We start from the raw sequence: 56,265 nt of genomic DNA on the forward strand, positions 1-56,265 counted from the left end.
CAGCCGAGGTAGCTCGTGATCAGACCACCGAGCAGCGGCCCCGCCGCCGCCCCGAGCCCCGCCGCCCCGCTCACGATCCCGAAGTTGCGCGCGCGGGCGCTCACGTCGTCGAACACCACCGTCACGAGGATGTAGATCGGCGGGATCAGCAGCGCCGACCCGATGCCCTCCAGCAGCGAGTACCCCACGATCAGCACCCCGATGCCCTGCGCGAACGACGACAGCAGCGCACCCGAGCCGTAGATCACGAGACCCGCGATGAAACAGACCTTGCGGCCGAGGAAGTCCGTGAGCTTGCTGCCGGGGATCATCAGCGCGGCCATCGTGAGCGTGAACAGCGTGATCGCGGTCTGGATGCTGATGACCGATGTGCCGATGTCGTCGGCGATCGTGCTGATCGCCACGTTCATGTTCGTCGCCGCGTAGCTCGCGATGAACTGCCCGAGCGCGAGCGGCAGCACCACTGCGGACGCGGAGACGCTCTTCGATCCCGTGGCCATCGGGCGCCCCTCTCCTCGATGCCCCACCTTGCGAACCCCCGGCCATCTCGGCATCACCTGTTGCGGATGACTGCGTCGTTCTCACCAGGGGCAACACCGGCGGGACTCGCGTGCGGCGAGGTGATCCTCAGGCGCCGATGCCCTCGAGCACCGTCGCCACCACGGCGTCGATCGACGGGGCCTGGGGCGGGCCCGCGTGGGGAACCAGGGCCGAGAACACCGTCTCGTGGCAGGCGCCGACCAGGAGGGCGGCCGCGGCGTCGAGGTGGGCGGTGGGGGAGAGGCGGCCGAGGTCGCGTTCGGCGTGGAGGTAGGTGAGGAGGCGGTCGCGCCATTCGGTGTGCGTGGGGGTGAGGGAGGCGAAGCGCGCGAGGACCGCCGGGTGGGCGAGCAGGCCGGCGAACGTGGGCAGGATGGCGCGGTGCAGGGCGAGCCCGTAGGCGAGGTGCGCGCGCAGGTTGGTTTCGACCGTGGCGTCGCCGGGTGTGGGCAGGGCGCCGAGTTCGCGTTCGGCGGCGCGGACGTGGGCGCGCAGCGCGTGCGCCAGGAGTTCCTCCTTGTCGGCGAAGTGGTTGTACAGCACGCCGTCCGCGACGCCGGCGCGGCGGGCGATCGCGCGGACCGTCAGCTTCGCCGCGCCTTCCTCGGCCATGAGCGCGCCGGCCGTCGCGATGAGGTGCTCGCGCAGGCTGCGGTCCCCGTCGCGCAGGGCGGCTGCTGTTCTCGGTGACATCGCGGCCATCGTATTCACCGGACGGCGGTGACGAGCCACGCCGCGCCCCGCAGCCGCACGGCGCCGGGCTCGGCGAATGGGCGCAAGGCCTCCACCAGCACGGCTTCGGCGTCCGGTCCGTGGTGCCGGACCGGGCCCCAGCCGGCGATGAACTCCGCCGCGTCGGCCACGTCGCGGCCCCAGACCTGGTCGGCCTCGACGCGCGTGCACGTGACGTCGCGGAACCCGGCGTCCGTCAGCACCGAACGCGTGTGCGCGGGATCGGCCAGCGACGCCGGCCCGACGCCCGAAGGCAGCGGAGCCAGCGCGCCGAACACCGCCCCCAGGTCGGTCCCCGCCGGCTCCGTCAGGCACACGAACGCGAGCCGCCCACCCGGCCGCAGCGCGCGGCGCACCCGGGCGAACGCCGCCACCGGATCCGCGTAGAACATCACCCCGAACCGGCTCAGCGCGACGTCGAACGAGCCCTCCTCGAACGGGTAAACCTGCACGTCACCCTGCTCGAACACCACGTTTCCCGCACTCCGGTCCCGCGCCGTCGCGAGCATCGGCCCGGACAGGTCGACGCCGAGCACCCGCCCGGACCCGGACCGCGCCGCCGCGAGCCGGGTCAGCTGCCCCGTGCCGCACCCGAGGTCGACCACGTCGTCGCCCGGCCCCACGGCGGCCAGCAGGAACTCGTTGAACCCGCTGTTCACCGCGTCGTAGCGATCGGCGTGCTCCGCCCAGTGCCCACCTTCGTAGCCGTTCCACGCCTGCGCCTGCTCCGTGTTGACGATCCCGGTCACGATGTCCTCCCAGCGTTGTGAACATACGTTCATGAACAGGTGTTCATCATGACTCGCGGCCCCAGGACCTGTCAAACGATCCGATGTGGGCAGTCCTGGGTCACGTCAGTGATTCGGCGTCTCGATCCGGACCCTGGGCCGGTGTCCGACCCGCGCAACGTCCTAAGTGGACGAGTACGTCCGCCCCTTCCGCCCGGCGCCACGGCCGGCGAAGTGCCGGCGCGCCGAATCGAGCGTCATCAGCGTGTACAGCAGCGCCGTCAGCGGCAGCAGCAAGCCAGCACCGGCCACTGCCGGTAGTAGCGCGCCATCGGCACGAACGTCGCCGCCATCAGCAGCCACGCGGCCGGCGCGGGCCACGAAGGGCCGGTGAACGTCAGCACCGGGGGAGTGAGGAACACCAGCGCCAGACCGACGACCGTGCCCGCCAGCACGAGCGGGGAGTGGCGCAACTGCGTGTACGCCGTGCGCGCGACCATCTGCCACAGATCGGAAAGCCGCGGGTACGGCCGGACACTGTGGACGTTCGACGCGAACCCGAGCCACGTCCGCCCACCCGCCGCGGACACCGCGCGGGCCAGGGCGACGTCGTCGATCACGGCGCCGCGGACGGCCGCGAGGCCACCCGCGCGTTCGAGAGTGGAGCGGCGCACGAGCACGCACCCGCCGGCGGCCGCGGCCACCCGCGAGCGCGGGTTGTTCACGCGCCGGAACGGGTAGAGCATCGCGAAGAAGTACACGAACGCCGACACGATCAGCCGTTCCCACGGCGTTTCGGTGCGCAGCACGGCCATCTGCGACACGAGGTCGTGCTCACCGCACGCCGCCACGAGGGTTTCGAGCGAACCCGGCCCGTGTTCGATGTCCGCGTCGGTCAGCAGCACGAAATCCACTGCGCCCGCCTCGGCGACGCCGCGCGCGGCCGTCCACAGCTTGCCCGTCCAGCCCGCCGGCAACGGGTCCGGCGTCAAACCACGGTCAGCGGCAACGCCCCGGCCGCACCGCCGAGCCGCCGGGCCAGCTCGCCGGTGCCGTCGGCGCTGTCGTCGTCGACGAGGATCACGCGCGCCTCGCCCGGATAGCGTTGCGCGAGCAGGGCGGGCAACGTCGTCGGGAGCACGGCCGCCTCGTCGCGCGCCGGCACCACGACCGCCACCGACGGCCACTCGGCCGGGCGCACCGACGGCGGCAGCCGCTGGTCCGTCCGCCAGAACCAGCCGTGGCCGAAGGCGAGTCCCAGCCACACCACGAGCGTCAGCCACCCGGGCACCGTCAGCACTTCGCGGATCCTAGCGCCGCGATCGGGTCTTGGCGCGACGACGGCATCGGTCAAGAACCATCGGACGACTGACCTTGTCCCACCGGCAAACCCACCCGCGAGTAAACGGCGTCAACCAGGCACGAACGCAGATTCCCGCGGGAAGACAGGGAATGGACAGTCGAGCGCACCTCCCCCGAGTAGGTCTAGACATCCGATGGATCACGCACCTAATGTGCTGGGCGATCCACCAGCTCGTCGCCGGCCGCCACCGGGGCACGCGGCCGCGCGGACCCGTCAGGAGGAGCACGTGCCGATCTCGACGCGCCGGAACGCCGTTCTGGCCGCACTGTTTTCCCTCGCCGTGGCCGGATCCACGGCCACGCCCGGAATCGCCGCACCGCCGGACCGCGGCTGCACCGGACCGATCAAGACCGCGTCGATCATGACCGTCGAACCGTGCGACGGCATGGACCGCGTGCTGGCCAAAGCGGCCGCCGTCGTGCCGCGGCCCGGCCAGCTCGCCTGGCAGCAGCGGCCCGTCACGGCGTTCACGCACTTCGGCATGAACACCTTCACCGACCGCGAATGGGGTTCGGGCGCCGAGATGGAGTCGACGTTCGCGCCACCGGCCGTGGACACCGACCAGTGGATGCGTTCGCTCAAGGCCGCCGGGGTGACGCAGGTGATGCTCACCGCCAAGCACCACGACGGTTTCGTGCTCTACCCGACGCGCTACACCGACCACTCCGTCGTGGCCAGCCCGTGGTGGCTCAGCGCGGGCTGCACCGACCCGGAGGCCGACGCCGCCCGCCAAGCCGCGCAGGCCACGCGCTCGCAGGACCCGTCCGCGTTCTGGCAGGCGCGCGACGCGGGCTGCACCAACCCCCGCGGCGACATCCTGCGCGACTACGTGGATTCCGCTCGCAAGGCGGGCCTCAAGGTCGGCGTCTACCTCTCGCCCGCCGACGGCGCCGAGCTGCCCGCGACCTTCTTCGCCGACGAGGTCAAGCGGATCGAGGCGAAGGTCGCGGCCGGACAGTCGCTGTCCATCGAGGAACAGGCCACCTACGACGACCGCGCGAGCGCCCCGCAGGGCCAGGGCCGCTACGGCACCGGCAGCGCCGTGACCCGACGGACCATCCCCACGCTGGTGGCGGACGACGACCGCGCGGCCGCGCTCGCCGCCGGGAAGCTGCCGCGCTTCACCGTGACCGAGGACGACTACAACACCTACTACCTCAACCAGCTCTACGAACTGTTCACCCAGTACGGCCCGATCGACGAGCTGTGGCTCGACGGCGCCAACCCGTGGCGCGACCGCGGCATCAGCGAGAACTACGACTTCACCACCTGGTTCTCGATGATCCACGCGCTCTCGCCGAACACCGTCACGTTCGCCGGGCCCGCCGGCGTGCGCTGGGTCGGCAACGAGGCCGGCCAGGCGCGGACCACGGAGTGGAGCCCGCTGCCGACGACCGGCGACCCGAACACCGCGCACAACGAGGAGCTGTTCCTCGGCGGCGCGACGGCCACCGACCTCGGCTCGCGCCAGGTGCTGGCCGACCCGTCCGTGCGCTTCCTCCAGTGGGCGCCGGCCGAATCCGACGTCTCGATCCGCCCCGGCTGGTTCTTCCACCCGGGCGAACAGCCGAAAACCGCCGCGCAGCTAGTGGACATCTACCGGCGCACGGTGGGCCGCAACTCCTCGCTGCTGCTGAACGTGCCGCCCGGCCCCGACGGCGAGTTCGCCCCTGCCGACGTCGCTTCGTTGGCCGCCTTCGGCCAGTCCGTCGCGGCCACACAGGTGAACCAGGCCCACGCACGGCCCGGCGACAAGGCCGTCGCCGCGGTCACGGACGGATCGCTCACCACGTCCTGGACCCCGCCGCACGGCGCGCCGGCGGGAACGCTCGACGTGCCGCTCGCCCGGCCCGCGACGTTCGACCAGATCCGCCTCGGCGAGGACATCAGCCGCGGCCAGCACGTGGAGGGCGCGACCGTGCAGGCCGAGGTCGACGGCGCGTGGCGGACGCTCGGCACCGTCACGACCATCGGCTACACCCGCCTGGTCACGCTCTCGGCACCCGTGACGACCAGCCACCTGCGCGTGGTGATCACCCAGGCCCGCGCCACGCCGTACCTTTCGACCTTCGCCCTGTACCGCACCGTGGCGCCGGCCGCCTGACCCGAAGGACCCCTTGATGACTTCCCGAAAGCGCCACCTGGCCGCCGTGCTCGCGGCCGGGGTTTCGCTCGCCGCGCTCGTCACGCAACCCGCCGCGGCCGCCCCCGACCACCAGCAGCCGCTGCCCGTCGTCACGCCCACGCCGCAGTCGCTCGCCCGTGACTCCGCCGACATCGCCGTGCCCGACGAGGTCGTGCTCGTCACCGACAGCACCACCGACGCCGCCGCGAAAGACCTCGTCACCACGCTGCTGCGGCAGCACGGCGCACGCAAGGTCACCACGGTCACGAAGGAACCTGGCCGCGGCCACGCGCTCGTGGTCCGGCTCGGCGCCGGCTCCACGGCCCCGTCCCAGGCCGAGGGCTACTCGCTCACCACCACGCGCGGCGAGGTCGTGCTCGCCGGGCGCGACGGCTCCGGCCAGTACTACGCCGCGCAGACGTTGCGGCAGCTGTTCGTCCGCTCCGGCCACGGGTGGGCGATCAGCGGCGTGGCCGTGCGCGACTGGCCGAACATGGCGCTGCGCGGGTCGATCGAAGGCTTCTACGGCCCGCCGTGGAGCACCGCCGACCGGCTGCGGCAGATCGCGTTCCTCGGCGAGGTCAAGGCCAACAGCTACGTCTACAGCGCCAAGGACGACGCCTACCTGCGTGCGCAGTGGCGCGATCCGTACCCCGCGGACGGGCTGGCCACGCTCGGGCAGCTGGTGCAGTCGGCGACCGCGCACCACGTCGACTTCACCTACGCGCTCTCGCCCGGCGTGTCGATCTGCTTCTCCTCGCCCGACGATCTCGCCGCGGTGAAAGCGAAGCTGCAGTCGGTGTACGACCTGGGCGTGCGGTCGTTCTCGATCCCGTTCGACGACATCTCCTACACCAAGTGGAACTGCGCCGCCGACCAGACGGCGTTCGGCGCGCCCGGGCAGGCCGCCGCGGGCAAGGCCCAGGTTTCGTTGCTCAACGCGATCACCAGCGACTTCGTCAAGACCCACGACGGCGTGCGTCCACTGCAGACGGTGCCCACCGAGTACAGCGACCTGAAGGACTCGCCGTACAAGACCGAGCTGCGCGAGAACCTCGACCCGTCGGTGGTCGTGCAGTGGACCGGCACGGACGTGGTGCCGCCGAGCGTCACCACCGACGAGGCGCAGCAGGTGTCCACTGTGTACGGCCGCAAGGTGTTCCTCTGGGACAACTACCCCGTGAACGACTACGAGCAGTCCGCCGGCCGGCTGCTGCTCGCGCCCTACGCGCAGCGGGAGGCCGGGCTTTCGCAGTACCTCAACGGGATCGTCGCGAACCCGATGAACCAGGAGGCGGCCAGCGAGGTGGCCGAGTTCGGCGCCACCGACTTCGCGTGGAACGACGCCGGGTACTCGCCGGAGCGCTCGTGGCCGCAAGCGCTTGCGCGGCTCGCGGGCGGTGACGCCCGGGCCACGGCGGCGTTGCGGGTGTTCGCCGACCTCGAACACCTGGCCCCGACGTTCGGCCCGACGCCGTGGCAGCCGCAGGCGCCGGTGCTCGCGGCGAAGACGAAGGCGTTCTGGCAGCGGTGGAACGCGGGTGACCACCGGGTGGGCGACCTGCGGGCGTACGCGGTGCAGATCCGCGACGCCGCGAAGGTGATCCGCGGTGGCCGGGTCGAGAGCGCGTTCGTCGAGGAGGCCTCGCCGTGGCTCGACGCGACGGCGTTGTGGGGCGGCGCGATGGTCGACCAGCTCGACGCCCTCGCGGCCGCCGGGCGTGGTGACACCAAGGCGGCGCAACGGCTCACCGCGTCCGCCGACGATCTCGTCGCCCGGGCCCAGGCCGTGAAGACCGGCGACACCAACCGGTGGGGAGTGCGGCAGGCGCTCGTCGGCGACGGGGTCCTCGACGCGTTCATCACCCAGGCCCGGGCCGCGACGCTCGGCTGACCCCGAAAGGACGGAGAGCTTCGTGAGCGCACTGAGCAGGAGGAGTTTCCTCGGCGGGGTCGCCGGGCTGGCCGCGGCGAGCACGGTGTTCGCCGGGCCGGCCGGCGCGGCGGGCCGTGGCGGACTGACCGTGTCCGGCGAGCAGTTCCTGTTGGACGGTAAGCCGTTCCAGATCATCTCGGGTGCCGTGCACTACTTCCGCATCCACCCCGACCAGTGGCGCGACCGGCTGGAGCGGCTGCGTGCACTCGGCCTGAACACGGTCGAGACGTACGTCGCGTGGAACTTCCACCAGCCGAAGCCGGGCCTGCCGGACTTCAGCGGGTGGCGTGACCTGCCGAAGTTCATCCGCACCGCCGGCGAGGTGGGACTGCGGGTGATCGTGCGGCCGAGCCCGTACATCTGCGCGGAGTGGGAGTTCGGCGGCCTGCCCGCGTGGCTGCTCGCCGACCGCGACCTCGAACTGCGGTGCGCGGATCCGAAGTACCTCCAGGCGGTCGACGCCTGGTACGACCACCTCGTGCCGCGCCTGGCCGCGCTGGAGGCGCACCGCGGCGGGCCGGTGATCGCCGTGCAGATCGAGAACGAGTACGGCAGCTACGGCAACGACACTTCGTACCTGGCGCACCTGCGCGACAGCCTGCGTTCGCGCGGGTGCGAGAGCCTGCTGTTCGCGGCCGACGGCGCGTCGGACTTCTTCATGCGTTTCGGCTCGCTGCCGGGCACGCTCGAAGTCGGTACGGGCGACGGGAACCCGGTGCCGAGTCTCGAAGCGCTGAAGAAGTTCCAGCCCGGCAAACCGGTGATGATGGCGGAGTTCTGGGACGGCTGGTTCGACCACTGGGGCGAACAGCACAACACCCGCGACCCGCAGCAGATGGCGGGCTACATCGACACCGTGCTTGCGTCCGGCGCGTCGGTGAACCTGTACATGGCGTGCGGCGGCACGAACTTCGGCTTCACGAGCGGGGCCAACACCTCCGGCACGACCTACCAGCCCACCGTCACGAGCTACGACTACGACTCGCCGGTGGGGGAGGCCGGCGACCTCGGCGCCAAGTTCACCGCGCTGCGGAGCGTGATCGGCAAGTACACGAAGCTGCCCGAGGGGCCGATCCCCGGCCGTTCCCCGCGGCTGGCGCCGCAGACCGTGAAGCCGGACGCGACGGCGTCGCTGCTGGAGTCGCTGCCCGCGTTGTCGAAGGTGGTGCGCTCGCCGCAGCCGTTGCCGATGGAGAAGCTCGGCCAGGCCACGGGGCTCGTCCACTACCGGACGAAGGTGCAGGGCCCGCACAACGGCACCCTGAGCATCCACGGCCTCGCCGACCGCGCGCTGGTCTTCGCCGGCGGCGAGCAGGTCGGCGTTCTCGACCGCAACACCCCCGACGGCACGGTGGACCTCGTGTTCGAGGAGGCGGAGAACCAGCTCGACATCCTCGTGGACACGATGGGCCGGATCAACTACGGCCCGTACCTGGCCGATCGCAAGGGCATCGACGGGTGGGTCGCGATGAACACCCAGCAGAAGCTCTTCGGCTGGGAGATCCGGCCGCTGCCGCTCGACGATCTGTCCACTGTGCACTTCACGCCGGGCGCTCCGGGCGCCGGGCCGGCCTTCCACCGGGCCGCGGTGACGATCGGGGCGCCCGCCGACGGGTTCGTCGCGCTGCCGGGCTGGGAGAAGGGCATCGTCTGGCTGAACGGCTTCAACCTCGGCCGTTACTGGAGCCGCGGTCCACAACGGACTCTCTACGCCCCGGCGCCGCTGTGGCGACGGGGGCGCAACGAGCTCGTGGTGCTGGAGCTGCACCAGCCGGGGGAGGCGCTGGAGATCCGTGCGGAGGCCGACCTGGGGTGAGACGCAGGTCACTTTCACCGGTGTCACAACTTCGCGGGCCCACCCGTCAAGGGTGTGTAACCAGTGGAAACGGGTGAAGGAGCAGATCAGTGGAAGCACGACTCAACCTCTTCGGGAACGCTGTCGCCGGCAAGTTCGTCAAGTACCTGAACGCGGCGAACAAGCCGATCGCCGACTCGGGCCTCCCCGCCGCGACGCAGGAGCTCGTGAAGCTGCGCGCCAGCCAGATCAACGGCTGCGGCTTCTGCACCGACATGCACTACAAGGAAGCCGTGGCCGCGGGCGAGGAACCCACGCGTCTCAACCTCGTCGCGGCCTGGCGCGAAGCCACCGTCTTCACCGACGCCGAGCGCGCGGCCCTCGAACTGGCCGAAGAGGGCACCCGCATCGCCGACGCCGCCGGCGGCGTCAGCGACGAGGTCTGGCAGCAGGCCGCCAAGCACTACGACGAGGACCAGCTCACCGGCCTCACCATGCTCATTGCACTCATCAACACCTACAACCGCATGAACGTCATCACCCAGCAGCCCGCGGGCCACTACGAGGTGGGCATGTTCGGCTGACCCCGGCCCACCACCGCTCCCACCGCTACGACGCCCCAGGCACCGGATCTCCCAGAGCCTGGGGCGTTGTGCTGCCTGCGTCTGATTTGCCCCGTTTGTCTTTCTTGACTGATCCGGTCGCCGCTGTGGCCTGGGGGATTCGGGCGCGAGGGGTGTCGTGCTGTCCCGCTCCCGGACAGCGCCGAATCGATCCCCGCTCCCATCGCCCTGACGCCTCGGGCGCCGGACTCATCGGAGCCGGGGGCGTTGCCCCGCCCACTGCCGGATTGCTTCGAGCCCTCGCCCCTCGCGCCTCGGCGATGGTGCCGGACCGCGGCGACCGCTGTCGGTGTGGTCGTCGAGCGGCAGTTCGTCCGCCGCGCCGTCGTAGACCTGGCCGCGCTCGCCGGCCGGATGCCGCGGGGCCCGAGGTCCCCTCGGGTGGAGAGTCCGGCGTAGGGGCGTCGGTGTCGGGCGGGGGCCGGAAACACCACCCGAACCCGCGCCCGACCTGGGCCTTGCCACCCCTCCGGCTTCGGATTGCCCGGTTCAGGCGAACCCTCCCGCGGTGTCACCTTCCCCCGTCCGGGTTACTGAGTCTCCAGCCACCCTCACTTGTCAGGACGCCCGCCCGTCCCGCACCCTCCCACCTGCACGGATTCCACGGGGCCCGCCTCGCGCTGTGTTCGCGGAGTGATGCGCACCGTGATCCTCAACGAAATCGTCCCCACAATCTTGTACGAGATTGTTAACAATCGTGTATGGTCCCGATCTGCCGGAGCGCGCGGGCTCCGAGCCGGGTCGCCGAGGATCCGGTGCTGCGCCGAATCGCCGGTTCACAGGAGGTCACATGGACATCATCGACTCGCACACCCACGTCATCTCCCCGGACGCGGGCCAGTACCCGGTCGACCCCATCGGCGGCAAGCAGAGCGAGTGGTCGAAGGCGCACCCGGTGGACATCGACGGCCTCGTGCGGGCGCTGGACTCGGCGGGCATCGCGCAGGCCGTGGTGGTGCAGGCGTCCACGGTGTACGGCCACGACAACCGCTACGTCGCCGAAGCGCTGCGCCGCCACCCCGACCGGTTCGCGGGCGTCTACTCGATCGACGCGATGGCGCCGGACGCCGTCGAGAAGATCGACCACTGGCAGGGCCTCGGCCTCTCGGGCTTCCGCCTGTTCACCACCGGCACGACCATGCCCGGCCAGGCCGACTGGCTCGGCCACGAGGACTCGTTCCCCGCCTGGGTCCACGCCGAGAAGCACGACATCCCCGTGTGCCTGCAGATGACGATCCAGGGCCTGCCGAAGCTGCGGGAGATCCTCGACCGGTTCCCGCGCGTGCGGGTGCTGCTCGACCACTGCGCGCGCCCCGACCTGTCCGACGGGCGGCCGTACCGCCTGGCCAAGGACCTGTTCGACCTCGCCGCCTACCCCGGCGTGCACCTCAAGCTCACCCACCGCGCGCTGGCCGCGTCGGCGAAGGGCGCGTCCACGACCGAGGACTTCCTCAACGACCTGGTCTCGGCCTACGGCGCCGCCCGCATCGCGTGGGGCTCCAACTTCCCCGCGGCCGACGGCGTGCTGCCCGACCTGCTGGCCGAGGCCCGCGAGACGGTGTCCGTGCTGCCCGAAGCCGACCTCGACCAGATCTTCGGCGGGACCGCCGCCGCCTTCTACCCGTCGCTGAAGGGTGCGAGCCGTGCCTGAGCCCACGATCCTGCGGACCGTCCTCGCGGACTACCCGCACACGAAGCCGCTCAAGAACGGCGAGGTCACCAGCCCGTCGGTCGAGCTCGACTTCACCGCGGTCTCCCCGGTGCACAAGGCGTTCGCGCCGATGGTGCGCGACGAGGCCTACGACCTGAGCGAGCTGGCCGTGGTCACGGCGCTGCAGGCGATCGCCTACGGCCGGCCCGTGGTGCTGCTGCCGGTCGTGGTCGCGTCGCGGTTCCAGCGCGGTTGCCTCATCGCGCACGCGTCGCGCCCGGTGGACCCGGCCGGGCTCAAGGGCAAGCGCATCGGCGTGCGCGCCTTCACGCAGACCACCGGCATGTGGGTCCGCGCGCACCTCACCGAGGATTTCGGCCTCGCCTCGCGCGACATCCACTGGCTCACCCGCGACGGCGCCCACGTCGCGGAGTACGAGGACCCCGACTTCGTCGAGCACGGCGTCGGCGACTCGAGCCTGCCCGACCTCCTGCGCGAAGGCCGCATCGACGCCACCATCCTCGGCAACGACCTGCCCGAAGGCGACGAGTTCGTGCGCGTGATCCCCGACGCCGCAACGCGTGATGAGCAGTGGTGGCGCGAGCACGGCTTCATGCCGATCAACCACATGGTCGTCGCGGGGGAGTCGCTCAGCCGCCGCGACCCCGGCGCCGTCCGCGAGGCCTACGAGCTACTGCGCCGCGCCGACGCGACCGTCGAGCGGCCCGACGGCGCGCCGGTCCCCACGATGTTCGGCTTCGAGAACCTGAGCGCCCCGATCGAGCTGATCGTCGACGCGTGCCTCGAACAGGGCCTGCTCCCGCGCCGCCTCGGCGCCGACGAGGTGTTCGCGCCGGCCCGGCAGATCCTCGGCTAGTTCCCTCCCCACCGGACATTTCAACGGAGAAACCGGAAGACGATGAGCGAAACCACGTCCACGGGCGCCCCCGGGCAGACCCGCAAGCGCAAGCCGTTCTACCAGGACCTGACCTTCCAGGTCCTCGCCGGCGTCGTCGTCGGCGTGCTCGTGGGCGCGCTCGCGCCCTCGGTCGGCCACCACGTCGACTTCCTCGGCGACATCTTCATCCACCTCATCCAGATGGTCGTCGGCCTGATCATCTTCTGCACGGTCACGCACGGCATCGCCAGCGTGCGCGACCTCGGCAAGGTCGGCCGCATCGCGGTGAAGTCCATTGTGTACTTCGAGGTGATCACCACGATCGCGCTGGTGATCGGCCTCGTGGTGGTCAACGTGCTCAAGCCCGGCATCGGCATGAACATCGACCCGTCGTCGCTGCACGCCCCCGCCTCGGCCGCGCCGGCCAAGTCGGAGGGCTTCGACGACTTCCTCGTGAGCCTCGTGCCCACGTCGGCCGTCGACGCGTTCGCCAAGGGCGAGATCCTGCAGGTGCTGGTGTTCTCGGTCCTGTTCGCCTGCGGCCTCGCCGCGCTGGGCGAGAAGGCGCAGCCGGTGCTGAACATCGTCGGCACCGTGCAGCAGTCGCTGTTCTGGATCATCAAGAAGGTCATGCGGCTCGCGCCGTTCGCCGCGTTCGGGGCCATCGCGTTCACGGTGTCGAAGTACGGGCTGAGCACGCTGCTGCCGCTGGGCAAGCTGGTCGGGGTGTTCTACCTGATCGTGGTGCTGTTCTTCGTGCTCGTGCTGTGGCCGGTGTCGCACTACGCCGGGGTCAGCCTGTGGAAGGTCCTGCGCTACTTCCGCGCGGAGCTGGTACTGGTGCTCGGCACGAGCTCGTCCGAAAGCGTCTTCCCGCAGCTCACGGCGAAGCTGGAAAAGCTGGGCGTCGACGAGCCGGTGGTGGGGCTCGTGCTGCCCACCGCGTACAGCTTCAACCACGACGGCACCTGCCTGTACTTCGCCGCGGTGAGCGTGTTCCTGGCCCAGGCCACCGGCACGGACCTGAGCTGGCAGGCCCAGCTGGGCCTGCTGTTCGTGCTGCTCCTGACGTCCAAGGGCGGCGCCGGCGTGTCGGGCTCGGCCATCGCGGTGCTGGCGCTGACCCTGGCGGCCACGCACACGATCCCGGTCAGCAGCATCGCCCTGGTGCTGGGTGTCCACAGTGTCCTGTCGGCCGCGTTCGTGTTCACCAACATCGCGGGCAACTGCGTGGCCACACTGGTCGTGGGCAAGTGGGAGAAGGCCATCGACCGCGTGACCCTGCATCGGGAGCTGGACGCGGGCTACGTCGCGGCGTGACGGATCCGGGGCGGGGTTTGCTGTGCCCCGCCCCGGATCCGTCACGCGTCGAACGAGCCGTGGCGGCCGGCGCCGCGGGTGAAGCGGGTGGCGCCGGCGACAGTGTCGCTCGCGAGGGACACCAGGCCGTGGCCGAACTCGTTGGCCAGGGCCTGTTCTTCGGTGGCGCCGTGTTGTTCGAGCACGGACGCGCGGTCCTCGCGCAGGCAGGTCTGCGGGAAAGCCGCCAGGCTCCGGGCCAGCTCGACGGCCGCGTCGAGGGCCTGGCCGGCGGGAACGACGCGGTTGGCAAGTCCGATCCGGAGTGCTTCGTCGGCGGCGACCGGGCGTCCGGTCAGGATCAGGTCCAAAGCGTGGCTCTGGCCGATCAGACGCGGCAGCCGCACGGTGCCACCGTCGATGAGCGGCACGCCCCAGCGCCGGCAGAACACGCCGAACACGGCGGTTTCGTCGGCCACGCGCAGGTCGCACCAGATCGCCAGCTCCAGCCCGCCCGCCACGGCGTGGCCGCTCACGGCGGCGATGACCGGCTTGCTCAGGCGCAGCCGCGTCGGGCCCATCGGACCGTCGCCCGACGGTTCGGTGCGGTTGCCGCGGCCTTCGCTCACGGCCTTGAGGTCGGCGCCCGCGCAGAACGTGCCGCCGGAGCCCTGCAGCACGGCGACCGAGGCGTCGGGATCGGCGTCGAAGGCGCGGAAAGCGTCCGCCAGCGCCGAAGCGGTGGCGCGGTCGACGGCGTTGCGCCGTTCGGGCCGGTCGATTGTCACGATCGTGACGGGGCCGCGCTTCTCGACCAGGACGGTCATCGGTCCTCCCACAGGGGCTCACGCAGGGCACGGCGCAGGATCTTGCCCACCGCCGACTTCGGGATCGCGTCGACCACGTGCATGCTCTTGGGCACCTTGTACCCCGCGAGCAGGCCACGCACGTGCGTGCGCAAGTCCTCTTCGGACACCGCAGCGCCCGGCCGCAGGGCGACGAACGCCGTCACCGCCTCGACCCACGTCGGGTCGGGTGCGCCGACCACAGCGGACTCGGCGACGGCCGGGTGCGCGGCCAGCGCGTCCTCGACCTCCCGCGGGTAGACGTTGTAGCCGCCTGTCACGATCATGTCGCTCGCGCGGTCGACCAGGTAGAGGTACCCGCGCTCGTCGGCGCGAGCGAGGTCGCGCGTGCGGATCCAGCCGTCCACGAGGGTCTCGGCGGTGAGCTCGGGCGCGTCGAGGTACCCGCTCATCGTGAACGGCGCGCGCACGCGGATCTCCCCGATCTCCCCGCGCGGCACCGGATTCCCGTCCGGGTCGGTGAGCAGGAGTTCCGCGTCGACGGCCGGGTGGCCGCACGAGCCGAGCAGCTCGCCGCGCAGGTGGTCGGCCTTGCCGAGCACCGTCTGGCACAGCGGTGCCTCGGTCTGGCCGTAGTACTGCACGAACTTCGGGCCGAAGCGCCCCATCGCCTCCTCGATCAGCGGCTTCGGCATGGGGCTGGCGCCGTAGACGATGGTGTCCACCGCAGAAAAGTCCACACTGGACTCGGTGAGCAGCAGGCCCAGCATCGTCGGCACGAGGTTGACCTCGGTGACGTGGTGCCGGGCGATCGAGTCGAGATAGGACCCGGGGTCGAAACCCGGCAGCACGACCGCGCGGCCGCCGCGGATCCAGTACGGCAGCACGAAAGTCCCGCTGGCGTGGATGAGCGACGCGGCGTGCAGCATCGCCGAGCCGGGCCCGGGGGAGAGGAGGTTGGCGAGGATGTTCGTGGTGATCGCGGCGTAGCTGGCCTGCGTGTGCTGCGCGGCCTTGAGGGTGCCGGTGGTGCCGGACGTGTAGAGGGCGAGCACGACGTCGTCCGGGGCGACCCGGATGCACGGGTCGGCCGCCGGAACGCGGTCCAGCTCGGCGACGAGGTCGAGGTCCCGGGCGCGCCGGCGGTCGCCGAGCCCGGCCAGGCGCAGGCCGTCGAGGGCTTCGGCGAGTTCTGCGGCACGTTCGGCCAGGGGCTTGCTGTACACGAGCAGGGTGACGCCGGTTTCGGCGAGCATCCGCGTTTGTTCGGCCACGGCGAGGCGGGCGTTGAGCGGCACCCGGGTCACGCCGGCCTTGAGGCAGGCGAAGTCGAGCGGGACGGACCACTCGCCGTTGTCGACCAGCAGCCCCACCCTCGTGCCGCGGCCGGCCCCTGCGGCGAGCAGCGCGTTCGCGAGGCGGCTGGCGCGCTCGTCGACCTCGGCGAAGGAGAACTCCCGGTCGCCGACGACCACGGCCGTCCGGTCCGCGAAGCGCTGGGCACCCCGGCGCACCAACTCCACAGCGAGCATGCCGGGAGGTTTTCACAGTCCGTCCGGACTGTCAACGAGGACGGTAGGCTGCCCGGGTGACCCGCAGCGAACAACGAGCGCGCACCCACCAGACCCTGCTGGACGCCACCGTCGCGTGCCTGGTCGAGTTCGGCTACGCCGGCACGACGACGCAGCGCGTGCAGGAGCGAGCGGGCGTGTCGCGCGGCGCGCTGCTGCACCACTTCGGCTCGAAGGCGGACCTGTTCGTCGCGGCGATCCACTACATCGCCGAGCAGCAGCTGGCGCGGGTGCGGCTCGCCGGCGCCGACTCGCGGCGGCAGCTGGTGGCGGCGTTGCGGGAGGCGATGTCGGGGCCGTTGTTCCTGGCGGGGCTGGAACTCTGGCTCGGCGCGCGGACCGACCCGGCGTTGCGTGCGGCGTTGCTGCCCGCCGAACGCGAGCTGGGGCGGGAGCTGCGCAAGGCGTTCGAGTCCACAGGGGACGATCGCGTCGGCTACGAGTCGCTGCTGATGCTGTTGCGGGGCCTCGCGCTCACCAGCATCCTGCGCGACGACACCACCGTTGCCGACACGGTCGTGGACCGCTGGTTCGACCGCCTGGGCTGAGGTTCACCGCGACCGCAGGTGGTCCCGCATCGTGCGCGCGACCCGGGCCATGAGGATCTCCGCCTCGGGCTGGATCGCCGCCGGCACCCGCGACTCGGTGAGCGCGGCCACCGCGAACACCTGCCCGTCGGCGTGCTCGGCGACCCCGACCTCGTGCCGCAGGTTCAGCAGCGTGCCGGTCTTGGACGACCACTTCGTCGCGTCGGACCCGAAATCCGGCGTGAGCCGCTGGCGCAGCAGGTTGTGGGCCATGAGCTCCCGGGTGCGCGCCGCCACCTCGGAGTCCACTTCGGACGGCCGCCACAACGCCTCCAGCAAAGCGACATACGCCCGCGCCGACCCGGCACTGGCCCGGCTGACGTCCAGTTGCGACACCGGGTGCCCCCGCCCGGCCGTGCCCGCGCGAATGGCGAGCGCGTGGGCGAGGTGCACCTCGCCGGGCTCGAACCGTTCCGCGGGGGTGTCGGCCAGCTCCGCCGTCGGGTGCCGCACGGAGACGCCGTCGATGCCCCACTCGCGCAGCATCCGCGTGACCTCGGCCGGCGGCGTGAGCTCGAACAACGCGTCGGCCGCGGTGCCGTCGCTCACCGCCACGCTCAGGTAGAGCAGATCGTCGATCGCCACGCGCGCCGGGTGGCGGAACCGCGCCAGCCCGGCCGGCCCGGCGGTGGTGACCCGCCCGGGCTCCACCTCCAGCTGTGTGGCGCCGTCGAGCTCGCCCCGCCGGATGCGCTCCAGCGTCGCCGCCGCGAGCGGCACCTTGACCAGCGACGCGCTGGGGAACTCCCAGTCCGCGTCGAGGCCGATCTCGTGTCCGGTGTGGAGGTCGCGCACGAGGAAGGAGCCGCGCAGGCCGCCGTCGTCGAGTTGTTCGCGGAGGTCGCGGAGCAGGGATTCGGTGTTCACACGGTCTCCTCGTCGGAGGCGCCGAGGCAGCGGGCGATGCCGGACCGCAGCCGGGTGCGCAGGTGGTGGGCGTCTTCGCCGAGTGCGGCGGCGATGTCGAAGCCGCGGGCGAGGGAGGCGACGCCGAGGGGGCGCCAGCCCAGGCCGAGCTCGGTGGCCTGCGCGGGGGAGCACAGGAGCAGGTCGGCGGAGCTGTAGACGGCGGCCGCGGCGGCCGTCAGGGAATCGGCGACGGAGACCTGGGCCGGTTGCAGCCCGACGGCGTCGCGGACGCGGAACACGCGATCGCGGATGTGGGGCACGTCGTCCTCGGGCTGGATCCACACGCGGCGGCGCCCGGCTTTCGTGGCACGGCCGGCGCGCAGCGTCTCGAGGTGGACCACGGGCGGGAGCTGCTGGCGTTCCGTCGCGGCGACGCCGAGCGGCACCGTCCACACGGCCTCGGTCTCGGGCACGGCCACCAGGGCGGCGCGCACGTCCTGCGTGCGCACGAGCTCGGCGCGCTCGCCGGGCGGCGCCGGGCGGAACTCGAGGAAGATGCCCAGCGCGCGCGCCTCGGCGTCGAGCTCCGCCAGGTCACGCGTCGGGCAGGTGCCGGGCACGGCGAGGCGCAGCGGACGCAGCTTGGCGCGCTTCGCGTCGTGCTCCATGGCGTCGGCGAGGTGGACGAGGCGCCGCGCGGACGGCAGCATGTCGCGGCCGAACGGCGTGAGCTGGGCTCTTCGCGTCGCGCGGTCGAAGAGGCGCTCGCCGAGGTGGCGTTCGAGCGCCGCGATCCGGCGGCTCGCCACGGGCTGGGGGATGCCGGCCACCGCCGCCCCCGCCGTGAAGCTCCCGGTCTCGCTCACGCCGACGAACGCGCGGCAGCTTCCGATCAGGTCCACGACCACACTGTATGCCCGTTCCGCATGGAAGGGGCCACTTCTGTCTTGGACAGCATGAACGACCTTGGTGAGACTGCGGATGTCGATCACTTCCGAAGGGGGAACCCGGTGTTCAGCAAGTCTGTGGTGGCGGCGGTGGCATTGGTGGCGCTGGCGGGATGCGGCGCGCCGCAGGCTCTGCCGCCCGCCGCGCCGCCCGTCACTTCCGCTTCGCCGACGGTCTCGAACCAAGCGTTCGCCGATCTCGAACGGTCGTTCGGCGCCCGGCTCGGCGTGTACGTCGTGGACACCGGCTCGGGCCGCGAAGTCGCCTACCGCGCGGACGAGCGGTTCGCGTACGCGTCGACGCACAAGGTGTTCAGCGCCGCGGCTGTGCTGCAGAAGGTGGGGACGGCGGGGCTCGACCGCGTGATCAAGTACGGGCCGGGCGACGTCGTCGCGAACTCGCCGATCACCGAAAAACACGCGGGCGCCGGCATGACGCTCGGCGCGATCATGGACGCCGCCCTGCGCTACAGCGACAACACCGGCGGCAACCTGCTCTTCCGCGAGCTCGGCGGGCCGGCCGCGCTGGGCACGTGGCTGCGCTCGATCGGCGACACGACCACCCACGTCGACCGCACCGAACCCACCCTGAACGAAACCACGCCCGGCGACCTCCGCGACACGACCACCCCGCGCGCCTGGGCCCGGTCGCTGCGCACGGTCGCCCTCGGCGACACCCTGGCCGCGCCGCTGCGCACCGTCTTGACGAACACCATGCGCGCCAGCACCACCGGCACCAACCTCGTCCGCGCGGGCGTTCCTTCGGGGTGGCAGGTCGCCGACAAGTCCGGCACCGCCGACCGCGGCACCCGCAACGACATCGCGATCGCCTGGCCCCCGGGCCGCGCGCCGATCGTGTTCGTCGTGTTCTCCGACCACCTCGCCACCGACGCCCCCATCGACGACGCCCTCGTCGCCCGCGCCACGGCGGCCGCGGTGAAGGCGCTGGGATGAGACGTTCTCCTGGGGGAGTCATGAAACCGTCCACTTCGGACCCTTATTCGCGGCGTCGTGACCTCGGCTACCGGGTGATCACGCGACTGCTCGCCTTCGCGCTGTGGCCACCGGCCTGCCTGGTCGCGCCCGGCCTCGGACGATCCGTCGCGTGCTCCTGGGCGCTCCGCATCCGCTTCCCGTCCGAGGACCTCAGCGGCCTGTCGCCCGGCACCCACGCCGCTTTCGTCGCGGCCCGCTGCGCGGCCCTCTGGCACCACGGCACCCTCCTCGGGCTCACCTCCGGCCACCGCGACGCCGGCGCCCAGGACCGCCTGTTCACCGCCGAGGTCCGCCGCACTGGCTCCGCCGCCTCGGCCCGCCGGCGCGCCCTGCCCCCGGCGAGCTCCCGCCACGTCACCGGCACCGCCCTCGACATCCGCCCCCGCGACGGCGCCCACTGGCTCGAACTCCACGGCGCGGCCCACCACCTGTACCGCGTCTACGACAACGAATGGTGGCACTTCGAATACCACCCCGAAGGCCGTCCACCGCGCGTCCCCCACCCGGGCTTCTCCCTGGCGGACGCGGAATCGTGAGAGGAACTTCCGTGGCGGACCGACGTCGCATCACGCGGCGGACCCTGCTCGCCGGAGTGCTCGCCGCACCTATCGCCGGGTGTGCGAACCCGGCCCTACGGAGCCCCGCATCACCGCCGAACCCCGCACCACCACCGAAAACGGCAATCCCGCCGTCGACCGCCCCACTCGAAGCCCTTGAGCGGAAGTACCAGGCCCGCCTGGGGATTCACGCGCTCGACACGAAAACCGGAGCCACGCTGGACTACCGGGCCGACGAAAGATTCGCCTTCTGTTCCACCTTCAAAACCTTCGCCGCGGCAGCCGTGCTGCAGAACCACTCTCTGTCCTACCTGGACACGAAAATCCCGTACACCCCAGCCGAAGTCAACTCGTTCTCGCCGATCACCCAGCACCACGCCGGCGCCGGGATGACCGTGCGGCAGCTGTGCGACGCCGCGATCCGCTACAGCGACGGGACGGCCGGCAACCTGCTCATGCGCGAAGCCGGCGGGCCGGCCGGGCTCACCGCGTACCTGCGCGGGCTCGGCGACGCCACCAGCCGCATGGACCAGTACGAGCCCGAGCTCAACCGCGACCCCCTGGACGACCCCCGCGACACCACCACCCCGCGCGCGCTGGCCGCCGACCATCGAGCGGTCGTGCTCGGCACCACGCTCCAGCCGGACCAGCGAGCACTCCTCGAAGACTGGCTGGCCCGCAGCACCACGGGCGCCCAGACCATCCGCGCGGGTGTGCCCGCCGCCTGGCGCGTGATCGGCAAAACCGGCCACGGCGACTACGGCCGCGTCAACGACGTCGCCGTCCTCCGGCCGCCGGGCGCGCCCCCGCTGGTCTTCGCGATCATGTCCGACCGCGCCGCCTACGACGACGAACCCCGGTACGCGTTGATCGCCGAGGCCGCGAAGTACGTCGCCCGAACCCTGGGCTGACTCAGCCCCAGCGCGACCGGAACTCGTCGAGCACGCGGCGCTCCCGCTTCGTCGGCCGGCCCGCGCCGCGCTCGCGGCGCGCCACCGGGATCGCGGCCTCCGGCGGGGGTTTCGGGGTGCGGTCGATGATGCACTTGGCCGCCTCGGGCGCACCGACGCGTTTCTGGATGACCTGGACGACCTCGACGACGCGGGTGGTCTGGCCGATCCGGGCGCGGACCTCGTCGCCGGGGACGACGGTGGTGGCGGGTTTGGCCGGGCGGTCGTTCACGCGCACGTGCCCGCCCCGGCACGCGGCGGCCGCGTCCGAGCGCGTTTTCGCCAGCCGTACGGCCCACAGCCAGCGGTCCACCCTGGTCGACTCCACGGGTCCATCATGCCCCAGCCGCCGGTCAGCCGCGGCGCATAGGCCGCGCCACCGACGTGCCCAGCACGCGCCCGACCACCCAGGCCAGCGCGTCGGCCGTGCGGGCGGGGGTGTCGGACGGCTGCATCACGTGGCTGAGCACGGTGCGCACGACGAGGTCGATCACCACGGCGATCTGCTCGTCGTCCAGCGGCGGCCCGTAGGTGCGCACGCGCTCGATCAGCATGGTCTTCGCCTCGGTGAGCAACGAGCCCGCGCGCGTGGTCAGCAGTGGCAGCAGTTCCGTGTCCGTGCCGTGTGTCGCCGACGCGATGGCGCGCAGCAGCGTGTTGTCGTCGGCGAGGTCGAGCACGGCGCGGATGGCCTCGTAGATCGCCTCGACCAGGTCGTCGGGGTGCCGGTCGAACGCGGTGCGCACCACGGCGAGGAAGCGGGCCAGCTCGTGGGAGATCATCACCTCGGCCAGCGCGGCCTTGGAGCCGATCTCGTTGTACACGGTCTGGCGGCTCACGCCCGCGGCCTCGGCCAGCCGCGCCATCGTGACCGCCGACCAGCCTTCGCTCGCGGTCAGCTCGATGGCCGCGGTGACGATCGGCTGCCGGTGCTGGCCGCCCTCGGGCGGTGCGGCCCGGAGTGCCCCGCTCATGATCGTCATCCTAGGCCGCCTCCCGTGTGGTCCCGGCGAACTGGCGAACGCACGTCAGTCCCGCACCTTCAGCGCCAGCACCGGGCACGCGTCGGCCGCGGCCGTCACGTCCAGGCGGTGCTGCTCGGCCGGGCTCTCCTCCAGCAGCACCACCGTGCCGTCGTCCCCGACCTCGAAGAAGTCCGGCGCCATCGCCTCGCACATGCCCAGCCCCGCGCACAGTTCGCGGTTCGCCTCGATCCGCATCACGCACCCACCCTTCCGGGAGCCACGAAGTCGACCTTCTCGCGCACGCCGCAGTCCGGGCAGCACCACGAGTCCGGGATCGCCGACCACGGCGTGCCGGCGGGGAAACCCTCGCGCGGATCACCGCGGTGTTCGTCGTAGACGTAGCCGCAACCGGGGCACATGCCGCCCTCAGTGGCGTCACCGCGGGTGTCGGCGGCGATCCGCTCCTCGGCCGTCACGCGGGTGCCGTACCGGGCCAGGACCCTGCCCCGCTTGCGCGGCTGGATGTTGGCCCGGCCGATGTCGCCGTCGAAGTGCGCCAGCACCCGCGGGTCCATCACCCGCCGCCACAACGGCGGCACGAGCGCCAGCACGATCATCCCCGCGTACCCGGTGGGCAGCACCGGCGACTCGGCGAAGTCCCGCAGCGTCTGGTAGCGGCGCGTGGGGTTGGCGTGGTGGTCGCTGTGGCGCTGCAGGTGGTAGAGCAGCACGTTGGTGGCGATGTTGTTGGAGTTCCAGCTGTGGCTCGGGTCCACCCGCTCGTAGCGGCGCCGGTCCGGCGCCCCCACCCGCCGGCGCAGCATCCCGTAGTGCTCCATGTAGTTCACGACTTCCAGCAGCGAGAAGCCCACCACGGCCTGGATCAGCAGGTACGGCAGGATCCCCACCCCGAGCCACACCAGCATCGCCGCCCACAGCACGGCCGACATCAGCCACGCGTTGAGCACGTCGTTGCCGATGCGGAACGGGTGCTTGTCCCGGCGGGCGTAGCGCTTGCGCTCCAGCCGCCACGCGGACTTCAGCGAGCCGCCGACCGTACGCGGCCAGAAGCGGTAGAAGCTCTCGCCGACGCGGCTCGAAGCCGGGTCCTCGGGGGTGGCCACGCGGACGTGGTGGCCGCGGTTGTGCTCGATGTAGAAGTGGCCGTAGAAGCTCTGCGCGAGCGCGATCTTCGACAGCCAGCGCTCGTGGCTCTCCTTCTTGTGCCCCAGTTCGTGGGCGGTGTTGATGCCGATCCCGCCGATGCACCCGATGGACGCGGCCAGCCCGATCTTGTCCACCACGGTCAGGTCGCCGCGCCCGATCAGCCAGAACGCCGCCACGAACCCGACGTACTGGATCGGCAGGAAGAGGTAGGTGATCCAGCGGTAGTACCGGTCGTTCTCCAGCTGTTCGAGCACGTCGTCGGGCGGATTGCTGCGGTCGAGCCCCGCGACCAGGTCGATCACGGGCACGATCACGAGGATCACGATCGGCCCGATCCAGAACCACACGCCCCAGCCGGTGGCCGCGTGCAGCCCGATCGCCAGGAAGGCGAGCGAGGGCACCACGAGCCCGATCAGCCACAGGTACCGCTTGCGGTCCGTCCACGACTCGGTGGAGCCGGCGGGCACCGTCCCCGCGACTTCGCTCATCTCGTCCTCCTCCGTCAACGACACTGTCCGACGTGGTTGACAAGACGGTAAGTGATGTACACCTAGCTTGACAAGTCGAAGAGAAATGTAAAGCCATCGACCTTGCCCGCGGGCGTAGGTTCGGACGATGAGCGACTGGTCGTCGGGCGAGGCGTACGAGCGGTACGTCGGCCGGTGGAGCCGCCGGGTCGCCGCGGCCTTCCTCGAGGGCACGGTCGTGCCGCCCGGAGCGCGCTGGCTCGACGTCGGCTGCGGCACCGGCGCGCTGACGTCGGCGGTGCTGGCCACGGCCGATCCCGGCGGCGTCCTCGGCGTCGACCGGGCCGTGCCGTTCGTCGCCCACGCCCGCCGGCTGGCCGCCGACCCGCGGGCGGCCTTCGTGGTCGGCGACGCGCAAGCCCTGCCCGTGCCCGGCGACGCGTTCGACGCCGCCGTGAGCGGGCTGGCGCTCAACTTCGTGCCCGATCCGCACCGGGCGGTCACCGACTGGGTCCGGGCCGTGAAGCCCGGGGGAGTGGTGACCGCGTACGTGTGGGACTACGCCGAGGGCATGGAGCTGATGCGCTGGTTCTGGGACGTCGCGGCCGAGCTCGACCCGGTCGTCGCGGACCTCGACGAAGGCCGCCGCTTTCCCCTGTGCCACCCGGATCCGCTGAGTCGACTGTGGACGGACGCGGGCCTGACCGGCGTGGTGGTGCGCGCGATCGGCGTGCGCACCGCGTTCGCCGGCTTCGACGACTACTGGCTGCCCTTCCTCGGCGGGCAGGGTCCGGCGCCCGCGTACGCGGTGCAGCTGCCCGAAGACCACCGCCGGGCCCTGCGCGACCTCCTGCGCGCCCGGCTGCCGATCGCCGCGGACGGCACGATCACCCTCACGGCTCGGGCATGGGCCGTGCGGGGCAGCGTGCCGCGCCGCTGACTCGCCGGAAATCCCGTGTCCTCAAGCTATTCTCGGTTCCGTGGGCGGACGGCGGGTCGACTGGGCGGCGTTGCGGACCCCGCGGGACGAGGCTCCCGCGGAGGGCCTGCGCGAGCGCAAGAAGCGCGAGACCCGGCGCCTGCTCGTCAACACCGCCACGGAGCTCTTCCTGGCGCGCGGCTTCGACGCCGTGCGCGTCGCCGACGTCGCGCGGGCCGGCGGCGTGTCGGAGAAGACCGTCTTCAACTACTTCCCCGCCAAGGAGTCCCTCATCCTCGACCGGCCCGACGCGACGCTGGCCGCGTTGCGCGTCGAACTCGGCGACCCGGCCCGCACGCCCGTCGAAGCCGTGCTGCGCATCCTCGCCGGCGAGCTGGCCGCGGTCACCGGCTGGCTGGAGGACCAGCGTGATCGCCGCGCCGCGGGCGCGGGGTTCCGCCGCTACGGCGAGCTGATCCGCTCCACGCCGGCGCTGGCCGCCTACCAGCGCGAGCTGCTCGACGAGCTCGCCGCCGGCGCCGCGCGGCTGCTGGCCGTGCGCGCGGGCCTGGCCACCGCCGACCCGGAGCCGCAGCTCGCCGCGATCGCGCTCACCGGGCTGTGGCGCGTGCAGTTCGGCAGCCTCGCCAAGCACGTGGACGCGGGCCGCACCCCGGCCCGGATCCGCGGTGCCGTGACCACCGACGTGCTCCGCGCCGCCCGGCTGCTGGAGTCGGGTCTGGGCCACTTCGCGCGCACGCGGCGTCCGGCGGTGAAGGACGCCGCCACCAAGACGACCGGGGTGAGAAGCCCGGTCGCGAAAAGCCCGGCGAGTGCGAAACCGGTACGGACCTCGCGCCGCCCGGACACCGGTGCCTGAACGTCCAGAGTGGCCGCCGGCAGCGGGAAACCTCCGGGCTCACCCGGGTTCGCGCGAAGTTTCCGTGACTGTAAGTTTACGGCGACCCCCCAGCGTGTGACGGTGGGAGCGGGTCATCCGGCAGGTTCACGACGGCGGGTCATTCTTGATTGATTCCAGAAGCTGCGGCACACTGCCAGGCGTGCCAACGACTTCGGACTTCGAGCGCATGCTACGCGGAGCGGCTCTGCGGGTGACGCGTCCTCGGATGGCGGTGCTGTCCGCGGTGCACGATCATCCCCACGCCGACACCGCGTCGCTCATCGGTGCCGTGCGCGCAGATCTCGGCGAGGTGTCCCACCAGGCCGTCTACGACGTCCTGGCCGCCCTGACCTCCGCGGGTCTCGTGCGGCGGATCGAGCCCGAGGGCTCGGTCGCGCGGTACGAGGCACGGGTGGGGGACAACCACCACCACGTCGTGTGCCGGTCGTGCGGTGCGATCGCCGATGTCGACTGCGCGGTCGGCGCCGCGCCCTGCCTGACCGCGTCGGACGACCACGGTTTCGTCATCGACGAGGCCGAGGTCATCTACTGGGGCCTGTGCCCCGACTGCAACACCGTTACCCACACTGATTCCCGGAAGGATTCCCGTGTCTGACACCCCCAACGCCGAAGTCGGCGAGATGAACGTGGAGAGCGCGGGCGGGTGCCCCGTCCACACGGGGCGCATCGCGCACCCCACCGAGGGCGGCAGCAACCGTGACTGGTGGCCCAACCAGCTCAACCTCTCGATCCTCCGGAAGCACTCGGCCGTGGCGAACCCCATGGACGAGGACTTCGACTACGCCAAGGAGTTCCAGACCGTCGACCTCGACGAGCTGGCGCGCGACGTCGACGCGGTCCTGACCACCTCGCAGGACTGGTGGCCCGCGGACTTCGGTCACTACGGCGGCTTCATGATCCGCATGGCGTGGCACAGCGCCGGCACCTACCGCATCGAAGACGGCCGCGGCGGCGCGGGCGCCGGCATGCAGCGCTTCGCCCCGCTGAACAGCTGGCCGGACAACGGCAACCTGGACAAGGCCCGCCGTCTGCTGTGGCCGGTGAAGAAGAAGTACGGCAAGAAGATCTCGTGGGCCGACCTGATGATCTTCACGGGCAACCGCGCCCTGGAGACCATGGGCTTCAAGACCTTCGGCTTCGCCGGTGGCCGCGCCGACGTGTACGAGCCCGACCAGGACGTGTACTGGGGCCCGGAGCGCACCTGGCTGGGCGACGAGCGCTACAGCGGTGACCGCGAGCTCGAGGCCCCGCTGGCCGCCGTGCAGATGGGCCTGATCTACGTCAACCCCGAGGGCCCGAACGGGAACCCGGACCCGGTGGCCTCGGGCCGCGACATCCGCGAGACGTTCCGCCGCATGGCGATGAACGACGAGGAGACCGTCGCCCTGATCGCCGGTGGCCACACCTTCGGCAAGACCCACGGTGCCGCCGACGCCGACGAGTTCGTCAGCGCCGAGCCCGAGGGCGCGCCGCTCGAGGAGCAGGGCCTGGGCTGGAAGAACAGCTTCGGCTCGGGCAAGGGCCGCGACGCCATCACCAGTGGCATCGAGGTCACCTGGACCCCGACCCCGACCAAGTGGAGCAACTGGTTCTTCCACAACCTGTTCGAGTACGAGTGGGAGCTGGAAACCGGCCCCGGTGGTGCGAACCAGTGGAAGCCGGCCAACGGCGCCGCAGCGAACACCGTGCCGGACCCCGAGACCGGTGAGCTCAACCGCGCGCCCGGCATGCTGACCGCGGACCTCGCGCTGCGCTTCGACCCGATCTACGAGCCGATCTCGCGCCGCTTCTACGAGAACCCGCAGGAGTTCGCGGACACCTTCGCCCGCGCCTGGTACAAGCTGACGCACCGCGACATGGGCCCGGTCCAGCGCTACCTCGGCGCGCTGGTGCCGGACGAGGCCCTCATCTGGCAGGACCGCGTGCCGGCCGTCGACCACGAGCTGGTCACCGACGCCGACGTCGCGGACCTCAAGGCCAAGCTGCTCGACTCGGGCCTCACCACGGCCCAGCTCGTGTCCACCGCGTGGGCGTCGGCCTCGACGTTCCGCATCGGGGACAAGCGCGGTGGCGCCAACGGTGCCCGTCTGCGCCTCGAGCCGCAGCGCGGCTGGGAGGTCAACAACCCGGACGAGCTGGCGCAGGTCCTGACCACGCTCGAAGGTGTGCAGGAGGCCTTCAACGCGGCCCAGTCGGGCGGCAAGAAGATCTCCCTGGCCGACCTGATCGTGCTGGGCGGCGCCGCGGGTGTCGAGAAGGCCGCGAAGGACGCGGGCGTCACCATCACGGTGCCGTTCACCCCGGGCCGCACCGACGCGACGGCGGAGCAGACCGACGCCGAGTCGTTCGTGCCGCTCGAGCCGAAGGCCGACGGCTTCCGCAACTACCGCGGCAAGGGCAACCGCCTGCCGAGCGAGTACCTGCTCATCGACCGCGCGAACCTGCTCAACCTGAGCGCGCCCGAGATGACCGTGCTCGTGGGTGGCCTGCGCGTGCTGGGCGCCAACTACCAGGCGTCGAAGCAGGGCGTGTTCACCGAGACGCCGGGTGCGCTGACCAACGACTTCTTCACCAACCTGCTCGACATGGGCGTGGAGTGGAAGACGGTGTCGGAGGACGGCGAGGCCTTCGAGGGCCGCGACCGCGCCACCGGCGAGGTCAAGTGGACCGGCAGCCGCGTCGACCTGCTCTTCGGGTCGAACTCGGAGCTGCGGGCCGTGGCCGAGGTCTACGCCGCGGACGACGCGAAGGAGAAGTTCGTGAAGGACTTCGTCGCCGCGTGGGACAAGGTCATGATGCTGGACCGCTACGACCTGGTCTGAGCGTGACGCGGGGGCCTTCGGGCTCCCGGTGACCTCCGGAGGGGGCGGGGACCACGGGTCTCCGCCCCCTTTTCCGTGCCCGGAAAACCGCCGCGCCGCAGGTCGCAGGCGTCGGCCGGGCGCGGAGGTCACGGTGTGGTGTACCGCTGGTTGACACGGTGGCTCCGCGGGGTGCACTATCGTGATTAATCCCGTTGGAAACGTTTCCAACGGCCCGATCGCGAATTGGAAACGTTTCCAAATCCGCGAGACCACTACCGAGGTACGAACGACGATGACGTCAACACGGGCCACGCTGATCCAGGTGGCCGAGCGCGCCGGGGTGTCCCTGGCGTCCACCTCCCGTGCGCTGCACGGCGTGGGTGCGAGCAAGGCGATGGTCGAGCGCGTCCGGGCCGCCGCCGAAGAGCTCGGGTACAGCGCCGACGCGATCGGCCGGTCGCTGCGGATGAAGAAGACGTTCCAGGTCGCGTTCGCGGTGGCGGACATCGGCAACCCGGTCTACGTCGAGATGATGCGGGCGATCCACGAGGTGCTGGCGCCGCACGGCTACCGCGTGGTCGTCATGTCGACCGGGGACACCTCCGACTCGACGATCGAGCTGGTGCGCAGCCTCGGCAGCGGCTTCGTGGACGGCATGATCGTGAGCCCGCTGCGCACCGACGACGGCCTGATCACCGAGATCCAGCAAGCCCCCGTGCCCGTCGTGGTGATCGGGCGCGCGATGGACGACCGCGGCATCAGTTCCGTGTCCACCGATTCCGCGGGCGGGATCGGGGAGGCGGTGCGCCACCTGCACGCCATCGGCCGCCGCCGCATCGGCTTTCTCAACGGTCCCCTCGACACCACGCCCGGTGCTTCGCGCCAGCGCGGTTTCGACGCGGCGGTCAACGCCGGCGACCTCGCGGCCGAGCGCATCGAGCGGGAGACCGCCGAGGACTTCACCGTCGGCGCCGGCCTCGAGGCCGCCCGCCGGATCCTGGCGCGCGTGCCCGAGGGCGTGCCGCAGCTGGACGCGCTCGTCGCGGCCAACGATCTGCTCGCCATCGGCGCCATCCGCGCCGTGCGGGAACTCGGTCTGTCCGTGCCGGAGGACGTCGCCGTGACCGGCATGGACGACACCGAGATCGGCCGCGTCTTCCAGCCCAGCCTCACCAGCGTGTCCCTCGGCGCGAGCGAACGCGGGCGCGCCGCGGCCCGCCTGATGCTGCAGCTCGCCGACGACCCCGGCCAGCCGGCCCGGCAGGTGTCGGTGGGTGCGGAGCTCGTGGTGCGCGAATCCACCACAACGGCCACCGAACGGGGTGCGCGATGACAGTGCGGCTTGTGGGCATCCGAAAACGCCCGGCCGAAGACGGGTGCTCCACCGGCGAACGGCCCTCGCGGCCGGCGCCCGAGCGAACCGAACCGGCCGTGCCCCCTGCACCCACTTTGATTCCCGGGACCGAGCGAGGTGACCGATGACGACCCCGTCCCTGACCGAGCCGAAGCGCCCCACCGCGCAGCCCCCGGCCCCGCGGTCCAAAAAACGCGTGAAGCCGATGGCGCGCACACGCCGGCGGGAGGCGATCGCGCTGGTGCTGCCGTCGCTGATCCCGATCCTGGTGCTGAGCGTGGCGCCGCTCGTGGTCGGCGTGTTCCTGGCGTTCACCAACGCCCGGCTCGTGCGCCACCCCGACTACAGCTTCGCCGGCCTCGACAACTTCGCCCGCCTCGGCGGCAACGCGTTGTTCTGGGACTCGCTGCGGATCGGCATGATCTGGACCGTCGGCGTGACGCTGCTGCAGCTCGCGGCGGCGATGGGCCTGGCGCTGCTGCTCAACTCCGGCCTGAAGCTGCAGGGGCTGACGCGGGTGCTCGCGCTCGTGCCGTGGGCGATGCCGCCCGTGGTCGTGGCGATCATGTGGCAGATGATCTACTCCGCGAACGGCGGGCCGCTCAACGCGTTCCTCGGCGCGGTGGGCCTGCCGAGCGACATCAACTGGCTCGGCGACTTCTCCACGGCGCTGCCGGCGGTGATCGTCGTCGGCGTGTGGGTCGGGATGCCGCAGACCACGGTGACGCTCCTGGCCGGGCTGCAGCAGATCCCCGGTGAGTTGCTGGAGGCCGCGGCGGTCGACGGCGCGGGCGCGTGGCGGAAGTTCACGGCCGTGACGTGGCCGGCGATGCGCCCGATCGTCACGTCGATCACCTCGCTCAACTTCATCTGGAACTTCAACTCGTTCTCGCTGGTCTACGTGCTCACCGCCGGTGGGCCGGGCGGCAAGACGATGGTCCCGGTGCTGTTCATCTACCTGGAAGCCTTCAAGAACCGCGAGATCGGCTACGCCGCGGCGATGGGACTCGTCGTCGTGATCGTGGTGGTGCTGATCCTCGCCGTGTACCTGCGGTCGCAGTTCCGCACCGAAGACCGCGCGGAAAAGGGGCGCTGAGCCATGCGCTTGCTCGTTCGTCCGGCCCAGTACGTGGCCCTGGCGCTGTACATCCTGTTCCTCGGGTTCCCCCTGCTGTGGCTGATGTCGGCCTCGGTGAAGTCCTCGGGTGAGCTCAACTCGCTGACGGTGAACCTGCTGCCGCAGGAGTGGCACTGGGAGAACTACACCGAAGCCCTGACGCGCCAAGGACTTCTGCACTCGGCGTGGAACAGCCTCCTCGTGGCGCTGGCCTCGACGGTGCTGTCGATCATCATCTCCGTGCCGGCGTCCTACGTGCTGGCCCGGCTCAAGGGCAAGGTCCGCATCGCCGGCGTCGGCTGGATCCTGGTGAGCCAGGTCTTCCCGGTGGTGCTGATCATCCTGCCGCTGTTCCTGATCCTGCGGACGCTCGGGCTGGCCGACAACCTCGTCGGGCTCACGCTCGTGCACACCACGTACATGCTGCCGTTCGCATTGTGGATGCTGCAGGGGTACGTGGCCGCGATCCCCACGGAGCTCGAAGAAGCGGGCGCGATGGACGGCGCGAGCCGGTTCACCGTGCTGCGCACGATCGTCTTCCCGCTGCTGGCCCCCGGCGTGGTCGCGACGGCGATGTTCAGCTTCGTGTCCTCGTGGAACGAGTTCTTCTTCGCCTTGGTGCTGCTGCAGTCGCCCGAGAACTACACGCTGCCCATCACCTTGAACATGTTCGTGGGCGGTGAGGGCAAGACCGCCCTCGGACCGCTCGCCGCCGGGGCCGTGCTCGCCGCGATCCCCAGCATCGTCTTCTTCAGCATCCTGCGGAGGAAGCTCACCAGTGGGCTCATGGCCGGGGCGGTGAAGGGATGACCCCGCACCCGCCCGGACCCCGCGAAACCGCCAACCCCGAAATCCCCCAACAGAAATCCCCGAAAGGTCGGTCGATGAAGACACGACGCCTGCTGGCCGCCGCCAGCCTGATGGTCACCGCTTTGCTCGTCGCCGCGTGCGGCAGCGGCAGCGGTGACGCGAGTGGCCCCGTCACCCTCACGTTCCAGTCCCTGTCCGACCAGCCGGCCGCGATCGCCGAGACGCAGAAGATCGTCGGCGCCTGGAACACCGCGCACCCCGACGTGCAGGTGAAGATCGTGCAGGCCGGCTGGGACAGCGTCTACGACAAGCTGATCACCCAGTTCAACGCCGGCACCGCGCCGGACATCGTGCACTACGAGGCGGCGGGCATCGAGCCGTTCGCCGAGGACGACTACCTCGCCGACCTCACGCCGTACCTCTCGCAGGCCAAGCGCGCCGACTTCCAGAAGGGCGTGCTGGACTCGGTGACCTTCGGCGGCAAGGTCGTCGCGTTCCCGACCGAGGTGCAGTCCTATGTGGTCTTCGCGAACAAGAAGCTGCTGCAGCAGGCCGGGGTCGCGGTGCCGACCGGCAAGACCATGACGTGGGACCAGCTGCGCCAGATCTCCAAGGCCACCACCAAGGGGTCCACCTACGGCCTCGGCTGGGGCCTGTCGAGCCCGACGGCGGCGTTCGTCGCGCTGGCCCCCGGCTTCGGCGGCAAGTACTTCCAGGGCACCGGTGACCAGGCCAACCTGACGGTGGGCGAGGGCGAGACGGCGCTGCCGAAGCTCGTCGACGAGATGGCCTACCAGGACCACTCGATCCTGCCGGTCACGCTGACGCAGTCGGGTTCGAAGGCGCTCGCGCCGTTCTACGCGGGCCAGACCGCGATGACCGTGCAGGGTTCCTACCAGGCGGCCAACATCGCGAAGGACGCGCCGAAGGGCTTCGACTGGGTCACGCTGCCGCCGCTGGCCGGCCCCGCCGGTCCCGCGCAGGCCGCCAGCCCGCAGACGCTGTCGGTGAACAAGGACTCCGCGCACGTCAAGGAAGCCGCCGAGTTCATCGACTACTTCACCAACACCGACAACCTGGCCGCGATGAACGAGGCCGACGCCCTGATCCCGCCCACGAACTCCGCGCGCCAGGCGCTGGCCACGAAGCTCGCCGGCAAGACCGGCTGGGACCAGATCCTCGCCTCGGGCCAGTACATCACGTCGGCGCCGTACCTGTTCGCGAGCAAGTACCCGCAGTGGAAGGACACCATCGCCACCCCGGCGTACCAGCAGTTCCTGGCTCAGAAGATCGACGCCGGTGGCTTGACGACCCAGCTGCAGAACGGCTGGAAGAGCGTTACCACCAACTGAAGTGTGACCACAAAACGAATTGGGACTGGAGACGATTCTCTTGACCTGGCTGGAAGACCGGGCCGTCGCGGTGATCACCGGCGCGGCCGTGGGCGACGCCCTCGGCGGGGCCGTCGAAGGGTGGACCCCCGAGCAGATCGAGGAACGCCACGGCGGCCGCGTGACCGGCATCGTGGGACCGTGGTACCCGAACTGGCGCGACGCGCGTCCCATCGCGCCGTACCACAAGGGCGACGGGCACATCACCGATGACACCCTCATGACGCGGGCGCTCGTGGAGGTCTACGCGAAGCGCCGTGAGCACCTCGACGCGTTCGCAGTGGCCGAGGACCTCGTGCCGCTGATGATCGGCGAACCGCAGTGGGTGCCGGAGCTGGAGTCCACGGCGCTGCTGCTGCAGCGCGTGTTCCTGGCGGAGAAGTGGATCGTCGCCCGGCTCCACTACGGACACGTGGACCCGCGCGAAGCGGGCGTGGGCAACGTCGTCAACTGCGGTGCGGCGATGTACGTCGCGCCGGTGGGCGTGGTCAACGCGGGTGATCCCCGCGGTGCTTACGCCGAGGCGATCGACCTCACGGGCGCGCACCAGTCGAGCTACGGCCGGGAAGCGGCCGGCGTCCTCGCGGCGCTGGTCGCGGCCGCGGCCGCCCCGGGCGCGACGCTGGGCGACGTGACCGCGGCGGCGCTGGAGCTCGCGCACGACGGCACGGCGGAGGCGCTGCGCGCGGTGATCGACGCCTTCGGCGGGACCACCTCGGCGCCGGCCACCGACGAGGAGGAGCGCGCGCTGGCCCGCAAGGTGCGGGAAGTCGTGGCGCCGTTCGACTCGGTGGGGCCGGAGTACCGGCAGATGTCGCTGGACGCGCGGCGGCCGTCGCGGACCAAGTCCATCGAGGAGCTGCCCGCGGCGCTCGCGTTCGTGCTCGCGCACCGCGGTGACTTCCGGGGTGCCGTGCTCGCGGCCGTGAACTACGGGCGTGACGCGGACTCGATCGCCGCCATGGCCGGGGCGATCTGCGCGGCCCTCGGTGGTGCCCAGGTCGTGCCGGCGGAGTGGCTCGACCCGATCAGCGAGGCCAGCCGCATGGACATCGTCGAGACCGGCCGTGTGCTGGCCTCGGCTGCGGCCGACATCATGCGGGCCGACCGGGAGCGGGCGCAGGCCCGGGTCAAGGCGCTGGACGGCCTGGACGGTGCCCTTCCCGTCGAGGCGGGGGCGCGGGCGTGAGGCTGACCTGGGCCCAGCCCGAGGACCTGCTCGCGCACGAGCTCGTCCAGTCCTCCGTGGAGGGTCGCGACACCGCGGACGTGCGGGAACGCTGGGTGGCGGCGGGCGGCGACCCCGTCCCCGCCGTGAGCGGCGCCGGGCCGAACCCGGCGCCGCCCGCCCTGCGGGCCCTGGCGCGCACGTTGCTCGACGAGCTCTCCGCCCGGCCGGTCGCTTCGGCGCCCGACGAGCCGGACGACTGGGACGCGATCGTCGCCACGTTGCCGGCCGCGCCGTCCCTGCCGCGGGGCCTGCGCGACGGGCGGGTCCTCGGCGCGTGGACCGGGCGGGCCGCCGGGTGCCTGCTGGGCAAGCCGGTGGAGAAGATCCCGCGCGAGGGCATCGAGGAGATCCTGCGCGCCACGGGCCGGTGGCCGCTGGAGACGTGGTTCACCGCCGTCGGGCTGCCTGCCGACGTCGCCGCGCGCTGGCCGTGGAACAAGCGCTCGGCGCCGACGTCGCTCGCGGAGAACATCCACGGCATGCCCGAGGACGACGACCTCAACTACCCGATGCTGGCGCTCACCCTGCTCGAGACGCGCGGGCGCGGCTTCACCACCGAGGACGTCGCCCAGCTGTGGCTCGACAACCTCCCGGCCGGGCGCGTGTTCACGGCCGAGCGAGCGGCCTACCGCAACATCCTCGACGCCCGCCCGGTACCCGAGACCGCGACGCACCTCAACCCGTTCCGCGAATGGATCGGCGCGCTGATCCGCACGGACGTCTTCGGCTGGGTCTCCCCGGGCGACCTGCGCGCGGCCGCACACCTGGCGTGGACCGACGCCCGGCTCAGCCACACCCGCAACGGCGTCTACGGCGCGATGTGGGCCGCGGCCCTGGCCTCGGCGGCGATGGTGTGCTCGTCGGTGGACGAGGTGCTCGACGCCGCCTTCACGGTGATCCCGCCGGGTAGCCGGCTGGCGGAGGCCGTGCGCCTCGGCCGCGAAGCCGCGTCTTCCGGCGACATCCGCACCGGCCTCGACCGCCTCCACGCCGCCTACGGCGACCTGCACTGGGTCCACGTGCTCGGCAACGCCGCCGTCATCGCCTACGCCCTCGCCCAGGGCGCCGGCGAGTTCGGCCCGAGCATCTCCCTCGCCGTCACGGCGGGCTGGGACACCGACTCGGCCGCCGCCACCGTCGGCGGCGTGGTCGGCGCCCTGCGCGGCGTGGACGGCATCGGCGCCCAGTGGGTCAAGCCCCTGGACGGCCGCATCGCGACGTCGTTGCCGGGTGGCGAACAGAAGATCACCGACCTGGCGGCCCGGACGGTCGCACTGGCGGAGCGCGTGTCGTGACCGGGAGTGTCTTGGTGGTCGGGTCGGTTCGTCAGCGCGGCGGCAGGGGAAATCCTGCACGCGTCGCGGGGCGTCGTCTTGGCGGCGCGGTTGGTCGCCCTCGCGGAGCGCGCGTCGTGACGACGCGCCGGTTCGCGCCGGCGGCGCCACTCGTCGGCGTTGCTGCAAGCGCGGGCGGGGAAATCCCGGTCGCGTTGCCGAGCAGTACCGGCTCATCAGGGTCCGTCGGTGGCAGGGAGCGTGTGTCGTGAGCGGGAGTGTCGTGGTGGTCGGGTCGGCGAACGTGGACCTGGTCGTCGACGCGCCGCGGCCGCCGCGGGCGGGGGAGACGGTCCTCGGCGGGCGGCTGAGGCGCAGCCCCGGCGGCAAGGGCGCGAACCAGGCGGCGGCTGCCGCCCTGGCCGGGGGAGCGCACACGACGTTCGTGGGCGCGCTCGGCGAGGACGAGGCCGGGGACCTGATCCTGCTGTCGCTGGGTGGCGCCGGTGTGCGGACCGACCTCGTCGCGCGGACGAAAGCGGCCACGGGCACGGCGTTCATAACCGTGTCGCCGGACGGCGAGAACGCGATCGTCGTTGCGCCGGGTGCGAACGAGCGCGTGCGGATCGGCGAGGTGGAGGCCGCGCGGATCGCGGTGGCCGACGTGGTGCTGGCGCAGCTGGAGATCCCGCTCGCGGTGGTGCGCGCCGCCGCGGCCGTGCGCAAGCCGGGTGCGCTGTTCGTGCTCAATGCCGCGCCGTCGCGGGAGCTGCCGGCCGATGTCTGGGCCGCGGTCGACGTGCTGGTGGTCAACGAGCACGAAGCCGCCGACCTCGGCGGCCGCGAAACTCTGCTCGGCCGCGTGCCCGCCGTCGTGGTGACGCTCGGCGGCGACGGCTGCCTCGTGGCCGAACGCGGCCGGGAACCTGTTACCGTCCCCGGAATCCGGGTGACCACTGTGGACACGACCGGCGCCGGTGACACGTTCTGCGGGGTGCTCGCCGCGGGTCTCGCGCAAGGCCGATCGCTGGCCGAAGCCGCGCGGCTCGCGTGCGTGGCCGGGGCGCTGGCCGTCACGCGGCCCGGCGCGCAGGCCGCCGTTCCCACTGCCGAAGAGGTCGCGGCTTTCGCGGCCGGAGAAAAGGTGCGATGACCGCCCCGTTCGACCCCCTCGTGCCGCGTCCGATCGACCGGCCGGCGGAGGTCCCGCTGACCCCGCTCACCGACGAGCAGCTCGTCGCCCTCGACGAGGCCAAGATCTTCGCCGCGCCCGCGGACCCGGCCGACCGGCCGGCGTGGCGGGAGAACCTGCGGCGCTGGCGCGAGGATTCCCGCCGTCGCCACGACTACACCGGCGAGGCCTACGAACGCCCCGGCGCCGCGTGGGCCGCGCGCTGCCACACCGTGGCGCAGGTCTGGCTGTGGGACGAGCTGTTGTACTCCTTCGCCGAGCACAAGTTCACGCCCGAGGTGTTCCTCGCCGACGCCCGCGAACGCTTCGGCGGCCTCGACGCCGTCGTGCTCTGGCACGCCTATCCCGTGATCGGCCTCGACGACCGCAACCAGTGGGACTACTACCGCGACGTTCCCGGCCTGGCGGAGCTCGTCAAGGCCCTGCACGACGCCGGCCTGCACGTGTTCGTGGACTACAACCCGTGGGACGTCGGCACCCGCCGCGGCGCCGACGACCTCACCGAGCTGGCCGCCCTCGTCGCCGACTTCGAGGTCGACGGCGTTTTCCTCGACACGCTCAAGAAAGCCGAACCGGGCTTCGTCGAACGGCTCGAAGCCGCGCGTCCCGGGATCGTGCTGGAGGGCGAGTCGAAGCTGCCGGTCGAGCGCATCGCCGACCACACGGCGTCGTGGGCCCAGTTCTTCGCCGACTCGCCCGTGCCCGGCGTGCTGCGCGCCCACTGGTACGAGCGGCGCCACATGCAGCACCACGTGCGCCGCTGGCACCGCGACCACTCCGAGGAGCTGCAGTCGGCGTGGCTCAACGGCGTCGGCGTGATGGTGTGGGAGGTCGTGTTCGGCGTGTGGGTCGGCTGGTCGGCCCGCGACGCCGCGACCGTGCGGCGCATGGTGACCGTGCAGCGCGCGGCCGGCGACTTGCTGCTGGGCGGCGAGTGGACCCCGCTCGCCGAGCTGACGCCCGAAGCCGACAGCGCCGGCGTCTACGCGGCCGGCTGGGAGCTCGACGGCGTGACACTGTGGACACTCGTCAACCGCGGCGAGACGGACTACACCGGTGACGTTCTGCCCGCCGGGCCCGGCAAGGTCCTCGACCTGCTGGGTGGGGTGCCCGCCCGTGGCATCGGCGCGGTGCTGCACCTCGCCGACGGCACTCCCGAACCCGCGTGGTTGCCGGAGCTGCTCGATGCGCTGAAGTCGGCGCCCCACAATGCCCACTCCCGGTTCCCGCACCGGATCGCCGAACGCGTGAGTCCACAAAGGACCACTGGTCGTCCTGACGTCGATGTCGTGACGGTGCCGGCCGGCCCGTATGTGCTGACCGTCCGCTACCAGGCCCGCGAAACCGGGATGTACCAGGGTGCACCCTATGTGGACGAATGGAAGCCGCTCCCGCCGCGGCTGCACGACGCCCGGACCCTCCAGCGCGCGGGCTCGCTCACGACTTCCGTCGCGGTGGCAAGCACCGAGGTCACCAACGCTCAGTTCGCCGAGTTCCTCACCGCCACCGGCTACCGGCCCGCCTACGCGCCCCGGTTTCTCGCCCACTGGATCGACGGTGTGCCGGGGAATCCGGACGACCCCGTGACCTATGTGGACCTCGACGACGCCCGCGCCTACTGCGCGTGGCGCGGCGGCCGGCTGCCCACCGAGGACGAGTGGCAGCTGGCGGGGGAGACCGGCGGCCTGCGCCGGGGCGAGCCCGCCGTGTGGAACTGGACCGAGAGCGAGCACTCCGACGGGCGGACCCGCTTCGTGATGCTCAAGGGCGGCAGCGACTACCGGGCCGAGGGCTCCGAGTGGTACGTGGCGGGCGGCCGCCACGCGCCGGACGTCAGCGTGAAGCTCCTGCTGCCCGGCCTGGGCCTGGCGCGCGCCGCGACGGTCGGCTTCCGCTGCGCTTGGGAGGTGACGGCATGACGACGTCGCGGGATTCCGCCGGCGGTGCGCTCGCCGGGTTGCGGGTGGTGGACGCGTCCACGCTGTTCGCCGGGCCGATGGCCGCGATGCACCTGGGTGACATGGGCGCCGAGGTGATCAAGGTCGAGCACCCGAGCCGTCCCGACCCGTCGCGCACGCACGGCGTCGCCAAAGACGGGGTCAACCTGTGGTGGAAAACGCTCGGGCGCAACAAGCGCACCGTCACCGCGGACCTCGGCAGTGAAGGCGGGCGGGAGGTGTTCCTGGCGCTGGCCGCCCAGGCCGACGTGGTGATCGAGAACTTCCGCCCCGGCACCCTCGAACGCTGGCACCTCGGCTACGACGAGCTTTCGGCCCGCAACCCGCGGCTGGTGCTCGCGCGCGTGACCGGGTTCGGGCAGTTCGGCCCGTACCGCTCGCGGCCCGGCTTCGGCACGCTCGCCGAGGCGATGAGCGGGTTCGCCGCCACCACGGGCGAGCCGGACGGCCCGCCGACGCTCCCGCCCTTCGGCCTCGCTGACGGCGTCGCGTCCCTGGCCACGGCCTACGCGATCATGGTCGCGCTTTCGGCCCGCGCCACCAGCGGACGCGGGCAGGTCGTGGACACCGCGATCATCGAGCCGATCCTCGCCATGCTCGGCCCGCAGATCACGAGGTGGGACCAGCTTCGGACCGTGCAGCCGCGCACGGGCAACCGGTCCATCAACAACGCCCCGCGCAACACCTACCGCACCGCCGACGGCCAGTGGGTCGCCGTGTCCACCTCGGCGCAGTCGGTGGCCGAGCGCGTGGTGCGGCTCGTCGGGCGCCCCGACCTCGCCGACCAGCCGTGGTTCGCCCGCGGCGCCGACCGCGCCCAGCACGCCGACGAACTCGACGAAGCCGTCGGCGGCTGGATCGCCCAGCGCAGCCGCGCCGAGGTCGTCGCCGCCTTCGAGGAGGCCCAAGCCGCGGTCGCCCCCATCTACGACGCCGCCGACATCGTCGCCGACCCCCAGTTCCAGGCCCTCGGCACCATCCACGAGATCGACGACCCCGAACTCGGCCCCCTCCTCATGCAGGGCCCCCTCTTCCGCCTCTCCGCCAACGACGGCGTCATCGGCTTCACCGGCCGCCCCCACGGCGCCGACACCGACACCGTCCTGGAGGAACTGGGCTTCTCGGCGGAACGCATCGCCGAACTCCACGAAGGGGGCGAGGTATGAGCGCGATGCTTCCGCAGGCTTTTCCCGACGCCCGGGCCGAGGTGCCCGCGCGCGGGGCTGTGGCGGGCGATTGTGGCGCTGCGGCTCGCGGCCCTGCGCGAAGGGGGAGCGGTATGACCGCGACGCCGGCGTTGACGTTCCTCGCCGCGCCGCCCGACCGGCCCGAGCGAGTGAAGAAGGCGGCGTCTTCGACGACGTCGAAGACGCCGCAGTTGCGGCGCACAACGACACGGCGCGCGAACCGCGCGGCCGGCCCCGGCGCGGAGTGCAAGGAGAGCGGTATGTGCACAACCCCGACCCGCGCATTGGCCGCCCGGTCCGACCTCGGCGCGGCGGCACTGGGTTCGGTGAGTTCGAGGCACCCGTCGCGCCTACGCCCGCGGGCGCGACGGGCGAACGCAGTGCGGCCGCTCGCGGCCCCGAAGCCAAGGGGGTACGGCATGAGCCCGACGGAAGCCTTTCCCGACGCCCGGGCCGACCGGCCCGCATCTGGGGCCGCCGCGCGCGCGAATGTGGCGCTGCGGCTCGCGGTCGTCAGCGAAGGAGAAGCGGTATGACCACCACCCCGCCGTTGACCTTCCTCTACGCCCCCGCCGATCGGCCCGAGCGGGTGGAGAAGGCGCTCGCGTCGGAGGCCGACGTGGTGCTGGTGGATCTGGAGGACGCCGTGGCGCCGGCGCGCAAGGATGAGGCGCGTGGGAACGTCGTGCGGCTGCTGGCGGACCTGCCCCAGGGGCGCCGGGTGCAGGTGCGCGTGAACCACCCCAGCACGCCGTGGCACGAGGTGGACGTCAGGGCAGTGGCGGGGCTGCCGGTGGCGGTCGGGGTGCGGATGCCGAAGGTGGAGGCGGCCGAGGAGGTGCTGGCGCTCGCCGCGGCGCTGCCGGGGCGAGAGCTGCACCCGTTGATCGAGTCGGCGCTGGGGGTGGAGCGGGCGTTGCAGATCGCGACCGCGTCGCCGCAGGTGGCGTCGATCGGGCTGGGCGAGGCGGATCTGCGGTCGGACCTGGGGGTGGACGACGAAGCCGGGCTGACGTGGGCGCGCAGCCGCGTGATCGTGGCGGCGCGTGCTGCGCGGCTGGCGCCGCCGGCGATGTCGGCCTACACCAACGTGCGCGATCTCGACGGGCTGGCGGCGTCGTGCCGGGCCGGGCGGGCGCTCGGGTTCCGCGGGCGGACGGCGATCCACCCGGCCCAGCTCGCGACGATCCGCGCCGCGTTCCTGCCGAGCGCGGAGGAGGTGGCGCGGGCCAGCGAGGTCGTCGCGCGCGTCGCCGACGCCACGGCGGCCGGGGTCGGGGCGATCGCCCTGGCCGACGGGACGTTCCTCGACGTGGCGATGGTCGAGCGGGCGCGCACTGTGCTGGCGCTGGCGGACCCGACGCGTTAGCCCGCCGTCGCCGGACGCGGGTCGGCTTGCGGAACCGGGACCTCCGCCGGCCGGCTCACGCGGCTCAGCACCGCGACCGTGCCGCTGGCGAGCAGGAACACCGCCGCCATCACCAGGAACACCACCCGCGCACCGGCGCCCGCGCCGAGAGCGGCCCCGACGAGCAGAGGCCCCACGATGCCACCGGCCCGCCCGATGCCGAGCGCCCAGCCGACCCCTGTCGAACGGATCCGCGGCGGGTACAGCACCGCGGCGAGCGCGATCACGCTCATCTGCCCACCGGTCACGCACGTGCCGGCGAGGAAGGCGGCCACCAGCAGCAGCCCGCTCGAACCGGTGAGCGCGAAACCCAGCACGGCGATGAGGGCCGAGCCGATCAGGTACACGGTGCCGAGCGTGGCGAACGCGCCGCGCTTGTCCATCGCCGGGCCGATGACCAGCGCCGCGACGATGCCGCCGACGGTGACGAGGGCGGTGGCCGTGACCGCCGTCGACGTCGGGTGGCCGAGGCGGAGCAGCACCGTCGGCAGCCAGCTGAGCACGGCGTAGAACACGCCGAGGTTCAGCGCGAACGCGAGCCACAGCAACAGGGTGGCCGCGAGACGGTTGCGGCCCAGGACGTCGCGCCGGGTGGCTTTCCCGGCTGCCGGCTCGTCGAGGACGAACGTGGCGCGCGGGTCGAGGTCGGGGGCCAGGCGGCGCAGCGTCGCGTGCAGTTCGGCGTGCTCACCGCGCTGGAGCAGGTGGACCGGGGAACGGGGCAGCCAGACCGCGAGCACGACCGACACCGCCAGCGGCAGGACCCCGCCGAGGACGAAGATCGAGCGCCAGCCCCAGGCCGGGATGAGGACGCCGGACAGCAGGCTCGCCGCGACGAAACCCAGCGCCAGCCAGCAGTAACTGAACATCACGAACGTCGAACGTCGGCGGGCGGGAGCGAACTCGCTGGCGAGCGCGACCGCACTCGGGATCGCCCCGCCGAGCCCCACCCCGGTGAAGAAGCGGAACACGATCAGCTGCGTCTCGTTCGTCGCGAACACGCACAGCAACGTGAAGACGCCGAACAGCGCCACCGACAGCGCGATCAGCCGGCGGTGCTCGATCCGCGCCGCCAGCGGTGCCAGCAGCAGGTACCCCACCATCAGCCCGACGATCGACGCCGAGAACAGCGGCCCCAGCGCCGCGACCGGCAGGTGCCACTCCTTCGCCACGACGGGGGCGACGAAGCTGATCGCCTGCGTGTCGAGACCGTCGAGGAACATGACCGAGCCGGTCAGCGCGAGCAGCAGCACGTGGAACCGGCCGACCCTCCGATCGCCGATGACCGTCTCGAGCCGCGCGGCGGCGGGCGGAACTCCTGCGGACATGGTCGTCTCCCTTTCCGGCGGAGGTGTCCGGTTCGTGTGACCGGTTCGGGGAAACGTAAACGGGAGATAAGTTACAGTCAATAGTCGTAACTAAAGTGATCTGACGGAGTTTTTGCAGGTGCGGGCGCTACTCGCCCGTAGGACGTTCCCGGCAAGATCGTCGGTGGGCGGGGGAGTGCCGCGACCACGAACACGTCGGCAGGCCGTCCGACGTGGCCTATTCTGGACGAGGGAGATCCACGAGGAGGGGCCATGACCGACGAAGAGCTCGTCGTCGAGTTCGCGCTGCGGCGCCTGGACAACCCCGACCTCGAGCTGGAGGAGATCGCGGCGCTGGTCGTCCGGCGGCTGGGGCCCGAGCGCATGCTGGAGTTCGCGTCGCAGAACCTCGCCACGCGTGGTGAGCTGCGCGCGGCCATCTTCCCGTCGGCCGTCGAGCACGTGCTCCGCGTCGTGCTCACCCTGCGTGGCCGCAGCGACTAGCCGCCCACCGCGGCCGGAGCCTTCCGGCGCAGCCACGCCCACGGACTGCGCCCACCCGTGAACGCCCACAGCGCGATCACCGGATCCGTCAGCGCGCACCCGAACGACGAGTCCGCCGCGAACGGCAGGATCGGCGCCCCCTTGAGGTGGTGGACGACGTCCCACGCCGTGTGCAGCAGCCACCCGATCCCGATGAACGTCCACGAGTCCAGCCCACGGAAGGCGACCAGCGTCATCACCGCGCAGAACGCCAGCTCCCACACGCCCAGCCCGCCGCCGGAGAGGTAGGCCGCCCCCGCGCCGGGGACCATGAGCGCGTTGAACCTCCGCCTGTGCGGCTCGCGAATCAGGGACGACAGCAGCACGTACACCAGGCCGATCACGATCGGCAGCAGCACTTCGGTCATGGCCGTCACGCTAGGAACCACGGGGCGCGCCGACCACTGGCCTGGGTGCCAGACAGCGGCGGATTCGCGCCAACAGGCGGGAATCCGCTGCCGTGCGACGGGCTCAGTGTGACTTCGGCGCTCGGTTGCCGATGCCTGGGGGCACATCGGCAACCGAGCGCCGTGGCGGGTTATGGAGATGCTTGGACTGAGTCTGAGGGCTGGGCTGCGTGCGCCCGCTGCCGGCCTGGGTGCCAGCCAGCAGTGGGATCTCGCCAACCGGCGGGAATCCGCTGCCGTGCAACGAGCCCGGTGTGACTTCGGTGTCGCGTGCCGACGGCGGGGCCAGATTCGCAACCGAGCGTCGTGGCGGGTGACGTAGGTGCATGGGCTGAGTCAGAGGTCTGGGCTGCGTGCGCCCGCTGCCGGCCTGGGTGCCAGACAGCGGCGGGCTGCCAACCGGTGGGATTCCGTTGCCGTGCGACGGGTTCAGCGCGTTTTCGGTGCCGTGTGCGGCGCCGGGGGCAGAACGGCAACTGAGTGCCTCGCGGGGTGACGTAGATGCTCAGGCTGAGGCCGAAGGCTGGGTGTGTGTGCCCACTGCCAGTCTGGGTGCCAGACGGCAGCGGTTTCGGGCCAACAGGCGGGAATCCGGTGCCGTGCAACGGGATCGGCGCGTTTTCGGTGCCGTGTGTCGGCGTCGGGGTCAGAACAACGACTGAGCGTCGTGGCGGGTTATGGAGGTGCTCGGGCTGAGGCCGAGGGCTGGGCTGAGTGCGCCCACTGCCGGCCTGGGTACCAGACAGCAGTGGGATCTCGCCAACCGGCGGGATTCCGTTGCTGTGCAGTGGGCTCAGTGCGACTTCGGTGTCGCGTGCCGACGGCGGGGCCAGATTCGCAACCGAGCGTCGTGGCGGGTGACGTAGGTGCTGGGCTGAGGCCGAGGGCGGGGAGCGCGCCGACTACTGGCCGGGGTGCCAGACGGCAGTGGATTCCTGCCAAGCGGCGGGAATCCACTGCCGTGCATCGGGCTCAGTGTGACTTCGGTGCCGGCGCCGAGGCCAGATCGGCAACCGAGTGGCTCGCCGGGTGATGTAGATGCCCGGGCTGAATCCGAGGGCTGGGCTGAGTACGTCCACTACCGGTCTGGATGCCAGACAGCAGTGGATTCCCGCCAACCGACGGGAATCCGCTGCCGTCAAGCGGCTCAGCGCGTTTTCGGTGTCGCGTGCCGGCGGCGGGGCCAGATCGGCAACCGAGCGTCGTGGCGGGTCACGTAGGTGCATGGGCTGAGGCCGAGGGCGGGGTTGAGCGCGCCGACTACTGGCCGGGTGCCAGACAGCAGCGGATTCCCGTCAGCCGAGGGGATTCCGCTGCGGTCCGTCGGGCTCAGCGTGACTTCGGTGCCGGCGCCGAGGCCAGATCGGCAACCGGGCGCCCTGGCGGGTGATGCAGATGCTTGGGCTGAGTCCGAAGGGCTGGGCTGAGCGCGCCGACTGCCGGTCTGGGTGCCAGACGGCAGCGGATTCCCGCCAATCGACGGGAATCCGCTGCCGTCAAGCGGCTCAGCGCGTTTTCGGTGTCGCGTGCCGGTGGCGGGGCCAGATTGGCAACCGGGCGCCGTGGCGGGTGATGTAGATGCCCGGGACGAGGCCCACGGCGGGGCTCAGTGCGCCCGTGGTGTCGATCTCGGCGGGGGCGGTGGTGTTGACGGTGGTGTGAGCGGACATGACTTCCTCCGGGTGTCCCGAGTGGACAGGTCTCTTGTGGACGGTGCTCAGGCCGCGGCGGCCACGATCGCCGCAGCGGGGGCGAAAGCGGCCACGCGGCTGCGGGCGCCGGTGATCACGGTGGTCAGGGTCGCGAGGTCCTGCGGGCCGTCGTGGCGCTGGTCGTTGACGAAGAACGTCGGCGTCCCCGCGACCCCGCTGAGGTCGGCCGACTCGACGTCGCGCTCGACGTGGCCGGCGAACCGGCGGCGCAGCAGGTCGTCGCGGAAGCGGTCGACGTCGAGGCCCAGCTGCTCGGCGTAGCCGACGAGGGCGTCGAAGTGCAGGTCGGTCTGGTTGCCCAGCAACAGGTCGTGCATCGGCCAGAACGCGCCCTGCGCGCCCGCCGCCTCGGCGGCCTCGGCCGCCAGCTGCGCGTGGGGGTGGATGTCGTGCAGCGGCAGGTGGCGCCACACGTAGCGAATGTCGCTGTTCTCGGCCAGCAGTTCGCGCGCGGTCGGTGCCGCCATGCCGGTCCACGGGCACTCGAAGTCGCCGTACTCGACCACGGTCACCGCCGCGTCCTCCGGCCCGCGCACGTGGTCGCGGCTCAGGTCCACCGGAGCGACGAGGTCGGTCAGCACGGGCGCGTCGCCGAGCAGCGCGCGGGTCCGCACCTCCTCCGGCAGCGCGGCCGTGACCTTCTGCACGAGGAAGGTCAGCAGCGCCGCGCCCGCCGCGGCTGCGAGGACGCCGAGCTTCGCCTCTTCCAGTTCTCGCCCGGTGAAGGCGAGGTCGGCGATCAGCAGCGACACGGTGAACCCGACCCCCGCCATCGCGCCGCCGCTCAGCACCCCGGCCCAGCCGACCTGCGGCTGCAGCGCCCCGCCGGTCAGCCGGGTCAGCAGCCACGAGGAGCCGAACACCGCGACCGGCTTGCCCAGCACGTAGGCGAGGAAGATCCCGACGGTGATCGGCGCGGTCACCGCGCTCCCCAGCACCTCGGTGTTCACGGTGATGCCGGCGTTGGCCAGCGCGAACAGCGGGACGACGACGTAGCTCGTCACGCGGTGGAAGGCGTGGCGCAGCCGGGCGTTGGCCGACAGCGTGGCGCTCAGCCGCTTGCTCGCCGAGCTGGCCGCCTCCGCGGTGGGCTGCTCGCGGAACAGGCGCACCAGCTGGGTCGCCTCCTCCAGCGAGTCGCGCTTCGGCACGTACGCCGACGTCGCGAGCCCCACCGCCAGACCCGCCACGACCGGGTCGATCCCGCTGGTCAGCAGCGCGCCCCACACCGTCAGCGCCAGCGCGGTGAACACCGGCTTGCGGTAGCGGTAGTCGAGCCGGCGGCTCGCCAGCACCCCGGCGTACGCGGCGGCGGCGATCCCGACGGCCATCAGGTCCACGTGCCCGCTGTACGCCAGCGCGATGACCACCAGCGCCACGATGTCGTCCACCACGAACACGGTGAGCACGAACGTGCGGATCCGCTCGGGCGCACCCCGCCCGACCACGGTGAACACGCCCAGCGCCAGCGCCGTGTCGGTCGACATCGCCGCGCCCCAGCCGTGCGCGCCGGGCCCGCCGCCGTTGAGCGCCAGGTAGATCAGCACCGGCACCGCCATGCCGGCCAGCCCGGCGACGGCGGGCAGGATCAGGCGGCGGCGTTCGCGCAGGTCGCCGAGGTCGAACTCACGCCGCGCCTCCAGCCCCACCACCAGGAAGAACAGCGTCATCAGGCCGCTGTTGACCCAGTCGCGCACCGGCAGCGCGGCGCTCAGCGGCCCGACCCGCACGCTCAGCACCCAGTTCCACACGGTGTCGTACGCGCCCGGCGCCAGGTTCGCCCAGGCCAGCGCCACCACGATCGCCGCGACGAGGATCCCGGCGCTGCCGGACTCGGTCCGCAGGAACGTCCGCAGCGGGCTCGACGACGGCCCGGACATCGACATCCGGCCCATCGGCATCCCGGACCCGGACATCTCGGACTGACCCATCTCCGACATCGACATGGCTTCGCTGGTCCTCGGGTGCATCGGCGTCACGTTCATGTCTAACCCTTAAAGTCGCTGCTGGTAGTTAGAACTCAAACATGGTAGAACTAACCTGTCAAGAGGGAATTTGAGGGTTAGGTCAATGGAGGGAAGAGCGATGGAGCCAGACGAGACACTGGTCCTCGACCTGCTGAACACCACGGCACTCGTCGACGGCACACCGCACGACGACCTCGCCGACTCGGCAGACGCCCTGCGCTGGCTCTCCGCCCACGGCCAGCCGGCGACGGAAGCGGAGTGGCGCACGCTGCTCGACCTGCGCGCGACCCTGCAGGACGTGGTGCGCGGCGACGCGGAACCGTCGTCGGTCGGGCGTTTCGTCGAAGGCGTCGGCTACCTCGCGACCCTCGGCGCCGACGGCATCGGCTGGACCCTCGACGCCCCCGCGGGCCACACCGCGGCCGCACGCGCGGTCCTCACCTGGGACGGCCTGCGCGAATCCGGCCGCCTGCGCCCCTGCGCCAACCCGGAGTGCCGCCTGTTCCTCATCGACCACAGCAAGGCCAACACCGCCCGCTGGTGCTCGATGGCCACGTGCGGCAACCGCCTCAAGGCGCGCCGGCACTACCGCCGCGCCCAGCAGTCCGAAGTGGACTGAAGCGGGCCCGCCACGACAGGCCCGCTCCAGCACTTCATTCGTTGTGCAGCACCGCCGCGATCGGCAGCCGAGCAAAACCCACGTCGCCCGGATCTTCGCGAAGCTGTCCCTGCGTGACCGCGCCCAAGCAGTGGTGCTGGCCTACGAAACCGGCCTGGTCTCGCCCGGGGACCCGCCGGCCTAGCCCTCGACCGCCCGCCGGACGGCCGGGACGACGTCTCGCGCGAAGCGCAGCACCTGGTCGATCGTCTGGTGCTCCGGCCAGAAGACGAACGTCGTGAAGGGCAGTTCGGTGGCCGAGCGGGTCAGCAACTCGGCCCACTGGGCCGCGTCGCCGCGCACGGGTTCGGCGCCGGTGGTGACCCGCAGAGTGCCGGGCGCGTCGGTGATCGTGCCGACGATCTGGCAGATCCGGCGCACGTCCGACGGCCGGCGGCCGGCAGCGGTGGCGGCCTCGTCCAGGATCGTGTGGGCCGGACCCCACTGCTCGTAGGGCAGGTACGAGGGGATCGGCGCGGCCCAGCCGTCGGCGATCCGGCCGGTCAGGGCCAGCGCCTTCGGTCCCTGCGCGCCGGTCCACAGCTCGATCGGGTGCGCGGGCGCGGGCCCGGGCACGAGACCGTCCACTGTGTAGTGAACGCCGCGGTGGTGCAGCGGCCGCCGGTCGGCGCGCCAGATCGCCCGCATGACCTCGAACGCCTCCTCCAGGGCGGCGTTGGCCACGGCCCGCGAGCGCCGCCGGACGCCGAGGCGCTCGATGGCGTCCCAGTAGCCGCCCGCGCCGACGGCGAGCTCGAACCGCCCACCGGACACCAGGTCGAGCGACGCGGCGGCCTTGGCGAGCATCGCGGCTGGCCGCAGCGGCAGGTTCGTCACGTCGGGGAGCACGTGGATGCGGCGGGTGGCGGCCAGCAGGGCGCCCGCGAGCACGAAGGTGTCGAGGTACTCCGGCACGTACGGGTGGTCCTGGATGCCGAGGAACTCCAGCCCGTGCTCCTCCGCGGCCACCGCCAGCTCGCAGTGCGCGCCGACGTCGAGCGTCGGCACGAGCGAGAACCCGAAAGCCAGTCGAGTCATGACGGCACCCTTCCGGTCGAGGTGGTCACCTGTGCTGACTGTCATTGAGAGTGACCACTGTCGCGACGCAGCATACCGCGGGACACCGCGTCACTCCGGCGAGCTGAACGGCGCGTGCACCATCCGGACGCCAACGGCGGGCTCGCCCAGGTGATGCCGCGCGACTTCGAGCTTGAGCGTGCGGCGGGTCTCGCCCAGCTGCACCAGGGCGCGCTGATCAGCTTCTGCGGCGCCGGGAGCTCGCCGGCCACGGATCGGCCGTTGCCTGACGAGGGGTGGCCCTCCGCGCTTCGGCTCGTGCGCCGGCGGGGTCGACCAGCTCGTCCCCGGTCAGGTTCAGGTGCTGCACCAGCGCGTACAGCGACGCGACCGAGGGCCGGGCCTTGCCGTTCTCGATCCGGCTCACGAGGCTCACCGACACCCCCGCCTTGCGCGCGAGCGGGACACCGGGCCGGGTGTTCAGTGACCGTTAAACCCGTTTCCCGACGGGACGGGCACCGCGAACACCTCCGGGTGCTTCACCAATTCCACCCGCGTCCGGCGGATGTGCAGCTCCAGGATGCGCTCCGCCGAGGCGTGGTCGCGCTGGCGCAGCGCCTCGATGAGCAGGCGGTGCTCCGCGCGGATGATCCAGCTGCGGCGTTCGCCGGCCAGGCGCGTGAACGCCCGGCGGTAGTGCTGCGTGGTGTCCCACAGCCGGTTGAGGATGGCGGCGAGGTCGTGGGCGTCGTGGTGGCGGTAGACCGTCCAGTGCAGCTGCCGGTCGAGCACGAGGAACTCCTCGACGTCGTCCGTCTTCTCGATGCGGTCCTCGAGGGCTTCCAGCTCGTCGATGTCCCCATCGGACAGCCGGGGCGCGGATTCGGCCAGCAGCAAGGGTTCCAGCCGTTCGCGCATCTTGTACGACAGCTCGCACTCGCGTACGTCCATGGAGGTGACCCACGCGCCGGAGTTGGCGCGCAGGGTCACCAGCCCTCGGGACTCCAGGATGCGCAGCGCCTCGCGCACCGGCAGGCGGCTGGTGTGCAGCTCCTCGGCGAGCTCGTCCTGGATGATGCGCGTGCCCGGGGCGAGGCGGCCGTCGAGGATCCGCGCTCGCAGCTCGTCGGCGACGCGCTGGCTCGCGACACCCGCGGGTACGGCCACGCCCGTTCCTCTCGATCGAACGCCTCGCGGCGGTGGTCCCGGACTCAGCCGGACAAGGCTCAGTCGAACGCCTTCGGGTTGTGGTCGAAGGCCTTTCCGTTCGGATAGGACACTAGCTCACACTGCAGGCCCCACGGTGACAGGAAGTACACCCACCGCTGTCCTTCGCTCGCGCCGCTGCTGGTGGTCGGCTCGCCGAGCACGCGCAGGCCGCGGCGGTGCAGGTCGGCGACGGCGGCGTCGAGATCCTCCACGTACAGCGCGATGTGGTGCCCGCCGACGTCGGAGTTGCGCGGCGGGACGAGGTTCTGCTCCGGCGCCTCGTACTGGAACACCTCGAAGATCGCCAAGCCGGCGAGCCGGTAGAAGTGCAGACGCCGCATCACCGCCTTGTCGTCGACGCCGAGATGCTCGCTCATCCAGCTGTCGTCGTGCTCGTACGGTCCGAGCCGGTACAGGTATTCGCAGCCCAGTACCTCGGTGAAGAACTCGTGGGCCTGGTCGAGGTCCGGCACCGTGAGGCCGAAGTGGTCGACGCCCGTCACTCCGGGGATCGGCATGAGCACACCTCCAATGGATCCATTCACTTGCTTTTCATGGCTACTTGACGGCATAGTCTCCGTCAAGCCTTTCGCAATGGATCCATTCGAAGATGAGGAGCCCTGATGGCCACTCACGAGTCACTGGTCGCCGGCGCGCCCTGGATCCGCCTGCGCGCCACGCCGGAGGACTGGGACGAAGCCGCACCGGACCTGCTGCTGAGCCTGCTCGGGCGGGCGCAGTGGATCCGGTCGTTCGAGGAGTACGTGCTGGAACTCGCCGGCCAGGGCCTCGTGCACGGCCCGGCCCACTCGAGCATCGGCCAGGAGGGCGGCGCCGTCGGCTCGATCGCCCCGCTGCGCAGCGACGACTTCGTGAACGGCTCGCACCGCGGCCACCACCAGTTCCTCGCCAAGGCCTTCGGCCACGTCGCCCCGAAGCCCACCGGCCTGCCGGCGCTCGACGACGAGGTCCGCACGGTGCTGCGCCGCACGCTCGCCGAGATCTGCGGCCTGGCCGAGGGCTACGGCAGCGGGCGCGGCGGGTCGATGCACCTGCAGTGGCGCGAGGCCGGCGCGATGGGCACCAACGCGATCGTCGGCGGGGGAGTGCCGCAGGCCGCGGGCTTCGCCTGGAACCAGCGCCACACCGGCACCGACGCGGTCACCGTCACCTACTTCGGCGACGGTGCCGTGAACATCGGCTCGGTGCTGGAGACGTTCAACCTCGCCGCCGCGTGGAAACTGCCCGTCTGCTTCTTCATCGAGAACAACCAGTACGCGGTGTCCACGCCGGTCGACACGGCCACGGCCGAAACCCGGCTCTCCGCACGCGGCCTCGGGTTCAACATCCCGAGCTGGCAGGTGGACGGAATGGATCCCCTCGCCGTGCACCTGGCGATGAGCGAGGCCGTGGCCCACATGCGCGCGGGCAACGGGCCGACCATCGTCGAGGCCGAGGTCTACCGCTACTTCCACCAGAACGGCCCGTACCCGGGCAGCGCCTTCGGCTACCGCACGAAGGACGAGGAGAAGTCCTGGCGCGACCGCGACCCGATCGACCTGCTGCGCGGTCACGTCGTGCGCCGCGGCCTCGCCGACGACGACCGGCTCAAGGCGTTCGACGAAGAGATCACCCGGACGCTGCACGAGATCGGCGACAGCTTCCTCGAAGACGGCCCGGACGGCAAGCGCCGCATCAAGGACTCCGCCTGGCCGGACCCGGCGTTCGTCGACGTCGGCGTGCGCGGTGATCTGTCCGAACTGGACGGAAGCCGCTACGAGGAAGCCGAGTCCTTCAGCGGCGCGCTCAAGGAACGGCGCTTCATCGACACCGTGAGCGATGTCCTCGCCCGGCGGCTGGAGACCGACGAGCGCGTGGTCGTGCTCGGCGAGGACGTCGACCGGCTCAAGGGCGGCACCAACGGCGCCACCAAGAAGGCCATCGAAACGGCACCCGAGCGCGTGCTGGGCACGCCGATCAGCGAGAACGCCTTCGCGGGCCTCGCGGGCGGCATGGCCATCGACGGCCGGGCCCGCCCGATCGTCGAGTTCATGTACGCCGACTTCATGTGGGTCGCAGCCGACCAGCTGTTCAACCAGGTCGCCAAGGCGCGCCACATGTTCGGCGGGACCGGCAGCGTGCCGTTCGTGCTGCGCAGCAAGCTCGCCGCGGGCACCGGCTACGGCTCGCAGCACTCGATGGACCCGGCCGGTGTCCTCACCACGGCACCCGGGCTGCGGGTCGTGGCGCCGTCGAACCCGTTCGACTACGTGGGCCTGCTGAACACCGCGCTGGCCTGCGACGACCCGGTCGTGGTGCTGGAGCACGTGGACCTCTACGCCTCCACGGGCACCGCGCCGGTCGACGACTTCGACTACCGCATCCCCGTCGGCAAGGCCGCGCTGCGGCGCACGGGCGACGACCTCACCGTGATCAGCTACCTGTCCATGGTCGGGCACTGCCTCGAGGCCCTCGACGAGACCGGCGTGAGCGCCGACCTGATCGACCTGCGCTGGCTCGACCGCGCGAGCCTCGACTGGGACACGATCGAACGCAGTGTCCGCAAGACCAACCGGGTGCTGATCGTCGAGCAGGGCGCCATCGGCACCTCCTACGGCGGCCGGCTCGCCGACGAGATCCAGCGCCGCCTGTTCGACTGGCTCGACGCGCCGATCGAGCGCGTCACCGGCGGCGAGGCGTCGCCCAGCATCAGCAAGGTCCTCGAACGCGCGGCGATCGCGCGGACCGAGGAAGTGACCGCGGCGCTGCGGCGCCTGTCCGACTGACCGCAACTGCGACTGGCAGCGAGGAGTTCCAACGATGGCAACGCTGTTGCGGGTGCCCGAAGTCGCCACGGGGTCGACCGAGGCCGTGCTGAGCGAGTGGCTGGTGCCCGAGAACGAGGCGTTCGACGCCGGCACGGCACTGGCCGTGCTGGAGACGGACAAGGCGGCCGTGGAGGTCGAAGCCGAAGCCGGCGCGACCGTGCTGCGGCAGCTGGTGGACCGCGGGACGACGGTGGAGGTCGGCACGCCGATCGCCGTGCTGGGTGCCGTGGGGGAGGACGTGAGCGGGCTGCTGGCGGAGCTGGGTGGATCGGCTTCGGCTTCGCAGAACGGCTCGGCCCCGTCTGAGTCGGCCGAGTCTGAACCGGCCGAATCTGAGCCGGTGCCCGCCGCGTCGAACGGGTCCCGTGAGCGGATCTTCGCGAGCCCCCTGGCGCGCAAGATGCTGAAGGAAGCCGGGATCGGGCTCGAAGCGGTGACCGGGACCGGGCCGAACGGGCGGATCGTGCGCAAGGACGTGGAGGCCGCGATCGCGCGAGCGGACCGGCCGGCGCCCGCCGTGCCACAGCCCGCACCGGCGCCGGCACCGGCTCCGGCGCCCGAAAAGCCCGTGACCGAATCCGTGCCCGTCCGCCGTGAACCGGCGGCAGGCGCGTCGTTCACCGAGATCCCGCACACCCGGATCCGCCGCGCCATCGCGAGCCGGCTGACGATGAGCAAGCAGACGGTGCCGCACTTCTCCGTGCGGCGCACGGCGCGGATCGACGCGCTGCTGGCTCTGCGCAAGCAGCTCAACGAGGTGTCGCCGGCACGGATCTCGGTCAACGACCTGATCATCCGGGCCGTGGCCGTCGCGCACACCGAGGTGCCCGACGCCAACGTCATCTGGACCGAGGACGCGCTGCGCAAGTACGACTCGGTCGACGTCGGCGTCGCCATCGCGTCCGGGCGCGGCCTGGTCACGCCGGTCGTGCGCGGGGTCGAGAAGCTGGCGCCGAGCGCGATTTCGGGCCAGGTCAAGGGGTTCGCGAGCCAGGCCGACGAGGGCAAGCTCAGGCAGCAGGACCTCGAAGGCGGCTCGATCGCGGTGAGCAACCTCGGCATGTACGGCGTGGACGAGTTCACGGCCATCATCAACCCGCCGCAGTCGTCGATCCTCGCGGTGGGCGCCGGGAAAGCCGGTGCCGTGGTGGTGGACGGCGAGCTGACCGTGGCGACGCAGCTGGCGCTCACGCTGGCGGTCGACCACCGCGCGATCGACGGGGCGCTGGCGGCTTCGTGGCTGGGCGTGCTGGTCGACGCGCTCGAACAGCCGCTGCGGCTCGTCGCCTGACCCGGCCCGGTTCCGCCCGCCCGACGTTCCGGCGGGCGGAACCGGGCCCGGTCGAGCACCCGGGAATCGGCCGACTTCCGAGTGTCGACACTTGCGTTTCTCCCTGGTGCGGTGTTCCGTTCAATGGGCGGCTTGAGCTTGCAGCGCATGCCTGCTTGCGATTTCACCCGCCGAGACCTGTTGCGCTGGACCGCGTACGCCGCCGCTGCGGCGGGTTCGACGACGTTGCTCGACCCCGCCCGCGCGCTGGCCGCGACCGACTCCCAAGGCTCGGGCCCGGTGACGCCCGTCAACCTCGAACTCGTGACGCTCGCGGAAGACCGCGCCGTGATCACGTGGTACACCGGCCGCGCCGGCACCGACGACGGGCTCGGCCGCATGGTCCCGGCCGACGCCGACGGCGAAGTCCGCTACGGCACCAACCCCAACCGCCTCAACCGGGTCGCGCACGACATCACCGGCCACACCCCGTACCACTACGTCGAGCTGACCGACCTCGAGCCGGGCCAGACGTACTACTACCAGGCCCGTTCCAACGGCAAGCTCGCCGCGCCCACCGCGTTCACGCTCATCGCCGGCAACGCCGTGGGCACCACGGACCGCGGCCTCGGCACGACGTGACCGTTCGAGTTCAAGACGCCGCAGCCGCCGGAGGGCAGCCACCTGTTCTCGGTGGTGCTGTGCAACGACACCCACATGGGCGAGACGCAGGCCGGGCTCGTCGGCGGGCAGCCGCAGTACATCGGGATCTCTCAGGTGCCCGGGCTGCCGCCGTACCCGGAGGTGATGCTGGAATCGCTGGTGCAGGACGTGAAGCGCTTCGACCCGCGCTACCTGCTCGCCGCCGGTGACATCTCCTCCGAGGCCATGCCGACCGACCTCAGCCGTGCCGGGCACCTGCTCTCGCGCTTCGGCCGCTACCAGGAGGATTACTTCGTCACGCGCGGCAACCACGACCGCGCGCACATCGGCGACGCGTACTCGACCTGCCGCGTCGGGCAGTGGCAGGGCAACGACTGCTTCCACGACGCGTACTTCCCGCACACCGAGCGCACCTACTTCTCGCGTGACCTGTCCGGCCTGCACGTGATCGGCCTCGACACCTACGACAAGCCCGGCAACGGCGGCGACGCCGGCGGCCTGTCGGCCGAGCAGCTCGACTGGTTCCGCACCGACCTCAAGAACCACCGCGACCAGCCGACGCTCGTGTTCGGCCACCACCCGCTCGTGATGCAGGACTCGGCGTTCCCGATCACCGCGGGCAGCTCCGTCGACGCCACCCAGGCCGCGCAGATCCTCGACTGGTACTCGCAGACGCCGGGCGTGTTCCTGCACCACGCGGGTCACACCCACCGCAACCACCGCACGATCAGCCCGACGGCCCCGCGCGTGACGCTGCAGGAAGTGGCCGCCGCCAAGGAATACCCGGGCGGCTTCTCAATCCTTCGCCCGCACACCCACGGTTACGCGCTGAACTTCTACAAGTCCCGCAGCGCACTCGCCCGCCAGTGGAGCGAGCGCAGCCGCCAGGAGATCATGGGCTACTGGCCGCAGTTCGCCTTCGGCAACACCGTGGGCGACCGCAACACCGTCGTCAAGCGCGACCTGACCGGCCTGAAGCGGCCGAACCACTGACGGAGGTCGTTGCCACTGCCGGGGTTTCCGGCGGTGGCACCGTCCTTTGTGGAGTTGTTCAGTGCCGGCCGGGACCACCGTGGCCGCTGTCGCCGCCGTGGTCGTCACCGGGCTCGTTGTGGCGCCCGTGGTCGTCCCCGGGCTCGAGGTGCCGGCCGTGGTCGTCTCCCGGCTCGACGTGCCGGCCGTGGTCATCGCCGGGCTCGACGTGGTTGCGGCTCGTTTCCGGGTGCGTGGTGGCGGTCGGCGGCGCGTACGTGGTCGACTGCGGTGCCCGGCCATCGGTCACCTGAGCCCGGGCATCCCGATCGTCCCCCGGCTCGACCCCCGTGCCCCCGCGCCGATCCCCGGGCACCACGGCCGCCGTGGTCCGGCCCCCGGCCTGCGGATTGTCCTCAAAGGACACAACTGCGGCCGGCCTCGTCGCGGGCTCCGGTGACCCCGCGGCCACCCCGCCCCACACGACCGCCGTCACGATCCCGGCGGCCGCCACCGTCCCCGCGGCCACCCCGATGACCCGGCGCCGGGTCCGCTGCGTGCTGTTCTGCGGTGAGTTCGTCATGTCCTCATCG

Annotated in this window: 54 protein-coding genes and 1 pseudogene (1 of these 55 cut by a window edge); 33 read left to right on the forward strand and 22 right to left on the reverse strand. The window is 71.7% G+C overall.

The window, feature by feature from the left end; translation table 11 throughout:
- The 5 genes from AB0878_RS09580 to AB0878_RS09600 all read right to left on the reverse strand — a co-directional run.
- Positions 1 to 500, reverse strand: the 5' end (the start) of a protein-coding gene (locus AB0878_RS09580) for an MFS transporter (protein ID WP_366578202.1). 940 nt of this gene lie to the left of the window's left edge; the window shows 500 of its 1,440 coding nt (coding positions 1-500); it begins with the start codon at positions 498 to 500; its stop codon lies beyond the left edge, outside the window.
- 127 nt (positions 501 to 627) lie between these two features.
- Positions 628 to 1,233, reverse strand: a complete 606-nt coding sequence (locus tag AB0878_RS09585; protein WP_366578204.1) for a TetR/AcrR family transcriptional regulator — start codon at positions 1,231 to 1,233, stop codon at positions 628 to 630.
- Between the two features lie 14 nt (positions 1,234 to 1,247).
- Entirely contained in the window at positions 1,248 to 2,021 is a 774-nt protein-coding gene (locus tag AB0878_RS09590; RefSeq protein ID WP_366578206.1) for a methyltransferase domain-containing protein, read from the reverse strand.
- A 260-nt stretch (positions 2,022 to 2,281) separates the two neighbouring features.
- Positions 2,282 to 2,992: a glycosyltransferase gene (locus AB0878_RS09595; protein ID WP_366578208.1), complete on the reverse strand. Its 711-nt coding sequence runs from the start codon at positions 2,990 to 2,992 to the stop codon at positions 2,282 to 2,284.
- Complete coding sequence (locus tag AB0878_RS09600) at positions 2,989 to 3,300, reverse strand: glycosyltransferase (RefSeq protein WP_366578210.1); 312 nt, start codon at positions 3,298 to 3,300, stop codon at positions 2,989 to 2,991. Before AB0878_RS09600 ends, AB0878_RS09595 begins: the two co-directional genes overlap by 4 nt.
- A gap of 289 nt (positions 3,301 to 3,589) precedes the next feature.
- Between AB0878_RS09600 and AB0878_RS09605 the strand changes: the two genes are divergently transcribed.
- The 7 genes from AB0878_RS09605 to AB0878_RS09635 all read left to right on the forward strand — a co-directional run bounded on the left by AB0878_RS09605 (position 3,590) and on the right by AB0878_RS09635 (position 13,711).
- Entirely contained in the window at positions 3,590 to 5,467 is a 1,878-nt protein-coding gene (locus AB0878_RS09605) for an alpha-L-fucosidase (protein ID WP_366578212.1), read from the forward strand.
- Between the two features lie 16 nt (positions 5,468 to 5,483).
- A complete protein-coding gene (locus AB0878_RS09610) occupies positions 5,484 to 7,382 on the forward strand; it encodes a beta-N-acetylglucosaminidase domain-containing protein (protein WP_366578214.1) in 1,899 nt (632 codons plus the stop codon).
- Between the two features lie 22 nt (positions 7,383 to 7,404).
- The gene (locus tag AB0878_RS09615; RefSeq protein ID WP_366578216.1) at positions 7,405 to 9,240 is read left to right on the forward strand and encodes a beta-galactosidase family protein; all 1,836 of its coding nucleotides are present in this window, start codon (positions 7,405 to 7,407) and stop codon (positions 9,238 to 9,240) included.
- A gap of 89 nt (positions 9,241 to 9,329) precedes the next feature.
- Positions 9,330 to 9,803 (forward strand): carboxymuconolactone decarboxylase family protein, encoded by a 474-nt coding sequence (locus AB0878_RS09620; protein WP_366578218.1) that lies wholly within the window; start codon positions 9,330 to 9,332, stop codon positions 9,801 to 9,803.
- An 829-nt stretch (positions 9,804 to 10,632) separates the two neighbouring features.
- Entirely contained in the window at positions 10,633 to 11,493 is an 861-nt protein-coding gene (locus AB0878_RS09625) for an amidohydrolase family protein (protein WP_366578220.1), read from the forward strand.
- The gene (locus AB0878_RS09630) at positions 11,486 to 12,370 is read left to right on the forward strand and encodes a hypothetical protein (protein ID WP_366578222.1); all 885 of its coding nucleotides are present in this window, start codon (positions 11,486 to 11,488) and stop codon (positions 12,368 to 12,370) included. Before AB0878_RS09625 ends, AB0878_RS09630 begins: the two co-directional genes overlap by 8 nt.
- A 42-nt stretch (positions 12,371 to 12,412) precedes the next feature.
- On the forward strand, positions 12,413 to 13,711 hold the full coding sequence (locus tag AB0878_RS09635; RefSeq protein WP_366578224.1) for a cation:dicarboxylase symporter family transporter: 1,299 nt from the start codon (positions 12,413 to 12,415) through the stop codon (positions 13,709 to 13,711).
- Positions 13,712 to 13,752: 41 nt separating this feature from the next.
- On the opposite strand, the gene AB0878_RS09640 is transcribed toward AB0878_RS09635, so the two are convergent.
- Positions 13,753 to 14,517, reverse strand: a complete 765-nt coding sequence (locus AB0878_RS09640; protein WP_366578226.1) for a crotonase/enoyl-CoA hydratase family protein — start codon at positions 14,515 to 14,517, stop codon at positions 13,753 to 13,755.
- Positions 14,514 to 16,028 carry an AMP-binding protein gene (locus tag AB0878_RS09645; RefSeq protein WP_366578228.1) on the reverse strand — a complete coding sequence of 505 codons (1,515 nt, stop codon included), beginning with the start codon at positions 16,026 to 16,028 and terminating at the stop codon, positions 14,514 to 14,516. Before AB0878_RS09645 ends, AB0878_RS09640 begins: the two co-directional genes overlap by 4 nt.
- A gap of 56 nt (positions 16,029 to 16,084) precedes the next feature.
- On the opposite strand from AB0878_RS09645, the gene AB0878_RS09650 reads away from it, so the two are divergent.
- A complete protein-coding gene (locus AB0878_RS09650; RefSeq protein ID WP_366578230.1) occupies positions 16,085 to 16,615 on the forward strand; it encodes a TetR/AcrR family transcriptional regulator in 531 nt (176 codons plus the stop codon).
- A 3-nt stretch (positions 16,616 to 16,618) separates the two neighbouring features.
- Here AB0878_RS09650 and AB0878_RS09655 read toward each other — a convergent pair whose 3' ends face one another.
- Positions 16,619 to 17,521: a serine hydrolase gene (locus AB0878_RS09655; RefSeq protein ID WP_366578232.1), complete on the reverse strand. Its 903-nt coding sequence runs from the start codon at positions 17,519 to 17,521 to the stop codon at positions 16,619 to 16,621.
- Positions 17,518 to 18,411: a LysR family transcriptional regulator gene (locus tag AB0878_RS09660; RefSeq protein WP_366578234.1), complete on the reverse strand. Its 894-nt coding sequence runs from the start codon at positions 18,409 to 18,411 to the stop codon at positions 17,518 to 17,520. The genes AB0878_RS09655 and AB0878_RS09660 overlap by 4 nt, the downstream gene beginning before the upstream one ends.
- A 102-nt stretch (positions 18,412 to 18,513) precedes the next feature.
- Between AB0878_RS09660 and bla (AB0878_RS09665) the strand changes: the two genes are divergently transcribed.
- Genes bla (AB0878_RS09665) through bla (AB0878_RS09675) form a run of 3 tightly spaced genes read left to right on the forward strand, consistent with a single transcriptional unit; the run spans position 18,514 to position 20,914 of the window.
- Positions 18,514 to 19,404 carry a class A beta-lactamase gene (gene bla / locus AB0878_RS09665; RefSeq protein ID WP_366578236.1) on the forward strand — a complete coding sequence of 297 codons (891 nt, stop codon included), beginning with the start codon at positions 18,514 to 18,516 and terminating at the stop codon, positions 19,402 to 19,404.
- A 20-nt stretch (positions 19,405 to 19,424) separates the two neighbouring features.
- Complete coding sequence (locus tag AB0878_RS09670) at positions 19,425 to 19,982, forward strand: D-alanyl-D-alanine carboxypeptidase family protein (RefSeq protein ID WP_366578237.1); 558 nt, start codon at positions 19,425 to 19,427, stop codon at positions 19,980 to 19,982.
- The gene (gene bla / locus AB0878_RS09675) at positions 19,898 to 20,914 is read left to right on the forward strand and encodes a class A beta-lactamase (RefSeq protein WP_366578239.1); all 1,017 of its coding nucleotides are present in this window, start codon (positions 19,898 to 19,900) and stop codon (positions 20,912 to 20,914) included. The genes AB0878_RS09670 and bla (AB0878_RS09675) overlap by 85 nt, the downstream gene beginning before the upstream one ends.
- 1 nt (position 20,915) lies before the next feature.
- Here bla (AB0878_RS09675) and AB0878_RS09680 read toward each other — a convergent pair whose 3' ends face one another.
- Genes AB0878_RS09680 through AB0878_RS09695 form a run of 4 tightly spaced genes read right to left on the reverse strand, consistent with a single transcriptional unit; the run spans position 20,916 to position 23,573 of the window.
- Entirely contained in the window at positions 20,916 to 21,281 is a 366-nt protein-coding gene (locus tag AB0878_RS09680; protein WP_366578241.1) for an RNA-binding S4 domain-containing protein, read from the reverse strand.
- Between the two features lie 25 nt (positions 21,282 to 21,306).
- Complete coding sequence (locus AB0878_RS09685) at positions 21,307 to 21,936, reverse strand: TetR family transcriptional regulator (RefSeq protein ID WP_366578243.1); 630 nt, start codon at positions 21,934 to 21,936, stop codon at positions 21,307 to 21,309.
- 45 nt (positions 21,937 to 21,981) lie between these two features.
- Complete coding sequence (locus AB0878_RS09690) at positions 21,982 to 22,173, reverse strand: ferredoxin (protein ID WP_366578244.1); 192 nt, start codon at positions 22,171 to 22,173, stop codon at positions 21,982 to 21,984.
- The gene (locus AB0878_RS09695) at positions 22,173 to 23,573 is read right to left on the reverse strand and encodes a fatty acid desaturase (protein WP_366578246.1); all 1,401 of its coding nucleotides are present in this window, start codon (positions 23,571 to 23,573) and stop codon (positions 22,173 to 22,175) included. Before AB0878_RS09695 ends, AB0878_RS09690 begins: the two co-directional genes overlap by 1 nt.
- Positions 23,574 to 23,700: 127 nt before the next feature.
- On the opposite strand from AB0878_RS09695, the gene AB0878_RS09700 reads away from it, so the two are divergent.
- From AB0878_RS09700 to AB0878_RS09770, 15 genes are all read left to right on the forward strand, one after another.
- Positions 23,701 to 24,492, forward strand: a complete 792-nt coding sequence (locus tag AB0878_RS09700; protein ID WP_366578248.1) for a class I SAM-dependent methyltransferase — start codon at positions 23,701 to 23,703, stop codon at positions 24,490 to 24,492.
- 40 nt (positions 24,493 to 24,532) lie between these two features.
- A complete protein-coding gene (locus AB0878_RS09705; RefSeq protein WP_366578250.1) occupies positions 24,533 to 25,351 on the forward strand; it encodes a TetR family transcriptional regulator in 819 nt (272 codons plus the stop codon).
- Between the two features lie 181 nt (positions 25,352 to 25,532).
- The gene (locus AB0878_RS09710; RefSeq protein WP_366578252.1) at positions 25,533 to 25,988 is read left to right on the forward strand and encodes a Fur family transcriptional regulator; all 456 of its coding nucleotides are present in this window, start codon (positions 25,533 to 25,535) and stop codon (positions 25,986 to 25,988) included.
- Positions 25,981 to 28,215 (forward strand): catalase/peroxidase HPI, encoded by a 2,235-nt coding sequence (gene katG / locus AB0878_RS09715; RefSeq protein ID WP_366578253.1) that lies wholly within the window; start codon positions 25,981 to 25,983, stop codon positions 28,213 to 28,215. Before AB0878_RS09710 ends, katG begins: the two co-directional genes overlap by 8 nt.
- Before the next feature lie 274 nt (positions 28,216 to 28,489).
- The gene (locus AB0878_RS09720) at positions 28,490 to 29,530 is read left to right on the forward strand and encodes a LacI family DNA-binding transcriptional regulator (protein WP_366578255.1); all 1,041 of its coding nucleotides are present in this window, start codon (positions 28,490 to 28,492) and stop codon (positions 29,528 to 29,530) included.
- 145 nt (positions 29,531 to 29,675) lie between these two features.
- Positions 29,676 to 30,647 carry a sugar ABC transporter permease gene (locus tag AB0878_RS09725; protein ID WP_366578257.1) on the forward strand — a complete coding sequence of 324 codons (972 nt, stop codon included), beginning with the start codon at positions 29,676 to 29,678 and terminating at the stop codon, positions 30,645 to 30,647.
- A 3-nt stretch (positions 30,648 to 30,650) separates the two neighbouring features.
- Positions 30,651 to 31,478, forward strand: a complete 828-nt coding sequence (locus AB0878_RS09730; RefSeq protein ID WP_360595498.1) for a carbohydrate ABC transporter permease — start codon at positions 30,651 to 30,653, stop codon at positions 31,476 to 31,478.
- A gap of 74 nt (positions 31,479 to 31,552) precedes the next feature.
- Complete coding sequence (locus AB0878_RS09735) at positions 31,553 to 32,830, forward strand: sugar ABC transporter substrate-binding protein (RefSeq protein WP_366578259.1); 1,278 nt, start codon at positions 31,553 to 31,555, stop codon at positions 32,828 to 32,830.
- 40 nt (positions 32,831 to 32,870) lie between these two features.
- On the forward strand, positions 32,871 to 34,058 hold the full coding sequence (locus AB0878_RS09740) for an ADP-ribosylglycohydrolase family protein (protein WP_366578261.1): 1,188 nt from the start codon (positions 32,871 to 32,873) through the stop codon (positions 34,056 to 34,058).
- Positions 34,055 to 35,395 carry an ADP-ribosylglycohydrolase family protein gene (locus AB0878_RS09745; RefSeq protein ID WP_366578263.1) on the forward strand — a complete coding sequence of 447 codons (1,341 nt, stop codon included), beginning with the start codon at positions 34,055 to 34,057 and terminating at the stop codon, positions 35,393 to 35,395. The genes AB0878_RS09740 and AB0878_RS09745 overlap by 4 nt, the downstream gene beginning before the upstream one ends.
- Before the next feature lie 247 nt (positions 35,396 to 35,642).
- Positions 35,643 to 36,527, forward strand: a complete 885-nt coding sequence (locus AB0878_RS09750) for a ribokinase (protein WP_366578265.1) — start codon at positions 35,643 to 35,645, stop codon at positions 36,525 to 36,527.
- Positions 36,524 to 38,485, forward strand: coding sequence for an SUMF1/EgtB/PvdO family nonheme iron enzyme (locus tag AB0878_RS09755; RefSeq protein WP_366578267.1), 1,962 nt, complete (start codon positions 36,524 to 36,526; stop codon positions 38,483 to 38,485). The genes AB0878_RS09750 and AB0878_RS09755 overlap by 4 nt, the downstream gene beginning before the upstream one ends.
- Positions 38,482 to 39,690, forward strand: a complete 1,209-nt coding sequence (locus AB0878_RS09760) for a CoA transferase (RefSeq protein ID WP_366578269.1) — start codon at positions 38,482 to 38,484, stop codon at positions 39,688 to 39,690. The genes AB0878_RS09755 and AB0878_RS09760 overlap by 4 nt, the downstream gene beginning before the upstream one ends.
- Before the next feature lie 113 nt (positions 39,691 to 39,803).
- Positions 39,804 to 40,247 (forward strand): hypothetical protein, encoded by a 444-nt coding sequence (locus AB0878_RS09765; RefSeq protein ID WP_366578270.1) that lies wholly within the window; start codon positions 39,804 to 39,806, stop codon positions 40,245 to 40,247.
- Positions 40,244 to 41,080, forward strand: a complete 837-nt coding sequence (locus AB0878_RS09770) for a CoA ester lyase (RefSeq protein ID WP_366578272.1) — start codon at positions 40,244 to 40,246, stop codon at positions 41,078 to 41,080. Before AB0878_RS09765 ends, AB0878_RS09770 begins: the two co-directional genes overlap by 4 nt.
- On the opposite strand, the gene AB0878_RS09775 is transcribed toward AB0878_RS09770, so the two are convergent.
- Complete coding sequence (locus AB0878_RS09775; protein WP_366578274.1) at positions 41,077 to 42,447, reverse strand: MFS transporter; 1,371 nt, start codon at positions 42,445 to 42,447, stop codon at positions 41,077 to 41,079. The two genes, AB0878_RS09770 and AB0878_RS09775, sit on opposite strands and share 4 nt — an antisense overlap.
- A gap of 252 nt (positions 42,448 to 42,699) precedes the next feature.
- Here AB0878_RS09775 and AB0878_RS09780 point away from each other — a divergent pair, with 252 nt between their 5' ends.
- A complete protein-coding gene (locus tag AB0878_RS09780) occupies positions 42,700 to 42,930 on the forward strand; it encodes a hypothetical protein (RefSeq protein ID WP_220239402.1) in 231 nt (76 codons plus the stop codon).
- On the opposite strand, the gene AB0878_RS09785 is transcribed toward AB0878_RS09780, so the two are convergent.
- The 3 genes from AB0878_RS09785 to AB0878_RS09795 form a co-directional block, all read right to left on the reverse strand.
- The gene (locus tag AB0878_RS09785; protein WP_366578276.1) at positions 42,927 to 43,337 is read right to left on the reverse strand and encodes a DUF6010 family protein; all 411 of its coding nucleotides are present in this window, start codon (positions 43,335 to 43,337) and stop codon (positions 42,927 to 42,929) included. The two genes, AB0878_RS09780 and AB0878_RS09785, sit on opposite strands and share 4 nt — an antisense overlap.
- 1,544 nt (positions 43,338 to 44,881) lie before the next feature.
- The gene (locus AB0878_RS09790; protein WP_366578277.1) at positions 44,882 to 45,046 is read right to left on the reverse strand and encodes a hypothetical protein; all 165 of its coding nucleotides are present in this window, start codon (positions 45,044 to 45,046) and stop codon (positions 44,882 to 44,884) included.
- Positions 45,047 to 45,093: 47 nt separating this feature from the next.
- Positions 45,094 to 47,073, reverse strand: coding sequence for a Na+/H+ antiporter NhaA (locus AB0878_RS09795; RefSeq protein ID WP_366578278.1), 1,980 nt, complete (start codon positions 47,071 to 47,073; stop codon positions 45,094 to 45,096).
- A gap of 100 nt (positions 47,074 to 47,173) precedes the next feature.
- Here AB0878_RS09795 and AB0878_RS09800 point away from each other — a divergent pair, with 100 nt between their 5' ends.
- On the forward strand, positions 47,174 to 47,674 hold the full coding sequence (locus AB0878_RS09800; RefSeq protein ID WP_366578280.1) for a CGNR zinc finger domain-containing protein: 501 nt from the start codon (positions 47,174 to 47,176) through the stop codon (positions 47,672 to 47,674).
- A gap of 73 nt (positions 47,675 to 47,747) precedes the next feature.
- Positions 47,748 to 47,858: pseudogene (locus AB0878_RS09805) on the forward strand (DNA-binding response regulator); the annotation flags it as partial.
- Here the strand turns inward: AB0878_RS09805 and AB0878_RS09810 are convergent.
- The 4 genes from AB0878_RS09810 to AB0878_RS09825 all read right to left on the reverse strand — a co-directional run bounded on the left by AB0878_RS09810 (position 47,855) and on the right by AB0878_RS09825 (position 50,457).
- Positions 47,855 to 48,751, reverse strand: a complete 897-nt coding sequence (locus AB0878_RS09810) for an LLM class flavin-dependent oxidoreductase (protein WP_366578282.1) — start codon at positions 48,749 to 48,751, stop codon at positions 47,855 to 47,857. The pseudogene AB0878_RS09805 and the gene AB0878_RS09810 sit on opposite strands and share 4 nt — an antisense overlap.
- Before the next feature lie 217 nt (positions 48,752 to 48,968).
- Positions 48,969 to 49,214 carry a helix-turn-helix transcriptional regulator gene (locus AB0878_RS09815; protein ID WP_366578712.1) on the reverse strand — a complete coding sequence of 82 codons (246 nt, stop codon included), beginning with the start codon at positions 49,212 to 49,214 and terminating at the stop codon, positions 48,969 to 48,971.
- Positions 49,211 to 49,897 carry a GntR family transcriptional regulator gene (locus tag AB0878_RS09820; protein ID WP_366578283.1) on the reverse strand — a complete coding sequence of 229 codons (687 nt, stop codon included), beginning with the start codon at positions 49,895 to 49,897 and terminating at the stop codon, positions 49,211 to 49,213. The genes AB0878_RS09815 and AB0878_RS09820 overlap by 4 nt, the downstream gene beginning before the upstream one ends.
- Positions 49,898 to 49,956: 59 nt before the next feature.
- The gene (locus AB0878_RS09825; protein ID WP_366578284.1) at positions 49,957 to 50,457 is read right to left on the reverse strand and encodes a VOC family protein; all 501 of its coding nucleotides are present in this window, start codon (positions 50,455 to 50,457) and stop codon (positions 49,957 to 49,959) included.
- A 105-nt stretch (positions 50,458 to 50,562) separates the two neighbouring features.
- Between AB0878_RS09825 and AB0878_RS09830 the strand changes: the two genes are divergently transcribed.
- The 4 genes from AB0878_RS09830 (at position 50,563) to AB0878_RS09845 (ending at position 55,693) form a co-directional block, all read left to right on the forward strand.
- Positions 50,563 to 52,725: a thiamine pyrophosphate-dependent enzyme gene (locus AB0878_RS09830; protein ID WP_366578286.1), complete on the forward strand. Its 2,163-nt coding sequence runs from the start codon at positions 50,563 to 50,565 to the stop codon at positions 52,723 to 52,725.
- A gap of 34 nt (positions 52,726 to 52,759) precedes the next feature.
- Entirely contained in the window at positions 52,760 to 54,058 is a 1,299-nt protein-coding gene (locus AB0878_RS09835) for a dihydrolipoamide acetyltransferase family protein (protein WP_366578287.1), read from the forward strand.
- 147 nt (positions 54,059 to 54,205) lie between these two features.
- Positions 54,206 to 54,679 carry a fibronectin type III domain-containing protein gene (locus AB0878_RS09840; RefSeq protein ID WP_366578289.1) on the forward strand — a complete coding sequence of 158 codons (474 nt, stop codon included), beginning with the start codon at positions 54,206 to 54,208 and terminating at the stop codon, positions 54,677 to 54,679.
- 54 nt (positions 54,680 to 54,733) lie between these two features.
- A complete protein-coding gene (locus AB0878_RS09845) occupies positions 54,734 to 55,693 on the forward strand; it encodes a metallophosphoesterase (RefSeq protein WP_366578714.1) in 960 nt (319 codons plus the stop codon).
- Positions 55,694 to 55,751: 58 nt separating this feature from the next.
- Here the strand turns inward: AB0878_RS09845 and AB0878_RS09850 are convergent, their stop codons facing one another.
- The gene (locus AB0878_RS09850) at positions 55,752 to 56,255 is read right to left on the reverse strand and encodes a hypothetical protein (protein ID WP_366578291.1); all 504 of its coding nucleotides are present in this window, start codon (positions 56,253 to 56,255) and stop codon (positions 55,752 to 55,754) included.
- Positions 56,256 to 56,265: the final 10 nt, after the last annotated feature.

The sequence above is a fragment of the Amycolatopsis sp. NPDC047767 genome, assembly GCF_040704195.1.
Lineage (GTDB): Bacteria > Actinomycetota > Actinomycetes > Mycobacteriales > Pseudonocardiaceae > Amycolatopsis.

Excerpts from the sequence above, each read along its gene's own strand:
- AB0878_RS09585 (WP_366578204.1), bottom strand. The coding sequence starts at position 1,233 with ATGTCACCGAGAACAGCAGCCGCCCTGCGCGACGGGGACCGCAGCCTG.
- AB0878_RS09610 (WP_366578214.1), top strand. The coding sequence starts at position 5,484 with ATGACTTCCCGAAAGCGCCACCTGGCCGCCGTGCTCGCGGCCGGGGTT.
- AB0878_RS09625 (WP_366578220.1), top strand. The coding sequence starts at position 10,633 with ATGGACATCATCGACTCGCACACCCACGTCATCTCCCCGGACGCGGGC.
- AB0878_RS09635 (WP_366578224.1), top strand. The coding sequence starts at position 12,413 with ATGAGCGAAACCACGTCCACGGGCGCCCCCGGGCAGACCCGCAAGCGC.
- AB0878_RS09640 (WP_366578226.1), bottom strand. The coding sequence starts at position 14,517 with ATGACCGTCCTGGTCGAGAAGCGCGGCCCCGTCACGATCGTGACAATC.
- AB0878_RS09645 (WP_366578228.1), bottom strand. The coding sequence starts at position 16,028 with ATGCTCGCTGTGGAGTTGGTGCGCCGGGGTGCCCAGCGCTTCGCGGAC.
- AB0878_RS09670 (WP_366578237.1), top strand. The coding sequence starts at position 19,425 with ATGAAACCGTCCACTTCGGACCCTTATTCGCGGCGTCGTGACCTCGGC.
- bla (WP_366578239.1), top strand. The coding sequence starts at position 19,898 with ATGGTGGCACTTCGAATACCACCCCGAAGGCCGTCCACCGCGCGTCCC.
- AB0878_RS09685 (WP_366578243.1), bottom strand. The coding sequence starts at position 21,936 with ATGACGATCATGAGCGGGGCACTCCGGGCCGCACCGCCCGAGGGCGGC.
- AB0878_RS09690 (WP_366578244.1), bottom strand. The coding sequence starts at position 22,173 with ATGCGGATCGAGGCGAACCGCGAACTGTGCGCGGGGCTGGGCATGTGC.
- AB0878_RS09695 (WP_366578246.1), bottom strand. The coding sequence starts at position 23,573 with ATGAGCGAAGTCGCGGGGACGGTGCCCGCCGGCTCCACCGAGTCGTGG.
- AB0878_RS09700 (WP_366578248.1), top strand. The coding sequence starts at position 23,701 with ATGAGCGACTGGTCGTCGGGCGAGGCGTACGAGCGGTACGTCGGCCGG.
- AB0878_RS09720 (WP_366578255.1), top strand. The coding sequence starts at position 28,490 with ATGACGTCAACACGGGCCACGCTGATCCAGGTGGCCGAGCGCGCCGGG.
- AB0878_RS09725 (WP_366578257.1), top strand. The coding sequence starts at position 29,676 with ATGACGACCCCGTCCCTGACCGAGCCGAAGCGCCCCACCGCGCAGCCC.
- AB0878_RS09730 (WP_360595498.1), top strand. The coding sequence starts at position 30,651 with ATGCGCTTGCTCGTTCGTCCGGCCCAGTACGTGGCCCTGGCGCTGTAC.
- AB0878_RS09735 (WP_366578259.1), top strand. The coding sequence starts at position 31,553 with ATGAAGACACGACGCCTGCTGGCCGCCGCCAGCCTGATGGTCACCGCT.
- AB0878_RS09755 (WP_366578267.1), top strand. The coding sequence starts at position 36,524 with ATGACCGCCCCGTTCGACCCCCTCGTGCCGCGTCCGATCGACCGGCCG.
- AB0878_RS09760 (WP_366578269.1), top strand. The coding sequence starts at position 38,482 with ATGACGACGTCGCGGGATTCCGCCGGCGGTGCGCTCGCCGGGTTGCGG.
- AB0878_RS09765 (WP_366578270.1), top strand. The coding sequence starts at position 39,804 with ATGACCGCGACGCCGGCGTTGACGTTCCTCGCCGCGCCGCCCGACCGG.
- AB0878_RS09770 (WP_366578272.1), top strand. The coding sequence starts at position 40,244 with ATGACCACCACCCCGCCGTTGACCTTCCTCTACGCCCCCGCCGATCGG.
- AB0878_RS09775 (WP_366578274.1), bottom strand. The coding sequence starts at position 42,447 with ATGTCCGCAGGAGTTCCGCCCGCCGCCGCGCGGCTCGAGACGGTCATC.
- AB0878_RS09780 (WP_220239402.1), top strand. The coding sequence starts at position 42,700 with ATGACCGACGAAGAGCTCGTCGTCGAGTTCGCGCTGCGGCGCCTGGAC.
- AB0878_RS09785 (WP_366578276.1), bottom strand. The coding sequence starts at position 43,337 with ATGACCGAAGTGCTGCTGCCGATCGTGATCGGCCTGGTGTACGTGCTG.
- AB0878_RS09790 (WP_366578277.1), bottom strand. The coding sequence starts at position 45,046 with ATGTCCGCTCACACCACCGTCAACACCACCGCCCCCGCCGAGATCGAC.
- AB0878_RS09795 (WP_366578278.1), bottom strand. The coding sequence starts at position 47,073 with ATGAACGTGACGCCGATGCACCCGAGGACCAGCGAAGCCATGTCGATG.
- AB0878_RS09800 (WP_366578280.1), top strand. The coding sequence starts at position 47,174 with ATGGAGCCAGACGAGACACTGGTCCTCGACCTGCTGAACACCACGGCA.
- AB0878_RS09810 (WP_366578282.1), bottom strand. The coding sequence starts at position 48,751 with ATGACTCGACTGGCTTTCGGGTTCTCGCTCGTGCCGACGCTCGACGTC.
- AB0878_RS09825 (WP_366578284.1), bottom strand. The coding sequence starts at position 50,457 with ATGCCGATCCCCGGAGTGACGGGCGTCGACCACTTCGGCCTCACGGTG.
- AB0878_RS09830 (WP_366578286.1), top strand. The coding sequence starts at position 50,563 with ATGGCCACTCACGAGTCACTGGTCGCCGGCGCGCCCTGGATCCGCCTG.
- AB0878_RS09835 (WP_366578287.1), top strand. The coding sequence starts at position 52,760 with ATGGCAACGCTGTTGCGGGTGCCCGAAGTCGCCACGGGGTCGACCGAG.
- AB0878_RS09840 (WP_366578289.1), top strand. The coding sequence starts at position 54,206 with ATGCCTGCTTGCGATTTCACCCGCCGAGACCTGTTGCGCTGGACCGCG.
- AB0878_RS09850 (WP_366578291.1), bottom strand. The coding sequence starts at position 56,255 with ATGACGAACTCACCGCAGAACAGCACGCAGCGGACCCGGCGCCGGGTC.